The organism is Candidatus Binatia bacterium (genome assembly GCA_023150935.1).
GTDB lineage: Bacteria > Desulfobacterota > Binatia > HRBIN30 > HRBIN30 > JAKLJW01.
Genome location: JAKLJW010000025.1, coordinates 1 through 57,671 on the forward strand (window position 1 = coordinate 1; position 57,671 = coordinate 57,671).

40 protein-coding genes and 1 pseudogene (1 of these 41 running past the window's edge) are annotated in these 57,671 nt (G+C 68.2%); 17 read left to right on the forward strand and 24 right to left on the reverse strand.

From position 1 onward, the window contains the following. Positions 1 to 197 (forward strand): hypothetical protein (locus L6Q96_14985; protein ID MCK6555860.1); only part of this gene is annotated, 197 nt, incomplete at its 5' end. A gap of 153 nt (positions 198 to 350) precedes the next feature. On the opposite strand, the gene L6Q96_14990 is transcribed toward L6Q96_14985, so the two are convergent. The 7 genes from L6Q96_14990 to L6Q96_15020 form a co-directional block, all read right to left on the reverse strand. Beyond that, on the reverse strand, positions 351 to 1,349 hold the full coding sequence (locus tag L6Q96_14990) for a hypothetical protein (protein ID MCK6555861.1): 999 nt from the start codon (positions 1,347 to 1,349) through the stop codon (positions 351 to 353). Positions 1,350 to 1,399: 50 nt separating this feature from the next. Then, positions 1,400 to 3,682 carry a DUF4215 domain-containing protein gene (locus tag L6Q96_14995; GenBank protein ID MCK6555862.1) on the reverse strand — a complete coding sequence of 761 codons (2,283 nt, stop codon included), beginning with the start codon at positions 3,680 to 3,682 and terminating at the stop codon, positions 1,400 to 1,402. A 481-nt stretch (positions 3,683 to 4,163) separates the two neighbouring features. Further along, the gene (locus L6Q96_15000) at positions 4,164 to 6,353 is read right to left on the reverse strand and encodes a hypothetical protein (GenBank protein ID MCK6555863.1); all 2,190 of its coding nucleotides are present in this window, start codon (positions 6,351 to 6,353) and stop codon (positions 4,164 to 4,166) included. A 99-nt stretch (positions 6,354 to 6,452) separates the two neighbouring features. Beyond that, the gene (locus L6Q96_15005) at positions 6,453 to 7,448 is read right to left on the reverse strand and encodes a dihydrodipicolinate synthase family protein (protein MCK6555864.1); all 996 of its coding nucleotides are present in this window, start codon (positions 7,446 to 7,448) and stop codon (positions 6,453 to 6,455) included. Between the two features lie 125 nt (positions 7,449 to 7,573). After that, positions 7,574 to 9,085: an NADH:flavin oxidoreductase gene (locus tag L6Q96_15010; protein ID MCK6555865.1), complete on the reverse strand. Its 1,512-nt coding sequence runs from the start codon at positions 9,083 to 9,085 to the stop codon at positions 7,574 to 7,576. Between the two features lie 65 nt (positions 9,086 to 9,150). Beyond that, positions 9,151 to 9,945 carry a sugar phosphate isomerase/epimerase gene (locus L6Q96_15015; GenBank protein MCK6555866.1) on the reverse strand — a complete coding sequence of 265 codons (795 nt, stop codon included), beginning with the start codon at positions 9,943 to 9,945 and terminating at the stop codon, positions 9,151 to 9,153. A 146-nt stretch (positions 9,946 to 10,091) separates the two neighbouring features. Beyond that, entirely contained in the window at positions 10,092 to 11,102 is a 1,011-nt protein-coding gene (locus L6Q96_15020) for a hydroxyacid dehydrogenase (protein MCK6555867.1), read from the reverse strand. Between the two features lie 200 nt (positions 11,103 to 11,302). Between L6Q96_15020 and L6Q96_15025 the strand changes: the two genes are divergently transcribed. Next, the gene (locus L6Q96_15025) at positions 11,303 to 11,707 is read left to right on the forward strand and encodes a hypothetical protein (protein ID MCK6555868.1); all 405 of its coding nucleotides are present in this window, start codon (positions 11,303 to 11,305) and stop codon (positions 11,705 to 11,707) included. A 49-nt stretch (positions 11,708 to 11,756) separates the two neighbouring features. On the opposite strand, the gene L6Q96_15030 is transcribed toward L6Q96_15025, so the two are convergent. Together L6Q96_15030 and L6Q96_15035 are read right to left on the reverse strand one after the other, a co-directional pair. Then, positions 11,757 to 13,001 carry an FIST C-terminal domain-containing protein gene (locus L6Q96_15030; GenBank protein MCK6555869.1) on the reverse strand — a complete coding sequence of 415 codons (1,245 nt, stop codon included), beginning with the start codon at positions 12,999 to 13,001 and terminating at the stop codon, positions 11,757 to 11,759. Then, complete coding sequence (locus L6Q96_15035) at positions 12,998 to 13,294, reverse strand: hypothetical protein (GenBank protein MCK6555870.1); 297 nt, start codon at positions 13,292 to 13,294, stop codon at positions 12,998 to 13,000. Before L6Q96_15035 ends, L6Q96_15030 begins: the two co-directional genes overlap by 4 nt. A 274-nt stretch (positions 13,295 to 13,568) precedes the next feature. Between L6Q96_15035 and L6Q96_15040 the strand changes: the two genes are divergently transcribed. Then, positions 13,569 to 16,814 (forward strand): hypothetical protein, encoded by a 3,246-nt coding sequence (locus L6Q96_15040; protein MCK6555871.1) that lies wholly within the window; start codon positions 13,569 to 13,571, stop codon positions 16,812 to 16,814. Continuing rightward, complete coding sequence (locus L6Q96_15045; protein ID MCK6555872.1) at positions 16,811 to 18,052, forward strand: hypothetical protein; 1,242 nt, start codon at positions 16,811 to 16,813, stop codon at positions 18,050 to 18,052. Before L6Q96_15040 ends, L6Q96_15045 begins: the two co-directional genes overlap by 4 nt. A gap of 114 nt (positions 18,053 to 18,166) precedes the next feature. On the opposite strand, the gene L6Q96_15050 is transcribed toward L6Q96_15045, so the two are convergent. From L6Q96_15050 to L6Q96_15060, 3 genes are all read right to left on the reverse strand, one after another. After that, on the reverse strand, positions 18,167 to 19,129 hold the full coding sequence (locus L6Q96_15050; protein ID MCK6555873.1) for an MBL fold metallo-hydrolase: 963 nt from the start codon (positions 19,127 to 19,129) through the stop codon (positions 18,167 to 18,169). Between the two features lie 43 nt (positions 19,130 to 19,172). After that, a complete protein-coding gene (locus L6Q96_15055; protein MCK6555874.1) occupies positions 19,173 to 19,469 on the reverse strand; it encodes an antibiotic biosynthesis monooxygenase in 297 nt (98 codons plus the stop codon). A gap of 976 nt (positions 19,470 to 20,445) precedes the next feature. Beyond that, positions 20,446 to 21,294, reverse strand: coding sequence for an RDD family protein (locus L6Q96_15060; GenBank protein ID MCK6555875.1), 849 nt, complete (start codon positions 21,292 to 21,294; stop codon positions 20,446 to 20,448). Positions 21,295 to 21,326: 32 nt separating this feature from the next. Here L6Q96_15060 and L6Q96_15065 point away from each other — a divergent pair, with 32 nt between their 5' ends. The 8 genes from L6Q96_15065 (at position 21,327) to L6Q96_15100 (ending at position 33,700) form a co-directional block, all read left to right on the forward strand. Beyond that, positions 21,327 to 22,367, forward strand: a complete 1,041-nt coding sequence (locus L6Q96_15065; protein ID MCK6555876.1) for a stage II sporulation protein M — start codon at positions 21,327 to 21,329, stop codon at positions 22,365 to 22,367. Positions 22,368 to 23,161: 794 nt separating this feature from the next. Then, positions 23,162 to 25,855 (forward strand): CehA/McbA family metallohydrolase, encoded by a 2,694-nt coding sequence (locus tag L6Q96_15070; protein MCK6555877.1) that lies wholly within the window; start codon positions 23,162 to 23,164, stop codon positions 25,853 to 25,855. 15 nt (positions 25,856 to 25,870) lie between these two features. Continuing rightward, a complete protein-coding gene (locus L6Q96_15075; protein MCK6555878.1) occupies positions 25,871 to 27,001 on the forward strand; it encodes a hypothetical protein in 1,131 nt (376 codons plus the stop codon). A 75-nt stretch (positions 27,002 to 27,076) separates the two neighbouring features. Then, positions 27,077 to 28,423 carry an aspartate aminotransferase family protein gene (locus tag L6Q96_15080; protein MCK6555879.1) on the forward strand — a complete coding sequence of 449 codons (1,347 nt, stop codon included), beginning with the start codon at positions 27,077 to 27,079 and terminating at the stop codon, positions 28,421 to 28,423. A 21-nt stretch (positions 28,424 to 28,444) separates the two neighbouring features. Next, entirely contained in the window at positions 28,445 to 30,430 is a 1,986-nt protein-coding gene (locus L6Q96_15085) for an MBL fold metallo-hydrolase (protein MCK6555880.1), read from the forward strand. Positions 30,431 to 30,547: 117 nt separating this feature from the next. Beyond that, a complete protein-coding gene (locus tag L6Q96_15090) occupies positions 30,548 to 31,291 on the forward strand; it encodes a hypothetical protein (protein ID MCK6555881.1) in 744 nt (247 codons plus the stop codon). Between the two features lie 130 nt (positions 31,292 to 31,421). After that, entirely contained in the window at positions 31,422 to 32,738 is a 1,317-nt protein-coding gene (locus tag L6Q96_15095) for a pectinacetylesterase family protein (protein MCK6555882.1), read from the forward strand. Between the two features lie 149 nt (positions 32,739 to 32,887). Then, entirely contained in the window at positions 32,888 to 33,700 is an 813-nt protein-coding gene (locus L6Q96_15100; GenBank protein ID MCK6555883.1) for an ankyrin repeat domain-containing protein, read from the forward strand. A gap of 33 nt (positions 33,701 to 33,733) precedes the next feature. Here L6Q96_15100 and L6Q96_15105 read toward each other — a convergent pair whose 3' ends face one another. From L6Q96_15105 to L6Q96_15145, 9 genes are all read right to left on the reverse strand, one after another. Next, positions 33,734 to 34,393 (reverse strand): hypothetical protein, encoded by a 660-nt coding sequence (locus tag L6Q96_15105; GenBank protein ID MCK6555884.1) that lies wholly within the window; start codon positions 34,391 to 34,393, stop codon positions 33,734 to 33,736. Between the two features lie 417 nt (positions 34,394 to 34,810). Next, positions 34,811 to 37,822 carry an Ig-like domain-containing protein gene (locus L6Q96_15110; protein ID MCK6555885.1) on the reverse strand — a complete coding sequence of 1,004 codons (3,012 nt, stop codon included), beginning with the start codon at positions 37,820 to 37,822 and terminating at the stop codon, positions 34,811 to 34,813. 258 nt (positions 37,823 to 38,080) lie between these two features. Next, positions 38,081 to 38,509 carry a MaoC family dehydratase N-terminal domain-containing protein gene (locus tag L6Q96_15115; GenBank protein ID MCK6555886.1) on the reverse strand — a complete coding sequence of 143 codons (429 nt, stop codon included), beginning with the start codon at positions 38,507 to 38,509 and terminating at the stop codon, positions 38,081 to 38,083. 14 nt (positions 38,510 to 38,523) lie between these two features. After that, entirely contained in the window at positions 38,524 to 38,985 is a 462-nt protein-coding gene (locus L6Q96_15120; GenBank protein ID MCK6555887.1) for a MaoC family dehydratase N-terminal domain-containing protein, read from the reverse strand. Between the two features lie 69 nt (positions 38,986 to 39,054). After that, complete coding sequence (gene rpe, locus L6Q96_15125; protein MCK6555888.1) at positions 39,055 to 39,747, reverse strand: ribulose-phosphate 3-epimerase; 693 nt, start codon at positions 39,745 to 39,747, stop codon at positions 39,055 to 39,057. Positions 39,748 to 39,766: 19 nt separating this feature from the next. Next, the gene (locus L6Q96_15130; protein ID MCK6555889.1) at positions 39,767 to 41,332 is read right to left on the reverse strand and encodes an NADH-quinone oxidoreductase subunit M; all 1,566 of its coding nucleotides are present in this window, start codon (positions 41,330 to 41,332) and stop codon (positions 39,767 to 39,769) included. A 30-nt stretch (positions 41,333 to 41,362) separates the two neighbouring features. After that, a complete protein-coding gene (gene nuoL, locus L6Q96_15135) occupies positions 41,363 to 43,300 on the reverse strand; it encodes an NADH-quinone oxidoreductase subunit L (GenBank protein ID MCK6555890.1) in 1,938 nt (645 codons plus the stop codon). A gap of 216 nt (positions 43,301 to 43,516) precedes the next feature. Further along, positions 43,517 to 43,939: a cytochrome c gene (locus L6Q96_15140; GenBank protein MCK6555891.1), complete on the reverse strand. Its 423-nt coding sequence runs from the start codon at positions 43,937 to 43,939 to the stop codon at positions 43,517 to 43,519. A gap of 412 nt (positions 43,940 to 44,351) precedes the next feature. Further along, on the reverse strand, positions 44,352 to 45,131 hold the full coding sequence (locus tag L6Q96_15145) for an NAD-dependent deacylase (protein ID MCK6555892.1): 780 nt from the start codon (positions 45,129 to 45,131) through the stop codon (positions 44,352 to 44,354). Positions 45,132 to 45,282: 151 nt separating this feature from the next. On the opposite strand from L6Q96_15145, the gene L6Q96_15150 reads away from it, so the two are divergent. Next, positions 45,283 to 51,042 carry an MG2 domain-containing protein gene (locus L6Q96_15150; GenBank protein ID MCK6555893.1) on the forward strand — a complete coding sequence of 1,920 codons (5,760 nt, stop codon included), beginning with the start codon at positions 45,283 to 45,285 and terminating at the stop codon, positions 51,040 to 51,042. Between the two features lie 83 nt (positions 51,043 to 51,125). Here L6Q96_15150 and L6Q96_15155 read toward each other — a convergent pair whose 3' ends face one another. Then, on the reverse strand, positions 51,126 to 51,410 hold the full coding sequence (locus L6Q96_15155; GenBank protein MCK6555894.1) for a hypothetical protein: 285 nt from the start codon (positions 51,408 to 51,410) through the stop codon (positions 51,126 to 51,128). Here L6Q96_15155 and pbpC point away from each other — a divergent pair. Together pbpC and L6Q96_15165 are read left to right on the forward strand one after the other, a co-directional pair. Beyond that, positions 51,291 to 53,242, forward strand: a pseudogene (pbpC, locus tag L6Q96_15160) (penicillin-binding protein 1C). The gene L6Q96_15155 and the pseudogene pbpC overlap by 120 nt on opposite strands. A gap of 150 nt (positions 53,243 to 53,392) precedes the next feature. After that, the gene (locus L6Q96_15165; protein MCK6555895.1) at positions 53,393 to 53,767 is read left to right on the forward strand and encodes a response regulator; all 375 of its coding nucleotides are present in this window, start codon (positions 53,393 to 53,395) and stop codon (positions 53,765 to 53,767) included. On the opposite strand, the gene L6Q96_15170 is transcribed toward L6Q96_15165, so the two are convergent. Together L6Q96_15170 and L6Q96_15175 are read right to left on the reverse strand one after the other, a co-directional pair. Beyond that, the gene (locus L6Q96_15170; GenBank protein ID MCK6555896.1) at positions 53,749 to 54,837 is read right to left on the reverse strand and encodes an agmatine deiminase family protein; all 1,089 of its coding nucleotides are present in this window, start codon (positions 54,835 to 54,837) and stop codon (positions 53,749 to 53,751) included. The genes L6Q96_15165 and L6Q96_15170 overlap by 19 nt on opposite strands. Next, positions 54,824 to 55,699 (reverse strand): carbon-nitrogen hydrolase, encoded by an 876-nt coding sequence (locus L6Q96_15175; protein MCK6555897.1) that lies wholly within the window; start codon positions 55,697 to 55,699, stop codon positions 54,824 to 54,826. Before L6Q96_15175 ends, L6Q96_15170 begins: the two co-directional genes overlap by 14 nt. A 152-nt stretch (positions 55,700 to 55,851) precedes the next feature. Between L6Q96_15175 and L6Q96_15180 the strand changes: the two genes are divergently transcribed. Next, entirely contained in the window at positions 55,852 to 56,796 is a 945-nt protein-coding gene (locus tag L6Q96_15180; GenBank protein MCK6555898.1) for a peptidylprolyl isomerase, read from the forward strand. Positions 56,797 to 56,872: 76 nt separating this feature from the next. Next, a protein-coding gene (locus tag L6Q96_15185) for a secernin-3 (GenBank protein ID MCK6555899.1) crosses the window boundary here: on the forward strand, positions 56,873 to 57,671 show its 5' portion. It continues 476 nt past the right edge of the window; only the first 799 of its 1,275 coding nucleotides appear in the window; the start codon lies at positions 56,873 to 56,875; its stop codon lies off the right edge, out of view.

Genomic DNA, 57,671 nt, shown 5'->3' on the forward strand with positions numbered 1-57,671 from the left:
CGTGGTCCAACTTCACCGCCGCGGGTCCTCAGTCCGTGTACGAGTACGTGTACCGCTTCGCTGAGTACGTGTACGGAACTCACGCCGAACGCCCGGAACTCGCGCGCGGCCTGTTCGAACTATGCCCACACCGGAGATTCCATCACTGCATCCATCGCCATCGCTCGTCACCTCGGCCGATATCCTACGTAGCCTGATGGCACACGCAACGATGCCGTCGGCCTGATTCGTCGGGCTGCGGGGACGTAGAAACCATGCGGACAATTCGCCGGCGAGAAGGATGGAGGCGAGGGGAGTTGCGGGCCCCATGCCCTCACGCCCCCAGGCCCCCGGGGCCCTCACGCCCGTCCTCAAACAAACGGTCGCCGATCCAACACCAGACGCAACGGGCGTTCCGTACGGAGCATCCCCGGCAGGGCTTGCTGCAACTCGGCCAGCGCACACACCGCACCGAAGAGCTGATGCAGATCGTTCAGGCCGTCGTCGGCGAGCGCATCGAGGCTGCACAGATAGTCCACGTACCGACGCGCGAACCGGCTCAACGCCGACCGCGCATCCGCGAACCGATGCCCGGACTGACGCAGTGCCCGGTGCAGGCAATACACCCAGTCGATCTCCGCAAAGCCCACCGTACAGCCCAGCGGCGCGAACAACCCCTCAGCCTCGATGCGCAGACACGTGTCCACCATCGCGGCGGGATAACGCAACGGCCGGCGCGCGTACTCGTGATTGAACAAGTAGTGGAACGAACCGGCCAGATGGTGAAACAGCATCGCAGCCCCGCCGGCATCGATACACCCGCGCCGCCACAATCCCGTCGCCGGGTCGGCCGCCTCCCACAACCAGGCGAAGTAAGCGTCCTCCCAGCCCGGCTCCGGTTCGCCGGCCAAACGCAGCGCCGCATACGCCCCGGCACCCTTGTGCGATTCGCCCCACGGGTTCCAGGTCCAGTCGAGTTCGTCGAGTAAGCCCCTTATTCCCTCGCAGGTCGCCAACGCAGCAAGTGCGCGCAGCGGATGCACCGGCAGCGCCTCGAACAGCTCGAGCGCCGCGACGCAATGCGCCGTCGTGTGCAGGGGATCGTGCGTCGTCTCCCGGAACAGACCGCCGGTGGCATCCTGACGCGCCTGCAGTACCCGCACCCACGCGGGCCGGTCGCCGACTTCGGGAAATCCACCGATGGTGTAGAGCACGTTCGCCGCATCGGCGCAGCCGTACTCGTTGATCCCAAGCTGACGCGAACCGCTCTCGTCCTGCCACAGCCAGCGCGCGTATGCACCCGTGTCGCCCACGGCGTGCGCCGCAACAATGGCCTCCACCCGGGAGATCAGGTCTGCGAGGGCGAACATGAGTGGGGGCTTGGGGGCCTCACGCCCTCATGCCCCCCGGCCCCCCACGCCTACGGCTTGCACAACAGCTTGTTGCCGCTGCGGTTGAAGGAGCAGTTCCCGGGGACGAATGCCGTTTCGCCGCATTCGCCCGCCGCCGCCGCCGCCTGGCCGCCGAGCACCACGATCGCCGTCACCGGCTCGTCCCCGGAGACCACCGGGTAGGCTCCGTTCTTTCCCTTCACCAGCAGCTTCACCTGCCGCGGCGCCCTGGCGCCCCGATCCCGGACTACCACCTTGACGATGCCGTTGCCGGGCGCGCCCGTCCTGTCCTGGAATGTCCACTTCGTGCCACGGCCGTTACGCGTCCAGCCCCGTGTCCCCTGCCCCGCGTACACCCCGCCCGGCAGCGTCACGTCGATCCGGGGCACCCCGGTTGCCGTCACGACCATCACCCGCGCCCCGTCGGTTTGCGGGTCGAGCGCCGCGAAGCTCGTCGACGCCGGCAGAACGAACTCGCCGCCGACGCTGACGCTATCATTGCCCGGCGTCGGGTCGGGGTCGATTCTGCCCACGGTCACCTTCGGCCTGATCGTCAGGTTGCGACCGCCGCCGACGTTGGTGCACGGATCGATGGCATCGCACAGCGTGTCGCCATCGCTGTCGGGCACCCCGCCGTCCGGCGGGCACGACGGGCTCGACCCGTCGCACGCTTCCGCCACATCGCACGGGCCCACCGCCGCCCGGCACTCGACCCCGGCGTGGCCGCCCGGATGCGTGCACGCCCCGGCGCCGTCGCACTCGTCCAGCGAACACGGGCTCGAGTCCGCCGTACACGGCGTCCCGGCGCTCACCGCGCACGTGTCCGCGTTCTCGTTGCAGACGTCGTCGCATTCAGGGCCCGCCGTGCACGGGTCGCCCGCATGGACTCCGCACGTGCCGCCCGCGCAGGTGTCGGCGCCGTTGCAGAATGCTCCGTCGTCGCACGGCGCCACGTTGGTCACGACGTAGCACCCGCTCAGACGGTCGCAGAAGTCGTTGGTGCAAGGATTTCCGTCGCTGCAACTGTCGAGTGCGCCGCAGGCGCCGCCGCCGCACGTCGAGCCGCTCGTGCACACGTTACCGTCGTCGCATGCTGTCCCGTCCGCGGCGGCCGCCTGACACGTCGCCGCACAGCAGTCGCCGCCGTCGACATTGCCGTCATCGCAGATCTCCCCGGGCTGCACGTAGCCGTCGCCGCACAGCGCGGGCATGCAGGCGTTGGTGCAGCCGTCGGCGTTGCTGGTGTTACCGTCGTCGCAGGCTTCGACCAGCGCTTCGAGCGTGCCGTCGCCGCAAACGCTGACCGTGCAATCGTTCTTACAGGCGTCGTTATTGTTCGTGTTGCCGTCGTCGCACTGTTCCGCGCCGCCGGCGTAACCATTCCCGCAGGCGCTGGGTGTGCAGGCGTTGTCGCAGCCGTCGCCGTTGACGAAGTTGCCGTCGTCGCAGGCTTCGCCGGGGTCGACGGTGCCATCGCCGCAGGACGCGATGTCGGCCACCTTCCACAGCTCGGTACCGTACGCGTCGTCGGTAGCGCTGAAGAGCACCGCCGAGCCAAGCGCGGTCAGGGACCTTGGCCAGGACGACATCGCGCCCGGTCTCACGTCCGCAACCTGCACCGTCCCCGCCGCCGTCCCGTCGCTCTTCCACAGCTCGTACCCGCTGCTCCCGTCGTTCGCCCGGAAAAACAGCGTGCCGTTCACGTTCGTCAGGTAGTCGGGATACGAGTACCCGCTGCCCGGGACGATGTCCTTCACCAGGACCGTCCCCGCCGCCGTCCCGTCGCTCTTCCACACCTCGTACCCGCTGCTCCCGTCGTCCGCCCGAAAGAACAGCGTGCCGCTCACGTTCGTCAGGTACGCGGGAGACGAGGAACCGCTGCCCGGGTTGATGTCCTTCACCTGCACCGTCCCCGCCGCCGTCCCGTCGCTCCTCCACAGCTCGGACCCGCTGATCCCGTCGTCCGCCCGGAAAAACAGCGTGCCGTTCACGTTCGTCAGGGACTCCGGAAACGAGCTCCCGCTCCAAGGGTTGATGTCCTTCACCAGCACTGTCCCCGCCGCCGTCCCGTCCGTGCGCCAGAGCTCTGTTCCAGTGGCCGGAGAGGACGCCACAAAGAAAGTGACCGGCCCGACCGGCGTTATTGACGCCGGGTTCGAGCCGCCCGAAATAACTGAACTGTCGATGTCTTTCACCAACTCCGCGGGCGCCTGCGCCCGGGCTGCCTGTACGCCCACGACGGCGGCGACCCCCACCATGACCGACGAGGTCAGCACAGACCACAGCCGCCGCATCGGCCCGGCCAACGCCATCCCCCCGGGGCCTTGCGGCCCTGCCGCCTCTGACCACATCCGTGCCGCCACACCCACACCCGCCCGCCTTCCGAGCCGAACCGCTCGTGTCACGATGGGCCCCCCTTTTCGTTATCGTCTTCTCGTCATCGGGCGTGACCCAGGTTCCGCACCGCCTCGTCGAACTGCCATATTCCAGGTCGACCTACAGTTCTGCGCGGCGGCTTCCGAGGGCGCATCGCCCGCGACCTCCCCCGTGCCGTCACTGCCGTCCTCGCCCCTGTCAGACAAGAACTCGATCATGCCCGCTGCCGTATGTTATCCCCCGCCACCCGTCAACAGCGCAGATACGGGACAACGACGGTGGGTTGCTGCGCGCAGGCACGGGGGCCTGCCGCTACGACGACGGCGGACGGCATTGCGCGGGCAGGCACGGGGGCTCAGCACCTCGCGCCCTCGGCACCTCAGGACCCCAGGACCTCAAGACCCCAGGACTCCCTTTTCACCGTCCATACACCTCACGCACCGTGCGCTCGAAGTCGAGCACGACACCAACCTCGCCGGCTTCGATGCGCATCGTGCGGGTGTTGAAGGGCGTCTGCGACCAGGGATTGTCGAAACGCGGGTATCCACTCAGCGGCTGTTCGACGCCGCGGACAACGAACGGCGCCTCCCATCCGAAGGCAATCCGTCCCTGACTGGGCGAGTCGTACTCGACGTCGTATCCCGGCGACACGCCGGCCTGCACCGGACCGCGCGACGTCACCACCACGCGACTGGCGACAATCGCCGAACGGAACGCCTCGAAACCGCCCCATTGCACCTTCCGGCCACACTCCACGATCCACACCGTATCCGCACCGCCGTCGGCGCGCATGTCGAACGGCTTCACCATACCGTTGGTCGCATACACCGCCGGATCGTACACCATGAACGTCGCCGGCCGGTGCGAGTAAAGCGCGAGGTAGCCGTCGCGAAACCGGCCGAAGGTCCACGGCCCCTCCTGCACTACTTCCTCGAAGTGATCCTGCGGGAAATAGGCGTGCGTGTACGGCTCGTAACGGAAATACGTGAACGGCTCTGGATTTCGCGGCCTGTACTGCGGCGCATAGATGTGCACCGCCACGTTCTCGTACTGCGCCGAACGCGGCATGCTCGCCTCGCCGTTCCAGTATCCGCCGTCCTCGGAATCGTCGAGCCAATCGGTCGAGCGCGCCAACGGCCGGAACGGGTGGTTGGTAAAGGCTATCGCATTGGCATCGAAGGTCGCCTGCCACGAGTGATACTGCGCGCCGAAACGGCCCTTCCGGTAGTCGATCGCACTGGACAGGATGTAATCCGGCGTGCGGTACGTATACGTGTTGACTTCCTTCAGCAGCGCGAAGCTCAGGAAAGCGCCATAACGCAGCGCCAGGCCCTGCGCGAACTCGATATCCCCCGCAAGGTCCCGGAAGCCGATGAACGGCGCGAAGTTCGTCGTCTCCCAGAGGTTGTATTGCTCCATCGTTTGAACCGTGAGCGGCACCACCGGCCAGGTCGTGATCGCTCCGATACTCCACCACACCGACAAATCCTCGGGATCCGTGAAGGAGAATTCGTACGGTGCCCGCGGCGTCCGGTCGTAAGGGCCGTCTTCCTGAATGTCGATGCTCATCCTTTCCCGATCGACGAAAGACTGCGGGCTACGCGCGACGCGCAGAATCGCCTCCGGCACCCGATACCGCCGTGCGCGCGCCAGCAGCACGGCATCCGCGTGGGAGATCGACTGATACGGGTACTCGGTCGTATCGAACAACATCTTCGTGGCGCCCCACGTGTCCTCCGTGAGCGAGGTCATCTTGTCCTTCTTGTACGACCGCCCGTGGGTCACCCCGAAGGCCGCGCGTTGCGTGTGCAGCGCCAGGTCGAACAGGAGCACATCGAGCACCATGGCCGCTCGCGTCGCGATCGCCGGGTCCTGGGCATACTCGGCCAACGTCAGCAGGGGGGTGAGGTCTTTCTGGTAGTACACGTTCGAATGCCACTCGCTGAACCCGAACCGCGCGCGGATGTCGAACCAGCGCAGGAGCTTGCCGCGCGCGTGAGCGAGGTGCTCGCGACCGCTCTTACCGTCGGACGAGAACACCCGGTCCGGGTATGTCTGGCCCATGAGATACTCGATGGCGTGGTAAAGGATCTCGTGGTTTTCGGTCCAGTAGTACGAGTTGTCGAGCATCCCCGCCGGCGTCGGCTCGGTGTACCAGAACTTGAACGCCACCAGCGCCGCCTCGACCTTGTCGACGAGCGCCCGCGGCAGGGCCGGGTGCTCGCGGTACCCGAGCAACAGGTTCAGCAGGTACGTCGCATCGAAGTCGCGCGTATCTTCGAGCGCCGCCATCTTGGCGAACTGCCGATCCCAGGCATCGACGGGGATTGCGTCGCGCGGCGCCGTGTAGGGCGGATCGAGACGCTCCCGCTCCAGGTGCGCGATCACGTTCAGGGGGTTGCCGGCCGCAAAGGACGCGGTCGCGAAGCGCAAGTAATCGATACTGCGCGCCCGCATGTAAGCCGGATCGACGTATCCGTCGACAGTCGCGGTCGACGCCCCGGGCGGACTCACGCCGTCGTTGTCTCCGCACGCGGCGACAAACGCAAGCAGCACGAGGATGCCCCACAATCGCGGGTTCCGGAACTCAACTCGAAATCGCACCATGACGAAGGCAGCCTATATTGCCGCGCCGCCGAAGTCCCGCCCATTTTCGCGCTCCGCCCGCGGGATTCCCTCGCCCCCCCGGGGCGCTCCTCGCCTCCCTCAACCCGCCACAAACGGGCGCACGCGTTCGGCATAAACTCGTTCGGGATCGTCGATCAGGCCGAGCCGCGTTGCGCAGTCGAACAGCAGGATGCGGTCGCTCTGGGGCCGCCGCGGCGCGCGGGGATGGATGGCATCGCACTCGAGGGCGCCGGCGATGTGGAGAAACTGCGCCGCGGCGTGCTTGTACGCCGGCACGGGAGCGCGGAAGCCGACGTTGCCGAGGTGCTGCAAGGCATCGTTGAGCCCAAGGAACGCGACATCGCCAGCGGCGAGGGCACGATCGCGCGCCGCAAACGCGTCCGGGGCAAAGGTCGACAGCCCGAGCAGGTAGTCGCTGCCGTAAGCGACCAGATCGATGGCAAGGTCGTTGCCCGTGTAAATGCGGAAGTCGGGACGCAGCCGGTCGCGCGCCGCCAGCCGCCGCAGCTCCGTGGCACGGTCCAGCGAAGAATGCTTGGCGCCGACGAGCGCGGGTATCTCGATCACGAGGCGAAAGGTTTCTTCGTCCCAGATCTCGCCGTGCGGCGCGAACACCGGACCCAGTTCGAACGCCACGGCGCGCTCCGTCGGCGCGACAATGGCGCGGTACAGCGCCGCCTTTTCCGGGGCGCCGAGGCCGTGCATGGCGCGGCATTGGACAATGACGGGAATCGCCTCGCGCCGCAGGATGGCCGCGATCGCCCGGTGGTAACCCGCCACGGGGTCGCTGCGGTCCGAATCCGTATACGCCCCGGCATAAAACGGCACACCCGCACCGAGGACGCGCCGCGTCGTATCCAGAACAGCCTCTCGCTCCGCCTCGGTGAGCAAGTCGCCGAAGCCCGTGTCCATGTTGACGGCAACGTCCAGACCGGCGGCGCGGGTCCGCACCAGATGCCTTGCGAAGGCCGCCCAGTCGATACTCCCCCCCGGTTCGTACGGCAACAGCACCGCCGAAATACCGTGCACCCGGCGGGTCGCCAGACGGGAGAAAGCTGCGGAGAGAGCGGTCACCGAATCCATCCGAGGATCAGCGGAACGGCTCGCCCTGACTAACCACGAGGCGTGACCGACACCCGACGCCACCCCTGCAACCGTATTCGTGTCCGTGACCGTACGGATCCATTCGCCGCGGTCCCTTATCGCCTTGCCCTGACGTATCCGCGCAAATTGCCGTAATACGGATCGAGCGGGTAGCAACCCGACACGAAGCCCCGGCGAGGAGCCGAGGTGCAGTCGCTGAACGTGCGGCAAAGGCGCTTACGATCCAGCGGCCGGCCGGCGAGCACATCGGCCGGCATTTCCGGGTAAGACAGCACCAGTCGTCCGAGGCCGACAGCGTCGCACCACCCTTCGCGGACGCAAGCCTGCGCAACGTGCGGTATGAATTCCTGGAGATAAGTCCACCCCGTCGACACGACCGTCATCTCGCGCGCCGCAACCTTGACGCGCCGCGCCGCGTCCAACAACCGCGCCACACCGACCAACGGATCCTCCGGCGGCGCGTAGCCGTCGCAAGGCGGAAACAACGCCGGACGCTGCAAGTGCGGGACGTAGTACGGACTGCCGGCGGTAACGTTGAGCAGACGGATTCCCGCTGCGCGGAGCTGACCGACAACCGCCAGCGGTTCATCCCAATCGATCGTCGTGGGCTGGCGCACATCCACGCCGAAGCCGAATGGATACGGGGCCGGATAGTCCACCGGCACACCCGGCCCGAGTCGGCCGCCGGCGCCGACTTCTGCCGGTCGGTGCGGCACGGCGTCGAAGACCGACAATCGCACCGCAATGCCGATCCGGGGCGCGGCGGTCCGCACCGCGCCGACGATTTCGTGCAGCAACCGTGTCCGCTCTCCCAGCCTCGTTCCGCCGTAAGCGCCGCTTCGCGTTCGCGCCGCCAGGAACTCGTGCAGCAGGTAACCGTGGCAGTGCTTTATATCGACGAAGTCGAACCCTTCCTCCTGCGCCAGCCGTGCCGCCGCCGCGAAATCCCCTATCAATATTCCGACCTCGTCATCCGACAACACGGCAGTATCGTCGTGTACACCGACGCGCGCATCGAGCAACGGGTGCCGAAACGCGACTCTCGGCGCCGGCATCCCGAGCGGGCCCCGCCCGGGCGCACCGGCGCCATCGCTCAGGTCAGCTTCGGGTCCGGGGCACGCAACCCGGACCTGCGGCACCCGCGCCCATCTGCCACTGTGCGTGAGCTGCAATCCGATCACGGGTTCCGGGTGACCGGCCTCCCGTGCGGTGGCCAGCACCAGCTTCCGCAGCGACCCGATTGCCGATGCCGTGGCCTCGTTGAGCAGTAGTTGGTGCGGATTGGCGCGCCCGTCGGCGCGAACCGCAACCGCCTCGCCGCCCCAGATCAGGCCCGCGCCGGAGCGTCCGAAGTTGCCCCAACGCCGCCGCGTGAGATCGGACGGCAAGCCGTCCTCGGTGCCGTCCCAACCTTCCATCGGTTGCACCACGAAACGGTTGGCGGCGCTCGCCGTTCGCCCCGGCAGCGCTACGGCGAGCGGCGCCGCCAGCGGCGAGGCGGGCGCGGACTGCGCGGCGTCGTCGCACGGCAGGTCGGCACCCAGCGCGGCGCACCGCGCCCGGAACCTGGCGACGGTGCGTAACGCGGCAAGGCGGGGAAACGTCATGACGCCGGCGGCTCGCCCCCCGGCGCATACTCGACGACCGTGTCCGGCATGCCGCCCCTCCCCGCTCAAGTTCGCGCCAGCACGGCGCGCACGAAGGCCACGTCGGCGGCGAGCTTTTCCTCCACCGAGCGCGCGTCGGCGGCGAGGAACTCGATCGTCATCGGGCCAGCGTACCCCGCCCGCACGGCGGCAGGAAGGATGGCCCCGTAGTCGAGCACGCCATCGGCCAGCGAACCGCCCGGAAACAACGGTCCGCCGGCGTCCGGATTCGGCTGGTAGTTCTTCAGATGAAAGTACCGGGCGTAGCGCACCAGTCTTGCGGCATCCTCGGGTTGCTCGGCCACGGCCTCGGGCGGAAGGAAGTCGAGAACCTGGTAGTTCAACGCCACGTTCGGCCGGTCGATCGCGTCGAGGAGATGAGCAATGCGTTCCGGCGTGTCGGCGAACGAGCCAAGATGGCGCTCGATGACGACGGCGATGCCCGCAGGCCGGGCCGCGTCGCAGGCAGCCCGCATCAGACCGACGACCGGCGTCACGTCGGCCGGAGCCTCATCGAGCGGCTCCGCCCACACCCGTAACAGCGGCGCTCCGAGCGCCTCGGCGATCGCTGCCTCGCGACGCGCGTGCGCGGGTGTGGTCCGCCCGAAGCGCCCGAGGTAGGAACCGTACGCGATCACTTCGATGCCCGCCGCCCGCACGGCCGCCCCGGCCGCGCGGGCCAGCCCCGCGTCCGCATCCGGATCGAGGTGGGGCGGATGGGCGGAAACCTCAAGCCCATCGAGACCCGCACCCGCCGCTACCGCCGCCGCCTCGGCCAGCGACCGGTCCAGGGCGGAGATGGAACAGAAGCCGATTTTCATGCCCCCCACCTCAACACAGATGAACGCAAATCGCCAGTTGTCGCCGGTCCAGGTACGCGTAACCGGTGCGGAATGCGCTCACGCGTCACGCCCGGCGAGCGCAGGAACGGCGCGTTGGCGCCATGACCGACCTGCCGGCCGGGCGACTACGCGATTTTGGACAAATCGTCGCGTCCAATACCGTGGCGAAACGGTTCGCCCCGCGCCAGGCGCTCGATCTCGTCGATGGCGAGATCGGTCATGCGCTGGGTCTCCGTACCCATGGCCCCCGCGATGTGCGGGGTGACGAACACGTTTGGCAGATCGTATAACGGCGAGTCCTCGGCGAGCACTTCCGGCTCGGTGGTATCGAGGATGGCGTCTATGCGTCCGCGTTCCAATTCCTCGCGCAGCGCAACGTGATCCACCAGCCAACCGCGCGCCGTGTTGATCAGCACCGCCCCGTCGCGCAGGAGCGTCAGGCGGCGCCGATCGATCAGATGGCGCGTCTCCGGTAACGCCGGCGCGTGCAGCGATACGACGTCGGCCGTCCGCAGCAGGTCATCGAGCCCAACCGCCGTAACCCCGAGATCGGCCGCCCGAGCGCCAGTAAGAAAAGGATCGTAGACGTGCACACTGAAGTCGAAGGGACGCAACAGTTCGATGACGCGCCGGCCGATGTGCGACGCACCGACGATACCCACCACCTTGCGGTAGTTGCCCAGACCCGGAAACTCGGCCGGCCACCAGCGAAACCCGCGCACTTCGCGGTAGCGGCGGTGCAACGGCAACACCTTCTTCCCGGCGAACAGGATGGCCGCCAGAGTGAACTCGGCCACCGGGATCGCATTGGCCGCCGCCGCCGAAGTGACCAGCAAGCCGCGCTCCCAGCACGCTTCGGTGACGTGCTGCTTCACGGTACCGGCAGCATGCACGATCGCACGCAACCGCGGGGCACGATCCAGCACCGCCGCATCGATAGGCGGGCATCCCCAACTCGTCAGCAGAACATCGGCCATCGGCAGAAGCCGGTGAGCCCGTTCGTCTTCGAAGGCAACCAACGGCTCGCGGTCGGGCACGGTGCCTGCGGATTCCAACCGCCGCCACTGCACCGGCGTGAACAGATCGGCAGTAAACATTGGCACCATCGCCAGGACAACCGTCGGACGTTCGGGCATGTGTAGAGAGTTCCATCTCTACTCCGGGCCGGTCAACCGGAAACCAATGCCAACGAGCGACGACAAACCCAATACAGGCTGGAGGTGCGCAAATGGAGTTGCGGGCACCAGCCCGCGCCGAGGCTCGGCGTATCGAATCGTGTTGTCAAAACCGTTTGCCAACTGTTGCCACACGCGCGCCCGGTGATATGAACCCGGGCATGGACACGCGCGAACGTATCATCGAACTCGTGAGTCGCCTCCAGGAGGCGAGATCCAACGTGCAGCAACTTGAAGCGCAACTCGATGCTCTGTTGCCCGTCCGCCGACCCGGCAGGCCTCCTCGCGTGCCGGCCGCGGCGGCGGTGCCCGCAGTGGGTCGACTCGCGGGCCGGCGGGCTCGGGCGGGCAGCCTCGCCAGCCGCGTGGTCGAACTGCTCGAGTCGGCCCCGGACGAGACCTTCCGAGTGCCCGAGGTTGCCGCCCGGCTCGGGATTTCGAACATCCGCTCGTTGCGTGCGACGGTGATGCGTCTGGCTTCGAGGCGAAAGATCCGCCGCCAACGCCGCGGCCGCTATCAGGCCGTGCCTGCCGGCGGCCGTCGTCGCGCCGCCCAGCGGCCGTAAGCCGGGCGGGCAGCGCCACCGCGCGCCGGACTGCCTCCCTTACCGGCCGTTACGCCCGTTCGCTTGGACGAAACACGGCGAACGCGGTGGTGTAACCGTGCACGTGAGTGGTTCCCCCGACCGGACCGATCTCGCCGTTGCCGAAGAAACCGGCGAGAGCGAGGTCGCCCACGAAGCGACGGAACAACTCGCTGTCGTGATCCGGGCGGCCGTAGAGCTGTACGCCGCGCCCGAGGCACGAAAACATCAATGCGCCGGCCGGCCGCGTCGCGGGCTTGCGGGCGCTATAGCTGGCCAGCAGCGTCTCGAGGTCGGCTGCCGACGTCGCCCGATCGCGCAGGTGGAACTGGACCACCGAGTTCTCCCGCGCCACCGCGCCGACCGCCACCGCGCCGCGACTGGCATCGGCACCGGTAAGCGTACGAATCAGGAAATCCCCCTGGCGGTACTGCTCCAGGTGATCGGTCATGACCACCCCGAGAAAGAGCGAGTCCCGCGCCAGCTTCTGGTCGGCCGCCGGCAGTTGCTCGTACACCTCGCGGAGGACATCGATGGCCGGCCGGCCGTCGAGCTCGAGCAGGAGGTTATCCTCGCTGCGCGTCACGAACATCGGATGCCCGACCGGTCGGCAACCCTGCGCCACGATCGTATCGACAACCAGGTCGCCGCTGAGTGCGACCCCCACCATACCCGACCGATACGCTCGGCCATCCAGATACAGCACGTGCTGGCCGGCCTCCCGGCCGCCGCTGGCCAGACCGCCCACCTTGCGGCCGAGCGGGTACGCACGGTCGAGACCTCGCAGCGCGGCCCCGGAATCGCACGTGAACGGGTCGGCAATCAAAACGAAGTGCGCCGCCGCATCGGGCGGGACGCCCACGCGTTGCACCCACGCAGCGGGATTCTCCGGGCCGGGCAGATCGGGACCGTCGATGCAAAGCGGCCGCAGCTCGACGCGGGGCAATACCGCGGCGGCGATCGCAAGACCGCTCTCGAGCTCGACCTCGCGCCCCCCGCCGATCACGCCCCCGGCGGCACAGCCGATCGTAACGCGCGCCGACAAGCGCGCCGCGACAAGATCGGCGACGCGGTCCAGCCGGGCACGGTGATGCGTGGTCGGAAAGACGACCGCCAGGTCCGCCCCCGACGTACCCAGTTGCGCGCGCACCGCCGCACAGCACTCGTCGACCGCCGCCGCGACCGATCCTTCCACCGACAGAGCGGACGCCCAACGCATCGGATGTGCCGGCGCGGCGGCAGACCTCCGCGCCACGGCCGCTACGCGCGCACTCACCAACACACCATCGTCAGGTTACCGTCCCGCTGCGCGCACCGATACCCTGGGCGCAGACCCGACGCCTCGGGCCCACCGGTACCGTCCGGCGGCGTCTCGGACGGCAAGAACGGGGGGTTGGGAGTGTTGCGGAAGACCAGATAGGCACCGAGCGCCACGAAGGCCACGTAGGCCGCGATCGACGAAATCACCAGAACGGCGACATCCGCAGCCTCGGCTCGCCGGGGGGTAACCACCCCTGCGCAGAGGAGCGTCACAATCGTCATCACGGCCATCGCACGTCTGATTCTCATCTCGGGTCCTCGCCCTCACAATGCCCGGGTACAGCTCGGGAGGCTAGTACGCGGTCGATGGTGAGTCCAGCCAAAACCCCCGCTCGGCACGGCGCCGACAGGGCGGCTCCACCTGCGGCGCCCCCCCGGACTTGCGGCCGCCGGCGCGTACCGGATGCACCCACGGATCGGGGCAACACATTGCCCCGCCGCTTCTTATCCGTTGGAATTCGCCGCCCGAGGCGATAATCACCCCGTAACAGCCTCGCAACATCTCGCGATCTGGAGTGAAAACATGCACAAGATTCGACTCGCCGCAGTGTGTCCGGTTGCCCTGGCCGTCGTGCTCGCGGGCTGTGGCGACGACGATGGCGTCCCCCCACCCGGCGGGTCGCCCTCGCCACTCGCACCCGCAATCGCGGCGCCGGCCGAGAACGAAACCGTCGGCACCTTCGCGTTCTCGATCCGCATCGTGCTGCCGGAAGGTCGGTTCGACCCCGCCACGCTGGAGGTCCAACTCAACGGTGCGCCTGTCTCGGTGACAGGCGGACCCACCGACTTCACGGCTTCGATCGACGCCGGCCCCCCGCTGCGCGACGACAACGTCCTGCTGGCAAGTGCGCTACTGACCGACGGGAGCGGCTCGCCGGTATCGACCCGAACGTTTCGCTACCTGCCGCCAAAGGCCCGCGCCCGCAGGATCACCGATCCGGCCGACCTCGTCCGCGGTCCGCTGGCGCACGGCACCGCCGGCGACTACCTGCTCGAAAACACTCGCGCTCGCTTCGTTGTCCAGGACGCCCCCAAGCGCGACCTCTACAGTGTCGGCGCCTTCGGCGGCAACCTCATCGACGCCGAGTTGGTCGACCGGCCGGGCACCGACAACTTCCTCGAGATCCAGCCGGCCGTGAACATCGAAACCGTCATCAACGCCCAGACCGTCGAGATCGTCAACGACGGCCAGGACGGCCTCGCGGCGGTGGTTCGAACCTGCGGGCCGGACGACATCCTCGACTTCGTCAACCCGTCTACCGTCATCGAAGACAACGGCATGCCCTTCCCCGCCGCGGCCGACGACCGCGACTACGAAGTCGAGGGCTGCACGGAGTACGCCCTCGAGCCGGGCACGGCGGCGGTTCGTATGACGACCACACTCTTCAACAATGAAGATGAGGACCGCGGTTTTCTGGTCGGCGACTTCCTGAACGCCTCCGGCGAGCTGGAGCAGTGGACGACGTCCGGGGGCGGGATCGGCGAACTGCTGACCAGCCCGCTCGGCCTGATGAGCTACATCGGTTACGGAGAAGCGACCGGGGTCGACTATGCGCTCGTGCCGCTGCCCATCGTCGGGTCGTCCATCCCCCGCTCGACGTTCTTCAGCACCAGCGGCGTGTCCTACGTGATGCAGAGCAACTCGATCGTCACGGTACTGCTCGGCGGTCCGCCGACTTTCGTGGTCCCCGCCGGCGGCAGCCACTCCTACACCCGCTACTTCGGCGTCGGCGACGGCAGCGGCGGCAACGCCGTCGCCCTCGAAGCCGCCGTCAAGGGCACCGTCACCGGAACCATACGCGGCTGTGTAACCGCGGGCGGGGTTCCCGCGGTCGGCGCGCGGGTGGCGGTGCTGCAGCGCGGACTGGCGTCGCAGTTCGTCACCGGCCTGGACGGCTGCTATGGCGGCGCCATCGCACCGGGCAACTACCGCGTCGCCGCCGCGTTGCGCGGTTTCCCTTACGAGGGCGGCGGTTCCGAACCGATCTTGCACGCGGTCGCCGTCGCCGCCGCGGCGGTGACCGTGCAGGACATCGCGTTGCCGGCTACCGGTCGGCTGCGGGTGCGGATTACGGCTCCGACCGGCGCACCGCTGCCGGCGCGCGTCAGTGTGGTCGGTTTCGATCCGAGCCCCGAGGCCACCATTCCGGTCACCGGATTACTGGGCACGGACCTCACCGGGGTGTTCAACGATGCCACCCGCGATGCGGTCCCGTTCGGTTTGGTCTGGCTGACTTACGCCGGCGCCGACGGTCTGGCGGAGTTCGACATCGAACCCGGCACCTACGACGTGGTGGTCTCCCGTGGCAGCGAGTACTCGACTTCGACCACCCGCGTCACCGCGGCGGCCGGTGCGCTGACGACGGTCGACGCTCGGCTGGCCCGGGTGATCGATACCCGCGGCTTCGTATCCTCCGATTTTCACGTTCACGGCATCAATAGCGCCGACTCGCGGGTCAGCCATACCGACCGAGCCATGCAATTCGCGGGCGAAGGGGTCGAAAACATCATCATGACCGACCATCACGCCCACACCGACCTGATGCCTGGGATTGCCGACCTCGGCCTCGAGAGTTTCGTGCGCGCCACCATCGGCGAGGAGATCACCACCTGGGACTACGGGCATTTCAACGCCTATCCGCTGCTCGTCGATCCGACGCGGCCGTCGCGGGGCTCGACCGACTGGGCGGTTGGCGCCCCAGCCGGCAGAGACTTCCCCGCTTACGGCTCCTACAGTCTGCCGCCGGCGGCCATCGCGGCCCTGGCGACGACGGGCCCGACGAGCACGAACGAGACCACGATCCAGATCAATCACATCGACAGCTTCTTCGCGCCGCTGCGCATCGACACCACGCTGGTACCGCCGCGCACCGCCCTCTCCCCGGCGAACCGGCAGCGCATCCGCCTCGATCCCGACGGCGGCGAATTGTTCCACCACTTCCCGGCGCTCGAGCTGTGGAACGGTGCCGGACGAGGAGCGCAGAGGGAGTTCCTGCAAGACCGTATCGGCATCTGGATGAATCACCTCAACCAGGGTCTGCTGACCACGGCGATCGCCGACACCGACACGCACGACTTCCGCAACCTGAGCACCGCCGGCGCCCGCACGTGGACCGCATCGTCGACCGACGATCCGGCGGCGATCGACCCGCGGCAGGTGGCAGGTGCCGTGCGGGCGGGCAAAGCCGTCGGCGGACAGGGCGTCTACGTCCAGACGCGGTTGCGGGCGGCGGACGGTTCCGGCGGCGTAGCGGATTTCGGCATGGATGGGACTACGCTCGTGCGGAGCGCCACCGGAGCGCTCGATCTCGACATCGTCGCGCAGGCTCCCCGGTGGGCACCGTACGACCGCATCGAGGTGTACGCCAACGCCGCCACCGTACCGGCACGGTGGGTGGATGAAGTGCCGGTGCTGTTCGGCGCCGAACCAACTCTGTCACTCGAGGCCGGCTCCGATTTCGCGATCGAGGTCGTCGATGTCGAGCCCGCCGTGCCGGGTGCGGAGCGTTACGAGACTCGGCTGACGCTGCCCTTCACGGGCCTCGACGCGGACACCTGGTTCGTCGTTGTTGTCAGGGGCACCGAAGACGTATCCCCGCCGATGTTCCCGGTAATGGCGCTCGATCTGGAACGCGGGTCGAACGAGACCCTCGATGATCTGATTGACGGAAATCTGGGAGAGCGAGGCGTGCTGGCGTTGGGATTCACCAACGCCCTTTATGCGGACGTCGACGGCGCGCCCGGATTCCACGCCCCCCGGGCCCCGTGAGGCGAACTTTGCGCTGCGCCTTCGCAGGCCTCGCGCTGGCCGCAAGCGCGGCGCTCCCGCTGGCGGCGGCGGCCGTCGAGCCCGCGTACGGGGGTCGGCTGCTCCCGGCGGCGGAGACCGCTGTCGCCACCGTCACCGGGCGCATCGGAGGGGTAACGCGCGTGGACCGGCACGGCTTCGCGGCGACGCTGACGGTCGAGCGGGTGCTTGCCGGAACGGCGAATCCGACCGTGCCTTTGCGTATCGCGTGGGAGGAGCTGTCGCCGGCGCGACCGCCGCGTTTTAGGGATGGCGATCCGGTGCTGCTCGCGCTCGCGCCGCTGCCGAGCGGTTCGTTGTGGCAGCAGCGCTTTCCGGTCGCCCCGGATCGGCCCGTCCTCGTCGTTGCCGCCGCGGGAGACGCTTTCCTGGTCAAGCCGGACAATGCAACCATCGCCGTCCTGTCCGAGTTCCTCGCCATGCAACCCGCCGAACGGAACGGCGCGATAGGGGTCGAGGCCCTCGCGCGGCTCGCCGCCGGAGGCAACACCGCGGTCGCCGCAACGGCGATAACGCGGCTCGACGCCGTGCCGGAGCTCGGCGCGCGCGTTGGCCCGGGTGCCGCCGCTGCTCTGGCACGTGGGCTCGAACGCGACGTTCCGGGCCTGCAACGGGGTATCCTCAAGCTGGCGGCGCAGCACCGAATCGCCGCCTTGCGTCCCGCCGTTCATGGCACCGCCCGTCGCGGTTCGTCGTTGGAGGCGCCGGCGCTGGTCGCGCTGGCCGATCTCGACGGCGGCCTCCCCCGCTCCCGGGTCGAGGCGTTGCTGCGCCGCCGCGAGGCAGACGTGCGCGCCGCCGCCGCGTATGCCGCGCGAGACCCGGCCCTGGAGCCGCGCCTCGTTGGTCTCGTGGAGCACGATCGGGACCCGGCGGTTCGCGCGGCCGCCAGCGCAGCAGTGCTCCGCCTCGGTGGGATCGCTGCGCTCGGCAAGGTCGCCCCTGCCCTGGCCGACCGGCGGCCGGCGGTGCGAACCGCCGCCGCGTTGGCCGCGGCCGGGCTCGGCCCGACAGCTATCGCACCGCTGCTCGACCTTGCCCAGCGGCAACCGCGCACCGCCGCGGCCGTTGTAGCCGCTCTTGAAGCGATCGGGCCCGAGGCTGTCCCGGCCCTGCACACGCTCGCGGCCACCCACCCCGACGCCGGGGTCCGCCACCTCGCCAACCTCGCCCTCGGCCGCGCCGGCACCGCACATTGATCCAGTTATCCCCGGAACGGTTAGCCGGGACGAGACGCGCACCCTTCCCCGCGACCCGGGGATTTGCGCCCCGTTGGTCAAAGACACCGGGGCGCCGCGATCGAACGCCGCGGCCTACGCGGCCGGCGTCCGCGCACTGGAGCGACGCGACGCCATCAGCCCCCGCAACTCGAACTGCGCCTGAAACATCGCGCCGACGTCGACCGGCGCGTCGAACGGCTCGCCCCGCAACTCCCGGTACGCCCGGGCCACGTTGAAGACCAGCCGCTCCGGCTCGGTCCAGCCGGCGTACGGCCCGAGGTCGATGCGCCGCGCGGCATCCGCAACGGGAACCCCCGCCTCGAAGAAGCGCTGCGACTCCGACATCACGTATTCCAGGTACGCCTTCATCTCCCGCGCCCCTTCGACCCCGCAGACCGGCCCGTGACCCGGGACAATAACCTGCGGTTGCAGCGCGACGATGCGATCGAGGGCCTCGCACCAGCGGGCGGAGGTCCCTTCCCAGCCGATCGGCGTGCACAATCGAAACAACACGTCGCCGGCAAAGACGATGCCCTGTTCGGGAAGGTGAACGATCACGTCGCCGGCGGTGTGCGCGGGACCCACGTGCAGCACGTCGACAGCTATGCCGCCTAGATCGAGCAGCAGGCGGTCATCGATGAGCCTCGTCGGCGGCGTCACGACGATACCCGTGAAGTCCCAATCGACGAGCGCCCGCGCCAGGTCAGCCGTGGCCGGGTCGCTGCTATCGGTGGCCAGGCGCACACTCTGCATCAGCGCCGGGCTTTCCAGCGCCAGGTACTCGTTGCAGAGCCGGTGCGCGATGATTTCCGCATTGGGGAAGAGCTGGTTTCCCCAGCAGTGATCCCCGTTGCGATGCGTGTTGACGACGCGCTTTGCGGGTCCATGCCAGACCCGCGCGTATTCGTCGATCATCCGGCGCGTGTGCGGCAGGTCCCAGAACGTATCCACAACGAGACCGCCGCCCGTGTTGACGAATCCGGAGTTGCTCGTTCCGAGCCCGCGCTCCTCCTGCAAACATGCGTAAACGTCCGTCGCGAGCTCTCGCAACTCCATGATGGCGCAAGTTCCCCTTCCGTTAAGGCCCTTCGGGGAGCCTCTACTTCTTGCCGATCAACTCCTCGTACATCCCGATCTCGGGGTGCCCTTCCAGCAGTCCCTGAGCCGCGCCGAGGAACTTCATCATCTGCTCGCTGCCGCCATGGGTGGCGGCCGCCGCCTGATCGACGTACACCTCGTAGAACAGGTACTCTCTCGAATCGGCCGTCGACTTGTGCAGGATGTACGTGCGCGTCCCGGGCTCACTGGTTTTCACGTATTCCACCATCTCCGAAGCCGCAGCTTCGAACGCGTTCTCTTGGCCGGCCCGTACCTTTAGCTTCGCAATGATCGTCATGCCCCGGTCCTCCATCTCGCTACGCGGAAGGTTCCCGACCCCCCGGGACGCCCCTCGGTTCACCCATGCGTAGCCGTTTCTTTCACGAAATCCCACCCTCGACCGTCAGCCACGATCCGGCGCTAACGGATGCTCGGCAGCCTGGGGCAAGGGGCAGCGAAAACCGCGTGGGTGGCCGTCCTGCAAAGCCTCGGCGGGACCTTCGTCATTCCCGCGAAAGAGTCTGTCGACAAACGGCCAAACCCGGCTTCGACAAGCTCAGCCTGAGCGGTGGTTGAATTGATTTCATTGGGTTTTTCCCGCTCACTCTGAACTACTATCGCCGCAAGTCTGCGCGCGGCGCGAGGAAATCTTCAGGCCATGGAGCGGCAGTGCCTTCCCGTTCGTCCCGAGTAGCGCCTTCTTCTGGCGCGTATCGAGGGACAGGCTCGGCAGGGGCGCGCCCCTCGATACGGAGCCCAGGGGAAGGGCTCCTACTCGGGGCGAACGGGCTGGTTGTTTGCTTTGGGTTGCGGGCGGTAGCCCGTGCTGAACTACTATCGCCGAGTTTCTGCGCGGGGGCGCGGACTTTTCAGGTCATCGAGCGGCAGTGGCCCACCGATCGTCCCGAGTAGCCGTCGTCTTCTCAGACGGCGTATCGTCCCGAGTAGCCGTCGTCTTCTCAGGCGGCGTATCGAGGGACGCGGGTAACCACGACAGCGGCCCCTCGATACGCGCCCTGAGAAAACGGGCGCTACTCGGGGCGAACGGGTTCCGGTCGCCAGGTTGGGTTGCGGGCGGCAGCTAGGCTCGTCGAAGGGTGAACGGGAGTTTATCGACAGACTCGAAAGCGGGAATCCAGGTGGGCTGTGGTTTCTTGGACCCCCGCTCCCGGCTTTCGCCGGGACAAGCTTCGCGGGGGTGGCGGCTTACGGGCATGCAGACATCTGTTAGCGCCGGATTAGGGGTCAGCGTCGATCCGAGGCCAGGCTCCGACTCATTGTCCTTCGATAGCCGTGAACAACGCCTCAAGGAAGGCGCGACGCTCGGCAGGGGCTACCGGTCCGTAGCCAAGGCGCTGCCGCAATGCCTCGACCGAGGTTTCGAGCAGTGCCGCGGCGCGCTCCGGGGGGACAGTTTCGAGGCGCCGAAGGGTCTGCCGGATCAACGCCCTCTCCGCGGTGCCCAGTGCGGCCACGTGCGCGTGGTCCAGACGGAAGACGGTCGTGGACGCCGCTACCATCTCGATCTCCGGCGCCGGCGGCGGCCGGTCCAGCCGTACGACCACGGTTCCCGCCGCCTGGTCCCCGAGCCGCTTGCCTTGCGAGGACAGCACGATCGCCACGAGGCCGACGACGTAGGTGCCGGGGAGCAAGTCGACGGCGCGCAGGAGGTTGCGGACGAGCGTCGCTTCCGGGGTCAGAGGCAGGCCGCCGTCGCGCATCACGCGGAGGCCCACTGCGAGCTTGCCGAGAGAGCGCCCGCCGGTAATCAGCTCCGAGGCAATAAAGTAACCGGCCTCGATCGTGAACTGCAGCAGCAAGGCCACGCCGAGAATGCCGAGCACCAGGCCGGCCTCGGGGACTTGTCCGACCCCACCACCGCCGAGTTCCTCGACCAGTTCGCGAGCCGGCCCTAAGAGCCGTTCGGCCAGGGGTGTCAGCAACAGCAACCCGATTACCGCGGCCAGCTCGATCGCCAGGATGGCAAGGCAATCTATACCGTAGGCGATCATGCGCAGCGTGGGTCCGGCCACCGGAACGTCGAGCGCCACCTGCTCCGGGGCCACCACGATCTGGCGACCCGCTGCGAAAGCCGCACCGAGACTTGGCGAGTCGACCTTCACGGCGCATACTCCTCGAGAGAGCCGCCGCGACGATGCCGGGGCAAGAGGACACAAACAATGGCGCCACCAGGCGTTTCGCGTTCCTGCTCGATCGGGCCGAAGCGACGCACGGCGCCGCACTCGGGTTCGACGAGCTGCGCGAGCTGGCTCGGCTCTACCGACAGCACACGGCGCGGCTCGCCCGGGTGCGCGAGCGTGCCGACGACCCGGCGGCGATTCACTACCTCAACGCCCTCTGTCTGCGCGGCTACGGCTTGCTGTACGCGTCGCGGCGGCCGCCGCGGCGTGCCAGCGCGACGCTGGCCGGGCGGCTCGCCGCTACATTGTCGACCGCCTGGCCGGCTTTCGCCCTCGCCTGGGCGCTGCTCCTGAGCGGCATGGTGGTCGGCGCCGCCCTCGCCGGTCGCAGTCCCGAGGGCCTCTACGCCCTCGTCCCCGCCGAGCTCGGCTACGCTCCCGAATATCTCGACCGGCTGACGACGTCGCCGGCGGCCCGCAACGAACTTCTCTCCGGCGGCGGCCTCGGTACCGGTCATCGGTTCTTCTTCGGGTCGTATCTGTTTGTGCACAACACCCGTGTCGGGCTGCTGGCTTTTGCCACCGGGGTGCTCGCCGGCATCCCAACGATCCTCCTGCAACTCTACAATGGCATCCTGCTCGGCGCCTTCGCCACCATCTTCTTGCAGGACGCGTCGCTCCGCTTCGCGGCGTGGATCCTGCCCCACGCCATCCCGGAGCTGACCGCGATCACGCTTTGCGCCACCGGCGGTCTGCTTCTCGGTCGCGCCATTGCTCTTCCCGGCCGGCAGCACCGAAGCGTGGCGCTGCAGAACGCCGCCAACGCCGCGCTGTTGCTGGTCGGCGCCGCCCTGCCGTTATTCGTGCTCGCCGCCATCGTCGAAAGCGGCGTCCGCGAATCGACCCTCGGGGTCGCCGCTCGCCTCGTCGTCGCCGGGTTCCTCACTGCCGCCGTCACGGTTGGCGGCCTGTGGCTGCGCCGACTGGCCCACAGCCCGCACCGCCACCCGAGCTGGGTGCGGCACCTCGACAGTGCGGCATCCGGTTCGCGGTGAGAAGGTGCGATCGCACCACGCACCGCCAGCACCACCGGGTGCTCGGCAATACGCCGCACGCTCGATTCGTAGTGGGGAGCGAGTATCTCTTCCATGCGCACCTTGCCGTGACTGAGCAACCGGTAGGCGGCATTCGCGCCCGCCCGTCCGCACGCCAGAGGGATGTTGGCCTGGGGACGTGCATAGAAGGATCGTCCCGCCTCGATCGAGCGGCGGCTCAGACGCCGGTCGCCCAGCTGCGCCACCAAGCTCCTGCTCGGCCCAATCCTTCGGCGCACTCGCCAGGCGCGAGCGACTCAATCCGGGCGATCGCCTGACGTAATCGTCGATCCGATCGATGATCTCGGCCGCCAACTCGCGCCCCGCACCACAGCCACCTCGCCCACGCAGCCGACTCTGCCACATTGCCGCTCCCGTGTTCAGCGCCATGAGATGTGGGACATGAGAAGCCCGGCGGGAGAGGGACCTGACTCCGCGGCGGGGTGCGGTGGCCGGGCTGTGGCGGCGGCGTGGCCGGCGGACACGCGCGCGCGTTCCACCACCGCGGCGTGCGGTTTCCGCGTGGGGCAGTGCCGCTCGATGACCTGAAGAGCGCGGAAATCGCCCTGGGATGCGGCGCGCCGCGTCTCTGCCGGCCCTTGGATTACCCCCGGCGCGGGAATCGTAATTCGGCGCGGACGGTTGCCCGTTCCCGTCCGCGTCCGGCAAGACTACTCTCGGGTAATGATCGGCGCCGCACCGGTAGAGCCGTTACCCACTGGACTTGCGGCCGCCATCGCAGGAGAAATGCGCGGATGACGCGCGTCTCGGGAACCCTCTTCGTGCCGTTCTTCCTCGGCTGTCTCGCTGCCGCCACGACAGCGACCGGGGCACCGCTGGCCGCGCGCATCGATGCCGGTAACGCCGCCGCCACCCGGCTCGGCGGCACCGACGCCACCGGCGGCCTCGACGACTGGGCCCTCGGCGACGGTACGATATGCGCCGTCGTCTCCGACCCGAGTCACGAAAACGACCTGTCGCCGACGGGCGGAACGCTGGTCGATCTCGGTCGCTGTGGCCGCAACGACGATCAGTTCGTCCTCTTCGACCAACTGGCGAACCTGTCGCTCTCCAGAGCCATTCCCGTCCAGACGATCGTCGCGGAGAATCACACCGACAGAGCCCGCCTGATCGCCCGCGGCGCCCGCGCGGGAATCTCCATCGAAACAACGTACACGTTGCGATCCGAGTTGCCCGGCCGTCTATTTGTCGGCTCTCGCGTTACGCGCACACCGGGCGGCGAGGCGTTCTTCGCTCTCGGCATGGCCTTCGGCAACGTGCAAACCCTGCGGCCGTTCGTCACCTCGATACGGTCGCCCGGCCGCTCCCGCGGCTTCGTGGGCCCGGCCTTCATGGGCCGCGGCGCCGGCGCCGCCGCGGCGGCCGCCGTTCCGGCCGACGCCGTGGCGCTGGTCGGCGAGAATCTCCTCGAACCGGCCGTCAGCTACGGCGTCCTGGTGCGCACGGCTCGTCTCGAGCGGGCTTCCGGCGGCGACCCGGTACCGCTGCCAACCTTCATCATCGCCGACGACATCGCCACCATCGTCGCCGTCTTCGTCAGGCCGTTCTGGCTGGGCGGCGTATCGTCTCTCGGCTGGCTGGAGCTGGCGCAGACGCGGCTGATGGACCTCGCCCCGGGAGACGCATTGAACATCGAAGCGGAGATCGTCGTCGGCGAGCGCGCCGATGTGGCTTCCGCCCTCGACCAGTTCGCCGAGGACTTGCCGGTCCTGCGCGCCCGGGTGGACGACCCCGCCGCACTGGTCCACGTCGTGCGGCCGCCCACCGGCGAACCGGTAAGCGTCATCCGGCCCCGGCCGGACGGCACCCTGGCAGCGCGCGTGCCGGCCGGCGAGTACACGCTGCGGGTGGTGGCGGCCGATGGGCGCGAGACATCGCATGCCGTCCGGGTCACCGCCGCCGGGGCCGATGCGGGTCTGCTGGCCACCGGCGCGGTGGCGCGCGTGCGCCTGCCGCGGCAGGGGCCCATGCGACTCGTCTTCGTGGGCGTCGACGGCACTCCCGACCCGCGCTTCGGCGACGACCGGCTGGGTTTCGCGGTGCTCGGAAAGGACAAACTCAAACGGACCGCCGGAGTGCGAGATCTGCCGCTCTCCGGAACGCCCGCCGATCCGCCCACCGCGGTCGTCCCGCCGGGGCGTTACCGCGTCTACGCCACGCGCGGACCGGAATACGACGTCACGCAGACCGAGGTGACCGCCGTCACCGGCGAGACGGTGGATCTACACATCGAACCGCCCCCGCGCGTTCTCGCTACGGCGCGCCAGGTCGCGGCCGACTTTCACGTCCACGCGTCGCGCAGTCTCGACTCGGCGTTGCCGAACGCCTTGCGGGTCGCTTCATACGTGGCCGACGGCGGCGAGGTTCTGGTGTCGAGCGATCACGACGCGATCACCGACTACGGCCCGACGATCGCCGGCATGGGGCTCGATGGACAGGTGGCGAGCATCGTCGGCATCGAGGTTACCAGCGAAGTCCGCACGCCCAAGGCACCGTACACCATCGGCCATGCCAACGCCTTTCCGATGGTGGCCGATCCGCTCGCCTATCGAGACGGCGCACCGGCCAACGAGGGACGGCGCTGGCGCGACGTATTGGCGGACCTGCGTGCCCGGCCGGGCGAGCGCGTGGTCCAACTCAACCACGCCGACTATCCCGGCGTCGGCGCGCATCCCCGCGGCTTCTTCACCCACCTCGGCAGCGCCGGCACACCGTTCGATCCGACCGTGCCCCTGACGGCGGAGGCGAATCGCGTGCTGATCGAGCCCGATCCGGCGACCGGGATTCGCGACATCGACTTCGACGCCATCGAAGTGCTGAACGGCGAGGTTCTCGGCGGCTACCCGGCGCTGCGCGAGGACTGGTTTGCGCTGTTGCGGCAGGGGCATATTCTGACCGCCACGGCGAACAGCGACTCGCACGGTCTGGGCAGCATTGTGGCCACCCCGCGCAACTACGTCGCGGTCGCCGACGATCGGATCGCCCCGTTCGACGCCCCCGGATTCGTGAGCGCAGTCCGCACCGGACGCACGTATGGCACCACCGGCCCGCTGGTAGATGTTCGGCTCGGCGATGCCGGACCGGGAGATCGGCACACCGGGCACGACGGCACACTGCAGGTGCGCGTGCTGGCGGCGCCGTGGGTTCCCGTGCGCGAGTTGAGAGTCTTCGTCGACGGCCACGTCGTCGAACGCCGGTCGATCGCGGCGCCCGCCGCCCTGAGCATCCCGCTCCGGTTTGCCGCCGACGCTTTCGTCACCATCGAAGTCGAAGGCAACCCGGGCCCGACCTACGAGGCCGTACTCCCGGGGTTCACCCCGTTCGCGTTCACCAATCCGATCTTCGTCGACGCCGACGGCGACGGCACGTGGACACCGCCGGGCATGCACGACGATGGAACAGGCCCACAGTCTAACTCCCCGCGCTGAAAGGACCGCTACCAGATGGCACACCAACCGAACTTCGAAAACCTCCGCCGTACGATTCTCCGTCAGGGTCCGCCCGGTCCCGTACCGTTCTTCGAGATCTTCGCCGACCCCGGCATGGTGGAGGCCGTCCTGGAACAACCGTTCCCGGTCAATCTGCACCGCTATCTGGAGAAGCCGCTCGTCAATCTCGGCGCGGACGAAATCGAAGGGCTCATGCGCTCGCTCGATATGTACGTGCGTTTCTGCCGCGAAATGGGGTACGACTACGTCTTCACGTTGACCGGCTTCAATCTGCCACGCCAGCTACGCGAGGCCGACGACACCGCCGGCGCGCAGAACTGGCCCGGGGGCCAGCGCTACTGGCAGGACGAGGTCACCGGGCCGATCCAGACGTGGGCCGACTTCGAGTCGTACCCGTGGCCGCAGGCCGACGACATCCGCCACGCCGGCCTCGCCTACGTCGGTTCGGTCGTTCCCGACGGCATGAAGGTAGCCTCGCTCATGTACGGCGGCATCTTCCAGCATTGCGTCGGCCTGATGGGCTTCGAGTCTTTCGCCGTGGCGTTGCACGAGCAGCCGGATCTCGTCACCGCGATCTGCCAGCGGGTCGGCGATCTCGCGACCGCCGCCGCGGAGAAGGCGGTCGGCATCGACAACGTCGAGCTGGTCGTGCTCTCCGACGATCTCGGCTTTTTCAGCGGGACGCTGGTGGCGCCGGCGGTGATCCGCCGTCATATCGTGCCGCACTACAAGAAACTCGCCGATAAGGTACACGCCGCCGGCAAACTGCTCGTCCTGCACTCCTGCGGCAACATGTACGCGCTGATTGACGATCTACTCGACGAGGTGCGCATCGACGGCAAGCATTCGTTCGAGGACAAGATCCTCCCGGTCGAGGAAGCGTATCGGCGCTGGGGCGACCGCATGGCGATCATGGGTGGGGTCGACATGGACATCCTCGGCCGCGGCAGCCAAGCCGACGTGCGCCGGCGCACCCGCGAGATTCTCGAGGTCTGCGCCGCCCACGGGACCGGCTACGGCCTCGGCTCCGGCAACACGGCCGCGAACTACGTGCCGCGCGGCAACTACCTCGCCATGCTCGACGAAGGGCGGCGGTGGAATCGGGAGTGTTTTGGGGCAGAGTGAATTGGGGACGTGGGGGCCTGGGGGTGGTTTGTTACGAGAGCGGTCGGGGACGCTTGCGTTAAGGAGGAGAAGCTCATGAGTCGGATCACAGCCACCTCGGCACCGCCTGCCGGCGAGCCACGCCTTTCGCTCGACGAGTACTGGATGCCGTTCACCCCGAACCGCGACTTCAAGAGCGACCCGCGGATGGTCGCACGGGCCGACGGCATGTGGCTGTGGAACGACCGCGGCGATCGTATCCTCGACGCGTCTGCGGGCCTGTTCTGCGTCAATGCCGGGCATTGCCGCCGGGAGATCGCCGAGGCGGTGGGCCGCCAGCTTGCCGAGCTCGATTACATCGCCCCGTTCCTGCGCGGTCATCGCAAGCAGTTCGAGCTGGCAGCCCGCCTTGCCGAGCTGACTCCAGCCGACCTGAACCACATCTTCTTCGTCAACTCCGGCTCGGAATCCGTGGACTCGGCGATGAAGGTGGCGCTCGCCTACCACCATGCGCGCGGCGAAAACGGCCGCACGATGTTCGTGTCGCGCGAACGCGCGTACCACGGGGTCAACTTCGGCGGCGTGTCGCTCTCGGGCATGGTCAACAATCGGCGCAAGTTCGGTCCGTCGCTGCCCGGCGTTACCCACATGCGGCACACGCATCTCGAGGCCAACCGTTTCGTTCCCGGACAGGGGGCGCACGGCGCCGAGCTGGCGGACGATTTGCTCCGCTGCGTGCAGCTTTACGGGGCCGAGAACATCGCGGCGTGCTTCGTCGAACCGATCGCCGGTTCGACGGGCGTACTGGTCCCTCCGGTGGGATACCTGGAACGTCTGCGCGCCATTTGCGACACCCATGGCATCGTCCTCGTCTTCGACGAGGTCATCTGCGGCTTCGGGCGCACGGGCGCGGCCTTTGCCGCGCAGAGTTTCGGCGTCACTCCCGACGTCATGACGATGGCCAAGGCGATCACCAACGGCGCCCAGCCGATGGGCGCGGTTGCCGTGAGTCGGCGCATTCACGACACCATCATGGATGCCGCCGCGGAGGGCGCCATCGAGTTCTTTCACGGCTACACTTACTCGGGCCACCCGGCGCCCTGCGCGGCCGGCCTGGCCACGCTCGACATCTATCGGCGCGAGGGCCTTTTCGAGCGCGCCCGCGAGCTGTCGCCTTACTTTCTCTCGGCGATGTTCTCGCTGCGCGATCTGCCCGTCGTCGCGGACATCCGCGGCTACGGCCTCATGGCGGGCATCGAGGTACACGCCGCCGGCGCCCCGGGCGCCCGCGGCCATGTATGGCAGAAGCAGCTTTTCGATCGCGGCGTCCACGTCAAGACCACGGGCGACGCCGCCATCATCGCCCCCCCGTTGATCGCCGAGCGCGAACACATCGACCGCATCGCCGACGGGTTGCGCGAGACTCTGGCGGCACTCGAGTAAGCGGCAAGCCCCGCGCCTCGCATGACACGCATCGCCCGCATCGTCGTCGTTCTCGGGTTGGTGGCCGCCGCCGGCTGCCATCGCAAAGAAGCGCCGCGTGTGCCCGATGCGGCGGGGCACAACACGACCGAAGCCGCGGCGGCGTCGGCGACGACGGCGGCAGCCAACCGGGAAGTGGCGGCTGCCCTGCCGCTCGCCGACCGGACCGACTTCGAAGATGCGGGCCGCGGACTGGTAGCGCGCGACCCCGACGCGGTGGTTCGCAATGCCGGCGGGCAGCCGATCTGGAATACCGCCGACTACGCGTTCGAAAGCGGCCCCGCGCCGCCGAGTGTCAACCCCAGCCTGTGGCGGCAGGCGCAACTGAACAACCTGCACGGACTGTTTCGCGTCACCGAGGGCGTCTATCAGGTGCGCGGCTACGACCTCGCCAACCTGTCGATCGTCGAGGGCCGGTCGGGTTGGATCGTCGTCGATCCGTTGACCGCACCGGAAACCGCCGCCGCCGCCATGGCTCTGGCGCGCCGCCACCTCGGCGACAAGCCCGTGGTCGCCATCGTCTTCACGCACAGCCACGTCGACCACTTCGGAGGCATCCGCGGAGTCGTCCCGGCCGGGACGGAACCGCCGCCGATCGTTGCCCCGCGCGGCTTCCTCGAAGAGGCCACCAGCGAGAACCTGCTGGCAGGGCTCGCCATGGGCCGGCGCGCCACGTACATGTACGGCACGCACCTGCCGCGCAGCCCGCTGGGACACGTCGACTCGGGCCTCGGCAAAGAGCCGGCGCGCAGCAAGATCGACATCCTGGCGCCGACCGTCGTCGTCGATCGCACGCCGCAGGAACTCACCATCGACGGGGTGCGTTTCGTCTTCCAGTACGCGCCCGATTCGGAAGCGCCGGCGGAGTTGACCTTCTACCTCCCGGACCGCAGAGCCTTTTGCGGTGCCGAGGTGGTCTGCCACACCATGCACAACCTCTACACTTTGCGCGGCGCCAAGGTGCGTGACGCCCGCAAGTGGAGCGGCTACATCGATCAGGCCATCGACTTGTTCGGCGATGCCGAGGTGGTTTTCGCCAGCCATCACTGGCCGGTGTGGGGCAACGAACGCGTCGTCGACTACCTGAAGAAGCAACGCGACACGTACCGCTATATCCACGACCAGACGCTGCGCCTGGCCAACTCCGGCATGACTCCGCAGGAGATCGCCGAACAGCTCGACCTTCCCGACTCGTTGCGCACCTCGTTCGCCAACCGGCCTTACTACGGCACCGTCCGGCACAACGCGAAAGCTGTCTACCAGGCGTACTTCGGCTGGTACGACGGCAATCCGGCCAATCTCGATCCGTTGCCGCCGGAACAGGCGGCGGCGAAGTACGTCGACGCGATGGGCGGCGGCGCCGCCGTGCTGGCGCTCGGCCGCAACGCCATCGAACGCGGCGACTATCGCTGGGCGGCCATGGTGCTCAACCATCTCGTGTTTGCCGCGCCGGACAACCAGGCGGCCAGAGATCTTCTGGCACGCGCCTACGATCAACTCGGGTACCGCGCAGAGTCGGGTCCGTGGCGCGACAGCTATCTGACCGGCGCGGCGGAATTACGGGGCGGCGTACTCGGCTCGGCAACCAACCTCGCCGCCGCTGCCGGCATGCTCCGTCACCTTCCGGCGGAACAGTTCCTCGCGTTGCTGGCCGTGAGCCTCAACGGACCCAGAGCCGACGGCAAGCGCCTGCGTCTCAATTTCGTGTTCACCGATCTGGGTGAATCGTACGTTGTCGAGGTCGAGAACGCCGTACTGCACGCCCATCGCCGCGAGCCCGCGCCGGAGGCGCCGGTGACCGTGCGGCTGACCCGCGACTTCCTCGTGCGCCTCCTGACCGGCGAGGCCGGACTGCGCGAGATGATCTTCTCCGAGGAGATCGATGTCGACGGCAGCCGCATGGAACTGCTGTCGTTCTTCCTCCTCCTCGACCGTCCGAACCCGGCGTTCACGATCGTGACGCCGTGACGCAGGCGGGCAGGCACGAGGCCTGCCCATGCCGTTCGGCGGGCAGGCACGAGGCCTGCCCATGCCGCATACCGTTGGGTTGATCGCCGGGGCCGCTGTCGGCTATCGACGGCGGCCATGAAACACTGGATGCGTCGTGGGTGGCCGTTTGCGGTCATGGGGTTGGTTGTGGCGATCGTGGCCGTGGGGCTGCTGCGCGGTGCGCCCGAACCCGGCGCCGTCGAGAGTCCGGCGACGGCGCCGCCGGCCCGGCACCCCCCATCCGCCGCTCCGCGGCCGGCGGACAGCGCGCCGCCGCCGCGCGCCGCCCCTGCGCCGACGGCCGGCCAAGCGGCGCCCGACGCGCCGGCACCCGAAGCCGCCGAGGAAATCGCCGAGCCCGAGATAGACCCGAACGCCGAGCAGGATGCGATCGCCGCCGCCTGGGCCACGGTGGATATGGAAGCGGTTCGCGCGGCAATGCCCGACAATCTCTATTTCAAGTTGGCGGCTCCGACGAAGGACGAGGCCGTGATCGAAGAACGGGCGGCGGAACGCCGGCGCTGGAACGAGGAGTACGGCAAGGTTCTTTCGGGTACGGCGACCGAAGAGGAGATCGGCGCCTTTTTCGATCGCCGCGCCCGCGTGTCGACCGACTACGTCGAGTTCACCACCCACCTCCTCGACCATTACCGCGACACTCTGCACGAACGCGACGTTGCCCTGCTCGAACTGGCGCGGCGGATGCACGCCACGCGCCTGCAGGAGATACCCCATCAGGTCGAAGAGGCACTGGTACGCAAGCGGCAACAGGACGAGGCCCGCGCCGCCTGGCTCGCCGAGGAGGCCGAGTTCCGCGGTGGAGCCGATCCCGCGCCCTGATCCGTCGACGCCAAATCGTGCTTGACAACCCGGCATCGAATGAAAGAAAAGGCGGACATGGTCGATCAGTGATCGTGGTGTTCCACTCAAGCCGGTTCCGCGTCAGGCGGACCATCAGGGAGGGAGTTGCATGACAGTCAGGGGACGACTCGGCTGGTTGTATTTTGCGGCGCTGCTTACGGCACTTCCGATGCGTTCGGCGCAGGCCATCGGCATCGAGGACGTGGTGGACGGCGGCAACAATTACGCGTGGCAGCTCGTCGAGCTGCCGGGCGCGGTCTGCAGCAACGGTTCGCAGTACCGTTTCTGGTATTACGACTCGCCGACTTCGAACAGCATGGCGATCTCATTCGAGGGCGGCGGCGCTTGCTGGGACTATGCGACTTGCAGCGGCCAGGCGGGCATCCTCGGGGCGTCGAACCCCAACGGCATACCGGCCGACTACATCACGCAGTTCAAGGCCAAGTACGTTTCGCCGATCATCAACGGCGCCGACCCCGGCATTCCGCCGTTCCGATCGAAGACCAACATCGCCACCAACGGCTTCGACATGGTCTACGTCCCGTACTGCACGGGCGACGTCCACGTCGGCAACCGGGTCGTCACTTACACGGACCCGAACAACCAGCAACCGCCGATCACGTTCCGTCACAACGGGTACAACAACACCCTGGCGATTCTGAACTATCTGCACACCCGCTTCCCGAGCATCAACAAGCTCGTGATCACCGGCTTCAGCGCCGGCGGTGTCGCCAGCAGCGCCGTGTTCTACCAGGCCCGGCGCACGCTGGTGCCGACGAAAGCCTACATGCTGAACGACTCGGGGCCCATCTTCCCGGCCCCGAACGCGACCTACAATTCGCGGCCGTTGCACGACCTGATCAAAGTGCAGTGGGATCTGACGTCGCTCTACAGCCAGCTCCCGGCTTCGTTCAATCCGAACGATTTCGGCAGCATCAACGCCATGCTGGCGACGGAGTTCCCCGGGGATCGGCTCGCCTACACGGGCTACTCGAGCGACTATAACTTCTCCCGGTTCTCCTACGAGCGCTTCTACCCCGGCATCACGCAGGCCGGCATCCTGCAGAAGTGGCGTCAGGACCAGACCAACCTGATCAACCAGATCAAGAACTACTCCAACTACAGTTACCATGTGCCGTGGCACCGGCCGATCAACGACAGTCACTGCGTGTCGATCATCACCTTCATCGGCAGTCACGCCTGCCCGACCGTCCGCAAGAAGAAATGGTACGAGGCGCTCGAGTGGCCATGGACGCAGTCGTGGAAGTGCCCGAGCGGGTTCATGCCGTTCGAGACCTTCCTGACCCGCTTCATCACGAACAACTACCAGACCCGGATCGTCGAGCCGGAGAACTACTACAACAACGAAGACCCGGGCATGCAGATCGTCGCACCGCTGATCAACGACGCCGTCTCCGGCGCGTGATCGGCGGCGATCGAAAGAGGTTTCACGGCAACGAACACGGAACACGAAGCGCGGACCCGGAATGCGCCGGGTCCGTGCTTCTTTTTTCGTCGACCGCGGTTCGTCGCGAGTCGTTCGTAGTGTGCCCTTCGCGGCGGACGTTTGCCGGAATGGTTGACAGGCTCATCGGACTCCGGGCGTGCGGGACGGCGGCGCCCCGCACGCGCCGGTCGCGGCGCGCGGTCTGCCGGCGGAAAGTGCTTGCCGTTCTCGTCCTGGTCGCGGCAAGTGCGGCGCCGCTATCGGCGGCGGCAACGCCGGCGATGTCCCCTGCCGCGGCGGCGCGAACACCGCTTCCCGCGGTGCGCAATCGGGTCATGGGTAGCGGCGAGGCACCCAGGCCCGAGCCGTTCACGATCGAACAGCGACTGCTCGAGGCGGTGCGCCGCAACGACCGGCCCACCATCGAGCGCGCCCTCCAACGCGGGGCGTCGATTCACTCCAGGGACGACATCGGCCGCTCGACGGTGTTCCTCGCCGTCTTCGACGCGCACGATCTGGACCTCGTACGCTGGCTGCACGGTAAAGGGGCGCGACTCGACGAACCCGACACGGGCGGGCGTACGGCGCTGAGCTTCGCCGCCGCCAACGGCCGTGTCGACATCGTCGAGTATCTGGTCGCCAACGGAGCGGTGGTCGATCGGCGCGACAAGCAGGGCCGCACGGCGCTTTTTCACGCCGTGCTCAACGATCGACGTGACGCGGTGGATTTCCTGCTGAATCGCGGCGCCGACGTGAACGTGCACGACCAGTTCGGCGACACGCCGCTGATGGTCGCCTGCGCGAAAGGCTTCGGCGACATGGCGACGTTGCTCCTGGCGCGCGGCGCCGACCCGAGTTTACGCGATCAGGAAGGTCGCACGGCCGCCGAGCGCGGAGCCGGTCGCACCGAGGCGTGCAAACCGCCAACGCCGCCACGGTAACGGGCGACGCCGGCTCGATTCCCCGCGCCCCCGTCAAACCCCACACTTGTTACGCACCACCCGCAGCGCCGTCTCGAAGCCGTCGAACAGCGGCCAGGCGCCGCGCCGCCACCGCACGGCACGCCGTTCCACCGCAACCCCGAGCGCCGCAAAGGTACCGACCAGCCGCCGCGGCGCACACACGACGCACGCCGTATGCGCCTGCTCGGCCGCTCGCAACAGCCGCGGCCACGACTGTCCACGTACCGCCCGCGGCAGCACGTCACCCACATCGAGCGCCACGACGGCCAGTCCACCGGTGCGCAGGAGCAATTCCGTACACCGCAGTCCGTCGATCGCCGACAACGGCCGCACCCACAACAGCCGCCGCAGATCCGCCCCGGCCCGCAGTACCGACTCCGGATGCAACGCATCGGCACAGTCGATATACGCCACCACCTCGCCCCGTCGCGTCGCCGCCGCCAACACCGCCAACAACACCGCCGTCCGGCCCGCCGACCGTGGCCCTACCACCTCGCTGATCCGCCCTCGCGGCAGCCCCCCCGCCAGCATCGCATCGATCGCCGGTACACCGCTCGATACGCGCGCCACCGGCTCCGACGCCGTCACTCCCAGACGTACACCCGGCGGCAACGAGAGCCGCGCAAGACGCGTCGCCACCGCTGCCTGCCGCGCTGTAGCCGCACCGGTCACGAACGGATTTTCGCCAAACCTTCGCCTGCGGTCAATGGGGGAAGACCGAGACGAGACTGTCGATGAACTCCCGTTCACCCTTCGATACGCTCACCCTGAACTACTATCGCCGAAAGTCTGCGCACGGCGCGAAGAAATCTTCAGGCCATGGAGCGGCAGTGCCTTCCCGTTCGTCCCGAGTAGCGCCTTCTTCTGGCGCGTATCGAGGGACAGGCTCGGCAGGAGCGCGCCCCTCGATACGGAGCCCAGGGGAAGGGCTCCTACTCGGGGCGAACGGGCTGGTTGTTCGCAATGGGTTGCGGGCGAAGCCCGCGCTAGGATCGTCGAAGGGTGAACGCGGAAAAACCCAATGAAATCAATTCCACCACCGCTCAGGCTGAGCTTGTCGAAGCCGGGTTTGGCCGTTTATCGACAGACTCAGACGGGGGAATCCGTCGGACACGGAGGAATCTCCTCGGTGCAACGTGCGTTTGGCGGACAACATTTCTGCGGGCACGGCGGCAGCTCGGGAATGCAGGCGTCGCCCTCCGGACAGCACAGCGGCAGCGGGGGTTCGCAGGGCGGATAGATGGCCGGACAGACCTCGTCGCCTCTGCAGCACCGGTCGCACGGCGGTAGACCCGCGTGGCAGTCGGCGCCGGCCGGACAACATCCCGCGGGCGGCTGGCACGCCGGCAGGCCGGGCAGGCAACGCTCCGAGCCGGCAGGGCAGCACGGCGGGTCGCACGGTCGCATGCCGACGGCGCAGGCGGCCCCCGGCGGACAGCACTCCTGCGTGCACGGCGCGCACTGGCCGCCCTCCACGCTGCCCCAGCCCGGCGGACACTCGCACAGCTCGCGGCATATCTCGGGACAGGCCAGCGGCGCCCCGTCATCGCCGCAGACGTGTACGTAACCGCACCCGTTGCCGCACGCGTTCGGCTCGCACGGCACGTGTCCGTTGCCGTCGACCACGGCGACGTCGAGGCTCACGACCGGATCGTAATAGAGATAGAACCGCCCGTGGATCGTGTAGCGCCCGGGCGGAACCGTGGCGCCGCTGTCGTCCTTCAGATCCCAGAAGGCACGGAGTTGATACTTCAACACCTCGTCGTCACGGCCGGGCGCCGCGTTGGGCACGAACGGATCGCCGCAACCCTGCTCGCGCAGGGTGCGCACGCGGGTTGCCCCGCGGTACACGTAGAGGTCGAGACAGGGCGCGAAGATGCCCCCGCGCGGCACGACTTCGGTCACCGAGTAGCGCAGTGTCGCCACGCCCGGAGCGCTGTACGTCGCACAGTCGCTCTCCAGCGTGACCCGATTGAAGCCGTCGGCCCACGTCGAGTGGTGCACCCGGTTCGGATCGCAGTAGTCGAGCGCGCCGGTTTCATATACCTCGATGCGCAGGGGTTCGCTGCGTTCCGCACCCATCTCCGCCCACACGTCCACGGTCCCCGCCGCCTTTGCCGTCAGCTCGCCCGGCGCCGTAAAGGCGGCAACGTCCGGGTCCGAGGTCTGCCACGTCGCGTCGGCGGTTACGTCCCGGTGGAGACCGATGTCGTAGAGGCCGTTGGCGCGGAAATAGCGCCGATCGCCTCTGACAACGACGCGCTGGCTGCCTTCCTGAAAGATCGTCAGCAGTTCGAGAGTCGCCGTGTCGACCACCCTGACCTCGGCGGCCTCACTGCTGACGTCGCCGAGCGTTGCCTTGATCTCCGCGTCGCCGGCGGCAACGGCAGTCAGCAATCCTCGGGCATCGATCGTCGCAACGGTAGTGGGTATGCTGTTCCACGTGACCCGCTCGGTCACGTCCTCCCACTCGCCGGTGTCGTATTGTGCCGTCGCCCTGAAGGGCATCGTGTCGCCGGTGAGCAAGGTCACCACCGGCTGGCAGTCCGGACACGGCACCGGTCGAGTATCGACAAAGGGTATCGGTTGCGTCGGCGGGAAGTACCAGTTCATGGGATAGATCGAGAGGCTCAGGACGCTGCGCTCGGTCACGACCCGGATCTCGGTGGCTTCGCTGCTCGTCTCGCCGAGCCGTGCTGTCAGCTTCGCCGTACCGACCTGCTTGCCCGTGAACACGCCTGCCGAGACCTCGCCGACCGCCGCGGGGTCCACCTGCCACACCACCTCGGCGGTTACATCTTGAATCGTGCCGCCGTCGAATTCGGCCCACGCCCCGAAGGGAATCTGACCGCCGACGAGGATGACCTGACGGCAATCCGGCCCGGGCAGGATGTCGACCGCCGGCTCGGGCCGGCCGAGCCAGTAGTAACAAGATCGGTTCTCGATCCAGAGCCGCAGCGGTTCCGGCCGCGCGGTCACGGTAACCGGCCACGCACCAGTGGCGAACCCGCCCAGGGTTGCCGACAGCTCGGTCGACCCTTCGCCGCTGCCGGTCACCGTCCCCCACGAATCGATCGTGGCGACGGTCTCGTTCGCCGAGCGCCAGGTGACGAGGTGCGTGACATCGATGGTGCCGCCGTCGGAGAGAACGGCCGCCGCGATGGCCTGCGCGCGCTGGCCCACGAACAACCGTCGCGGCGCCGCAGTGATCGAGATCGCCGAGATCTCCACCGGCCCACAGCCCGGCACGCAGACCTGGCGCGTGCAGTCGTCGCACTCCGGGCAACTGGAAACGCAGACGCAGCGATCGCCCGGATGCGCGCACGAGCCGTCGTCGTTACAGCGGTAGACGATTCCCCGCGCGGGCTGCGAACACACCGGCGGACCGCAATCGCGGCAGTCGGGGCAGCTTGCAACGCAGTTGCACCCGGTGCCGGTCTCGCACGTACCGTCGGGCCGGCACTCCCACGCCTGCGGCACGCACGACCCGCCGCCGTCGAAACGGCCGTCGCCGTCGGGGTCATCGAGGACACGGTCCGGAGCGACCAGCTCGACGATACGACCGTTGGCAAGCGCCACCCGCGTCCCATTGGGACCGTGGATCTCCCGCCGAGGAACGCCGTTCAAGGTGTATTCCACGGTGGAGCGTACGAGTCCCCAGGCAACTTCGGTCACCACGGAGCCGGCGCCGTCGTCCCCGGCGACGACGGGCACGATCACCGGCACGAGGTTACCGTCGAGGGTCCGGCTAACGACCAGGGTGTAGCGTCCGGGGTCGAGGTCTTTGAGCACGAAGCGGCCGTCGGCCGTGGTCGTGCCGTTGAGTCCGGTATCGCCGTCGAGTGCCCAGTCGGCGTTGGCGAGGGCGCGATCGAAGGCGGCGCGATCCGGCGCGGGGGCCCAGTCCAGTGGCGGCGGTCCGAGACTCTCGCCGGCCCCGGTTTGCACGTCGCGGTGCAGCACGACCAGCCCCGACACTTCGGCCCGGGCAGGCACCGGTTCCGACGCCGACCCGCCGCTACCGTTGCCGCCGCAGGCGACGACCAGAACAGCCAGCAGCGCCGTCAATCCCCTCGATGCGTTGCGCAGTACAGCGGTCATCACGTTCGCCCTCCCTCCGATGCCGCGTGTAAACAATTCCTGTTCGCATGTCAATCATATTCGTCATGCGCCGGCCAGCCGTCCGGGGCGGCCGTCCGTGTACGCGCGCCCGGTGAACCGGGCGCCTCGACTGAGCGCCGGGCATGCATGCCCGGGACCGGGAACATTGCACATTGGAGGAAACGCACGGGAACGCGCTCGGAGATCGCGTTCCACCGGAACGCTATGCCCGTAAACGGGGTGGCCGAGGCCGGGCCTTCATCCCCGGGCGATTTCGTCTGCGGCCGGCGCGCAGCGGCGGCACAGGCGCGCCGTTCCGGTCACCGCGGCCGTGCCGTCGGTGTGCGACAGCACGAGGTCGCAGACCAGCCGTTCGCCGTCGGCCATCTCGTGGTGCTCGGTTACCGCGCCCCGCAACTCGACCTCGCTGCCCACCGGGGTCGGCACCCGGAACGTCGTTCCCAACGCTTCGAGGCGCCAATCGGGCAACGCGCCGCGCACGAACTGCTCCAGAAACGCCGTCAACATCGGCCCCGGCGCGATCACGCCCGCAAAACCGAGCGCTCGCGCATACGCTTCGTCGACGAATAACGGCTCCGCGAAACGCCCCGCCCCCATGTACGCGGCGATCTGTGCGGCCTGCGGCGCCCGCCGGCGCTGCGGCCCGATCGTGTCCCCGAGTTGCACCGCCGCCGCCCCCTTCACCCCGTCGGCGGCACGCCCGCCGGGTGCGCGCGCAGGATCTGCCGCTCGACGATACGCGCCACCAGGTTCCCGGCATCGTCGCGCACGCAGGCTTCGCGCACCAGTACCGTCATCGCTCCGCCCCGGCCGCTCTTCTCGTACACGTCGACCAGCCGGGAAGTCACTTCGTACCCCGCCCCCGCAAGGATCGGCGCCTGGAATTCCAGATCGTGCCCACCGTGCACGCCGAAGACCCCCGGCGGCAACTCCACCTCGGGCTCAAAGCCGCCACGCAGCGCCAGACAGAACGTCGGTGGCGCCACCGTGCAACCCGCCGCCAGCGTGGCCTCGTCGCCGACGGCGCTCGCGTAAGCCGCGATCGTCTCCGCGGTCACCACCGTGCGCCCCCGCGACACCTCGCGGCCGAGCATGCCCGCCGGAAGCTGCACCAGCCCTACCCGTCCAACCTCGGTTCCCATCGATCCCTATCGAACCGAGCCGCCTTACCGCGGGATCGTCCGGCGCTCGCAGCGCTCTCGCGCTCGGCCTCAACGACCGGCCGCGACGTAACGTGCCGCAGCACAACACTGGTGCAGATGTCGCACCCCGGCGCCCGCACCGTCCGCGTGACGGAACACCGAGGTGCCGGCAACCAGGAGCGTCGCCCCCGCCTCGACCGCGCGCGGCGCGGTCGAGGCATCGACCCCACCGTCGACCTCGACCTCGCACTGCAAACCTCGCGCATCGATCATCTCGCGCGCCTGCCTCACCTTGCGCAACGTGCTCTCGATGAACCGCTGCCCGCCGAAGCCCGGATCGACCGTCATCACCAGCACGCCGTCGAGGTCCTCGACGATCGCCTCCAGGGTGTGCACCGGCGTCCCCGGATTCAATCCCACGCTCACCTTCCGCTCCAGCTCGCGCACCGCGTGCACCGTGCGGTGCAACTGCACCGACGCCTCCTGGTGCACGATGATCCAGTCGGACCCCGCACCGGCGAAGTCGGCCACATATCTCTCCGGCCGGTCGATCATCAGGTGGACTTCCACCGGCAACTTCGTCGCCCGCCGCACCGCTTCCACGATCGGAATACCGAGACTCAGATTCGGCACGAACACGCCATCCATGATGTCGACGTGAAACCGGTCCACTCCCCCACTTTCCGCGGCCCGGATCTCTTCACCGAGCTTGAGAAAGTCCGCCGCCAGTATCGACGGCGCAATCTTCGGCGCGCCCGTCATCCGCTTTTCCCGGCCGCGATCAGTCGGCGTCCCGGTGACGTGGAACCGCCGATAACAGCGCTTCCATCGCCGGCGCCGGCGCCTCCACCAGATGCCGCGTCGCCCCCGCGGCCCGCAACCGGCCGAGCAGCACCTGCACCGTCGGCTCGATGCGATCGAGAAAGGGCTTCGGGTACACGCCTATCCAGACGATCGCCACCAGTACCGGTGCCACCGCAATTATCTCGCGCGGCGACAGGTCCTTGAGCTGACGGTTGGCCTCGTTGGTTACCGGCCCGAAGAACACGTGTTTGTACATGGTCAGCAGATACACGGCGCCAAACACCACGCCGAGCACGCCCAGCCCCCCCGCCCACGGATGGGCGCGGAAGGCCCCGAGCAGGATCAGGAACTCGCCCACAAAGCCGTTGAGTCCCGGGAGACCGATCGACGACAGCATGACCACGAGGAAGAGCGCGGCATACACCGGCATGACGCTCCAGATGCCGCCGTACTCGGCAATCATCCGCGTGTGGCGCCGGTCGTAGATGTAGCCGACGAGGATAAACAGCGCCCCGGTCGACAGGCCGTGATTGACCATCTGCAGGATGCCGCCGGTGATGCCCGGGTTGTTGAACGCGTATATCCCCAGCATCACGAAGCCGAGGTGACTCACCGACGAGTACGCCACCAGCCGCTTCATGTCCGGCTGCGGCATCGCCACCATCGCTCCGTAGATGATGCCGATCACCGCCAGGGTCATGATCACCGGAAAGGCCGCTTCGGCCGCCGCCGGAAACATCGGCAGCGCAAAGCGCAGGAACCCGTACACGCCCATCTTCAGCAGCACGCCGGCAAGGTCGACCGACCCCCCCGTCGGGGCCTCGGTGTGCGCGTCGGGCAGCCACGTGTGCAGCGGCACCATCGGCACCTTGATCATGAAGGCCAACGCAAAAGCCGCGAACAGCCACATCTGCTCGGTGAAGGTCAGCGACACGTTGTAAAGGCTGACGATGTCGAAAGTGATCGGATTGGTCTGCGCGTGCTTGAACGCCAGGTACATCATCGCGACGAACATCAACGCGCTGCCGACCATCGTGTACAGGATGAACTTTATCGTCGCATATCGGCGCCGCGCCCCGCCCCAGATGCCGATGACGAAGAACATCGGCACCGTCATGAACTCCCAGAACACGAAGAACAAGAACAGGTCGACCGCCACCAGGGCCCCGATCATCGCCCCTTCCATGAACAGCATCAGGGCCATGAACTCCTTGACGAGGCGGTTGATATCGCCCCAGGCGGCCAGGATCACCGTCGGCGTCAGCAGCGTGGTCAGAACGACCAGCCACAGCGAAAAGCCGTCGACCCCGAGCGAGTAATAGACCCCGAGGCTCGGAATCCACGCCGCCTTCTCGGCGAGCTGAAACGTCCCGATCGCCGGGTCGAAGTGCCGCAGCATCTCCAGCGACAGCGCCAGCGGCACCAGCGAAAAGAGAAACGCCGCGCGCCGAGCGATGGCCGGCGGCTCGGCCGGCAACAACACGACGAACAGCGCCGCCAGAAACGGAACGAAGATCAGTGCCGACAAAATGGGCCAGGTCATGCGTGTGCCACGCGGGGACGTGCCGCCCCCTCATTCTCCTCCGAACATCAGGAGCAACCCGACGGCCCCCAACAACATCACCAGCGCGTAAGCCTGCACGTTGCCGCTCTGCAACCGCCGCAGCCCTCCGCCCATCGACGCGATCGCCTCGCCGACCTCGTTCACCGCCCCGTCGATAATCTCCGCATCCACGACTTTCCAGAAGAAGTCCGACAACTTCACATACGGCCGGATGAACACCGCGTCGTACAGCTCGTCCACCCGGTACTTCTCCCAGAGCAGCGTGTACAAACCCTGCGCCTTCCACGCCAGGATCATCGGCAGGCCCGGCGAACGCACGTAAAACACGTACGCCAGCGCAATGCCCCCCAGCGCCACCGCCGAGGTGCCGCCCATCAGGCCGTACATGGTCGCACTCGACACCGCGTGGTGCTCCGCCTCCGGCAAGTGCGCCAGCGACGGCGCCAGGTACTCGCCGAGCCAGTCGCCCCACAGCCAACCGTGCGGCAGACCGATCCAGCCGCCCACCGCCGACAGCACCGCAAGAATCACCAGCGGCACGGTCATCACGGCGGGCGATTCGTGCATGTGCTTAGCCTTCTCGGGCTCGACCCGGCTCTCGCCGGTGAACGCCACGAAATATGCCCTGAACACATAGAACGCCGTGCAGCCCGCCGCGATCACACCGATCGACCACGTAACGAAGTGGCCGCCGGTAAACGCGTGCTCGAGAATGAGGTCCTTCGAGAAGAACGCCGCGAAACCGGGCACCCCCGAGATCGCCATGGCCGCAATCAGGAAGGTCGGCGCCGTGATCCGCAGCGTCCGCCGCAGTCCGCCCATCTTCCAGATGTCGAGCTCGCCGTGCAGGGCGTGCATCACGCTGCCGGCGCACAGGAACAGCAGGGCCTTGAAGAAGGCGTGCGTCATTAGATGGAAGATCGCCGCCCCGAAGGCGCCGACGCCCACCCCAAGGATCATGTAGCCGATCTGCGATACCGTCGAGTAGGCGAGGATCTTCTTCAGGTCGTTCTGCACCAGACCGATCGTCGCGGCAAAGAAGGCCGTCAACGCCCCGACCGTCGCCACCACGTCCATCGCCAGCGGCGCCAGCACGTAAAGCGGCGACAGGCGCGCAATCATGTACACGCCGGCGGTCACCATGGTGGCGGCGTGGATGAGCGCCGATACCGGCGTCGGGCCGGCCATCGCATCCGGCAACCAGACGTACAACGGGATTTGCGCCGACTTGCCGGTGGCCCCGACGAACAGGAGCAGGCAGGCCGCGGTAACCACCGCCGGCGCCGCCGCCGCCATCTTGCCGGCCGAGCCGTTCACCTCGGCAAACCCCAACGACGGCGTGCCGAGTGCGTCGAGCTGCCAGAAAATCAGAAACATACCGATCAGGAACGCCGCGTCGCCGATCCGGTTGGCAACGAATGCCTTGCGGCCAGCGTCGGCATTGGCCATGTCCGTGTACCAGAAGCCGATCAGGAGATAAGAGCACAGGCCCACCCCCTCCCAGCCCACGAACAACAGCGGCAGCGAATCGGCCAACACCAGCACCAGCATCGACGCCGTGAACAGGTTCAGGTACGCGAAGTACCGGGCCTCGTCCGGATCGCCGTGCATGTACCCGACGGAATAGAGATGAATCAGAAACCCGACCCCGGTGACGATCAGGATCATCACGCTCGACAGTGCATCGACCCGGAACGCCATCTCGACCGTCAGGGGACTCGAGTGCAGCCAGACGTAAACCCGGTCCAGCAGCGCCGCCCCGGCGGGTTGTGCCCAGAGCTGCGCCACGGCCGCCACCGACACGCCAAAGGCACCGAGTACGGACAGCGGACCGGCGACGCGCGCCAGCCGGACCCGTCCCGTCACCGCGGCCACCAGACAGGCGAGCACGCCCCCCAATGGCAGGATCAAAATCCACCGCAACAAACTGGTATCGATTACCGGCATCCGATCACCGTCAGGCCTCGTTTCGCATCGGGGCACCCGTTATCGGGCCAAGCAACCCCGAGCACCGGCGCCACCGGTGGTGCCGGACGACGCAGGAACGCGGAGGTCGCGGGGCACCGGCCGAGCCGGGCTGTCCCCGCGCACTCCGCGCCGCACTCTACATGAATCCAACCGGCCGGCAACCGTGCCGGGGCCGAGACGCCAGGCCGGCAGCGACTACTTCACCTGAATCGAGCGGATGTAGTCGGTCAGGAGCATCAAGCGCCCACGCACCGCCGCCTGAGACAGCGGGTCGTTACCGACATCAGACTGGAACGTTTCGCCCCAGGTCGGCATTTCCGCACTGCCGTGACTCGGTATCGGCTGCTGCCCGTCTATGATGTCGAGCACCAGGATGTACGGGAACTTACCGTCGTTCCGCTTCGCCAGCGTCGTCAGGTCCGGCACCTTTTCCTTCAACGCCTTCGCCGTCGGCCCGTCACCCCTGGCATCGACGCCGTGGCAGGTCGCGCAATACTGCTTGTAGTACATCTGCCCGGCCGTAACCTGCGGCGGCGCCGCCTGAACCGCCACCGAAGACGCCATCAGGCCACTGACCACCATCGACACCCACAACACAACCGACCCTCGCTTCGCCATCGATACCCTCCCCTGTTTCGTGTGTTGCCGTCAGACGCGGCGTTCTTTACCGCCGTCGCGGCGCCCAGTGCAAGTCCCAAACGTCCTTCCCGCACCGAATTGCGTGGACGCCCAACCCCGATCCGGTAACGCCCCCACCCCGGACAGGCTGCCGCCGCACGGTACGCGGCGACAGGGGCGAATCGTATTCGCCCGCATCCGTCTACCCGTTCACTAAGTACTCCGGTTCATTAGTCCGGCGACGTATTCCGTTCGTCCCGAGTAGCGCCATCTTTTCGGCGGCGTATCGAGGGGCGGGGCCGCAAAGCCGCTCGCCAGGCTGCCCCTCGATACGCCCCTGAGAAAACGGGGCTACTCGGGGCGAACGGGAAGCGTCGTACGGAATACGTCGCCGTAATTGTGCCCATCACTACTAAGCGTCCAGCGCAAACAACCGCCCCAGCAGCGTACCGATCGAGCCCCGGATTACCCGGTCGGCCAGGTAGTCCATCTCCGTCGGCTCGGCATTGACGATCACAACGCGAGCCCCCGCCTCCTTGGCCACCGGTACGATCCCGGCGATCGGATACACACTCAAGGTCGTGCCGATCGCCAGCATCAGGTCGCACGCCTGCGCCGCCTCGGTAGCGCGGTTCAGGTCCTCGGTTACCAGTGCCTGTCCGAACGATATCGTCGCCGACTTGAGGATGCCCCCGCAGCTCAAGCACGGCGGATCCTCTTCGCCGGCACGGACCCGATCCAGCGTCGCCGCCATCGGACCGCGTTCGCCGCAGAACATGCACATCACCTGGTGAATCGTGCCGTGGATCTCGACGATGCGCTCCGGCGAGCTTCCCGCCGCCTGGTGCAGCCCGTCGATGTTCTGGGTTACCAGCGTGTGCAGCTTGCCCATGTGCTCGAGCGTCACCAGCGAACGGTGACCGGCATTGGGCGCGGGCTCCTTCTCCAGCGCCGCCATGCGCGCTTTCCAGGCGCGGCGGCGAATGTCGGGGTCAGCCATGTAGTGCTGCAAAGTCGCCATCTTCTCGGCCGCCGGGTTACGGGTCCAGACTCCCTTCGGTCCACGGAAATCCGGGATACCCGAATCGGTTGAGATGCCCGCTCCCGTCAGCACCACAATGCGCTGCGCTGCCCGGACCCATTCCCGTACGGTCGCGATCGCCGCTTCGATATCCGCGCTCTTCACGCTCATCGCCCTGCTCATACACCCCGGACCTTTACCCCTTCTTGTGCCGCGACGCCACGCCGGGGCAACGCCGCCCCCGCCCAACCTCGCGTTGCACTTTCGACCGAAGCTGCCACACTCGCCGCCGTTATCGATCGCCTTGCGAGGATGAGCGCCGATGATTGCGACGATGCTCCGGGGGCTGGGTGAGTCCGTGCGCCGCCACTTCCCGTTCGGTCTGCTGCTGCTGTCTCTGACCGCCGGCGCCGCCCCGCCGGCGGCGGTCACCGAGTTCACTCCCCAGGGCACGGTGAAACAGGTTCGCCAGATCGTGGCGCGCTTCTCGGATCCGATGGTCGCCCTCGGCGACCCGCGCGGCGGCAGCGCGCCGTTCGAGGTCGCCTGTCCCGTGCCGGGCAGCGGTCGATGGGTCGACACGCGCACATGGGCCTACGACTTCGAGCGCGACCTGCCCGGGGGCCTGCGCTGCGCTGCACACCTGCGGCCCGATCTGCGCACCCGCAACGGCCGGCCACTCTCCGGTCAGTCCGAATTCGCCTTCAGCACCGGCGGACCGGCCGTCTTGGGTACCGTCCCCTACGAGGGCGACGAGGGCATCGACGAAGATCAGGTCTTCGCGCTCACCCTCGACACCCCGGCCACGGAAGACTCCGTCCTTGCCCACGTCGGCTTCCGAATCGACGGCCTTCCCGACCCCGTCGGCGTCAGCGTACTCGGCGGTGCAGCGCGGGAAGAAGTCCTCAAAGCCCTGCCTTATCTCGACCCGGCACAGCCGCTCCTCGTTCTGCGCGCCCGCCAGCGCTTCCCGAGCGGCGCCGGGGTCTCCCTCGTCTGGGGCGCGGGGGTCAGCTCCCCTGACGGGGTCGCCACCGATGCGGCGCAGACCTTTGGATTCAAGACCCGGCCCGCCTTCACCGCGCGTGTCCTCTGCCAGCGTGCCAACCCGAAGGCAGAGTGCGTACCGCTTACGCCCATCGCCGTCGCGTTCTCGGCCCCCGTGGTCTGGGATCGGGCGCGCCATGCCTTGCTGCGCGGCCCCGCCGACACGCGGTGGCATCCGGTGGCGCCCGAGAATCCCGAAGCTTACGTCAACGAGATCCGCTTCAAGGGCCCGTTTCCGGATTCCGCACGCTTTCACCTCGAACTGCCGGCGGACTTGACCGACGACGCCGGCCGTCCGCTGAGCAACGCCGCAGACAACCCGTTTACGGTACGCACCGATCCCTACCCGCCGCTGGCCAAGTTCTCTGCGCGGTTCGGCATTGTCGAAGCCGCCGCGGATCCGACGCTGCCGGTCACCCTGCGCAACCTCGAGCCGGAGGTCCGGGCCGAGCTGGCCCGGCTCACCACCGCACCGCCGACCGGCCTGCGCGTCTCCGCCGAACGCCTGCTCGAGCGCGTGCAGGGCACGGCGACGCGGATTCCACCCGAGCGGCTCGACGACATCCTGCCATGGCTGCGGCGCGTCGGCGCGGCGCGACGCACCGCCTCGGTCTTCGCACCCCCGACGCCGCCGGTACTGACCCAATCCGCGTTCACCGTTCCCAAGCCCAACGGCCCCGAAGCCTTCGAAGTCGTCGGCATCCCCTTGCAGGGCGCCGGCCTCTACATCGTCGAACTGGCCAGCCCCAAACTCGGCGCGTACCTGCTTGGCAAACCGGAAACCATGTACGTCCCCACGGCAGCCCTGGTGACCAACATGGCGGTGCATCTCAAGTGGGGCCGCGAAAACGCGCTCGTCTGGGTAACCACCCTCGACGGGGCGGAACCGGTCGCGGGCGCCAGGGTCTCCGTGCTCGATTGCACCGGGGCCGTCCACTGGTCCGGCACCACCGACACCAACGGCATCGCCCGCACCGACACCCTGCCGGCCCGCGACACCGCGCCGCGCTGCCGCCAACCGGAACCGCCGCTCGCCAACGCCGACGACTCGGAAGAGGAGCAGTTCTACTCCGACGAATCCTCCCAGACCGCCGCGCTCGACGCGCTTGGCGAAGGCCTCCTGGTCGTTGCTCAAACCGCCGACGACCTGAGCTTCGTTCACTCGAGCTGGCAGCGCGGCATCGAGCCCTGGCGGTTCAGCCTGCCGTCGGAGCGCTGGGAAGGGCCCGTGGTCGCGCACACGGTGTTCGACCGCACCCTCTTCCGCGCCGGCGACACCGTGCACATGAAGCACATCCTGCGCGTCGAGAGCCTGGCCGGCTTCGCCTTCGCACCCGAGGCGCAGCGTCCGACCCGCCTCACCCTGCAACACGAAGGCAGCAACGACAAGTACGAAATGCCCCTGACCTGGGACGCCCGCGGGGCGGCCGAAAACTCCTGGGCCATCCCGCCGACGGCACGGCTGGGTCGTTACGCCGTCGTTCTCGCCAGACCGAACGCGGAACCGCCCGTGCCGAGCCGTACCTCAGGTTCCTTCCGCGTCGAGGAGTTTCGCGTCCCGCTGATGCGCGCCGTCGTCAAGTTACCCGCCGAACCGCAGGTCGCCGTCTCCAGCGTGGCCGCCGACGTGAGCGTTGCGTACCTCGCCGGCGGACCGGCGGCGCGGCTGCCCGTGATTCTGCGCTCGCAGCTCCGACCCCGGTCGGTGACGACGCCGCCCGAGTTCGACGCCTTCAGCTTCGCTCTCGGGCCCGTAACGGAAGGTCGCGTCCGCCTCGGCGAGGACGACCCCGAACAGACCGTCGCGGGCGCCGTCCGTCCCGGACCCGTGCAGCGCCAGGAACTCGTGCTGGACGACGCGGGCACCGCACGCGCCACGTTGAGCACGTTGCCTCCCTCTCAGGCGGTGCGCGAATTGCTCGCCGAAGTCGAATACAGCGACCCCAACGGAGAGCGTCAGACCGTGTCGTCCACGGTACCGCTCTGGCCCGCGCAATGGCTCGCCGGCATCGCCGCCGACCAGTGGGTGCGGTCCGACGGCACCGTCCATGCGCGGATCGCGGTCATCGACGGCGCCGGACAGCCGGTCCCCAACGCCGTGGTGCGCGTCAATGCCCATCCGCGCAAGAGCTACTCCGCGCGCAAGCGCCTGGTCGGCGGCTTCTACGGCTACGACAACATCGAGGAAACCGGACCCTCCGCCGGCGTTCTCTGCGCCGGGCAGACCGACTCCGCGGGCACCTTCGTCTGCACGGGGAAGTCGCCGGTCGCCGGCAACCTGGTGCTGGCAGCAGCCGTCACCGACCCGGCCGGCCACACCAGCCACACGCACGCCGACGTGTGGGTGGTGGGCGACGAGGACTGGTGGTTCGTCCTCAACGATTCCGACCGCATCGACGTCCTGCCCGAGCGGCTCCAGTACAACCCCGGCGATACGGCGCGATTCCAGGTGCGCATGCCGTTCCGCGCCGCCACGGCCCTGGTCACCACGGAACGCGAGGGCGTGCTCGATGCCCAGGTCGTGCCGCTCCACGGCTCCGACCCCACGGTCGAGGTACCGGTGCGGGACAACTACGCCCCGAACGTGTTCGTCTCCGTGTTCGTGGTGCGCGGGCGCGTCGCCGGCGTTCAACCGACTGCCATGCTCGACCTCGGCAAGCCCGCCTGGAAGCTCGGCATCGCCGAGATCCGCGTCGGCTGGCAGGCCCACACCCTCGGCGTCACCGTGACCACCGACCGACCCGTGTACACCGTGCGCGAGACCGCACAAGCCCGCATCTCCGTCCGTACCGCCGCGGGCACGCCTCCCCCACCCGGCAGCGACGTTGCCATTGCCGCCGTCGACGAAGGTCTTCTGGAGCTGCAGCCCAACACAAGCTGGAACCTCCTCGCGGCAATGATGGGCCGGCGCGGTTACGGCATGCGCACCGCTACCGCACAGATGGAGGTCGTCGGCAAACGCCACTACGGCCTGAAGGCGCTCCCGCTGGGCGGCGGCGGCGGGCGCCAGGCGACGCGAGAGCTGTTCGACACGCTACTGCTCTGGAACGGCAGCGTGCGGCTCGCCGCCGACGGCACCGCGACCGTGGACATCCCCCTCAACGACTCCCTGACCAGCTTCCGCATCGTTGCAGTGGCCACCGGCGACGTCGGACAATTCGGCACCGGGAGCACCGCGATCCGCGCCACGCAGGACCTCATGCTCCTCTCCGGGCTGCCCCCGGTGGTGCGCGAAACGGACCGCCTGCGCGCCGAATTCACGGTGCGGAACACCACCGATCGCGAACTGCACATCGTCGTCGGCGGTCGCGCCGAAGGTCTGGACAAACCCTTCTCGTCCCTGAATGTCCGCCTCGGCCCGGGGCAAGCCGAGGTGGTCGGCTGGGACGTCGAGGTCCCCGTCGGCCCCACGACATTGACCTACGACATGGAGGCCGCCGTACCCGGCGGTCCTTCCGACCGTTTGCGCGTCAGCCAGCAGGTACGACCGGCGGTTCCCGTCAGAACGCTGCAAGCGAGCCTGTCGCAGTGGCCGGAGACCGGCACCGAAACCGTCGCCATGCCGTCCGACGCGCTTCCCGGCCGCGGCGGCGTTCGCGTGCAGATGGCCCCCGGCCTCGGCGTCGGCCTGGCCGGCGTCCACGAGTACATGCGGGACTATCCCTACTCGTGCATGGAGCAGCGCGTCTCGCGCGCGGTCGCCCTCGGCGACCCGCAGCTCTGGGCCCAGGTCGGCGCCGCCCTGCCGTCGTACCTCGATAGCGACGGCCTGGTGAAGTACTTCCCGACGGCAAGCTCCGGCAGCGACGTACTGACCGCTTACATACTGTCGATCGTCGGTGCCGCCGAGCTTCCCCTCGCGGCGGAACTGCAAGCGCGGATGGAGTCCGGCCTGACACGCTTCGTGCAGGGCAGTTTGCTGCGCGCCTCGCCGCTACCCGCAGCCGACCTGCCCTTACGCAAACTGGCCGCGATCGCCGCGCTGGCGCGCAACAACAAAGCCGACCCGGCGATGCTCGATAGCCTCGCCATCGAACCGGAACTGTGGCCGACCTCGGCAGTGCTCGACTGGTGGGACATCGTCGCGCACCTGCCGAAGCTGCCCGGGCGCAACGCGCGGCTGGCGGCGGTGCAGCAGATCCTGCGCTCGCGGCTGAACGTGCAGGGCAGCACCATGGGACTCTCCGCCGCCCAAACCCCCGGCCTCTGGTGGCTGATGGTCTGCCCGGACACGAGTGCCGTGCGTCTGGTGACGCAGGCGCTGGCGGCACCGGCATGGAAGAACGACGTTCCTCGACTGATGCGCGGCGCCCTCGGTCGCCTGCGCCACGGGCACTGGGATTGTACGACGTCCAACGCCTGGGGTGCCGTAGCGGCCAACCGCTTTGCGGCCGCGTTCGAAGCGACGCCCGTCAGCGGCACCGCCACGGTGAAGCTCGGAACCGACAGCCAACGCCGTAACTGGGGACGACCGGCGGCGCCGCTGTCCTTCGATTTCCCGTGGCCGCCGGCGGCGGCACCGCTAACGATCCAGCAAGCCGGCACCGGATCGCCGTGGATCACCGTCGAATCGCGCGCCGCGATTCCGCTGCGCGAGCCGCTGTCGACCGGGTATCGCCTCACCCGTACGGTGACACCGATCGAGCGCCGTGCACCCGAACACTGGAGCCGCGGCGACCTGTTGCGGGTCCGACTCGACATCGACGCACAGAGCGACATGACCTGGGTCGCCGTCAGCGATCCGGTCCCCGCCGGCGCGTCTTACCTCGGCACCGGTCTGGCGCGCGACTCGCAACTCGAGCGCCGTACCGACACCGACGCCGCCCCCGGCCTCGCGCCCGCGTTTACCGAACGGACCTTCGACACCTTTCGCGCCTACTTCGACCTGGTCCCTGAGGGAACCTTCTCCGTAGAGTACACGATTCGCCTCAATCAGAGCGGGACGTTCCAACTTCCCCCGACGCGCGTCGAGGCGCTGTACGCACCCGAGATGTTCGGAGAGATCCCGAATTCGCCGCTGGTGGTCTTACCGTGAATTCGAACCGGACGGGGGCGAGCCGGGCGCCGAGAGTCGTAGACGAAAAGCTTCCGAAGACCCCGCTCCCGGGGCGACGGCCGCTAACGCGGCGACTGGGTTTCGCGATCTTTTTCGCCGCCCTGCCGACGATCGCCGCGGCGGTGGCGTGGATGGCGACCCCCGCATCGGTGGTGCCCGACTTCGCCGCGGTGCGCGCGGCGCAGCGGCCCTCCGACGTGCAACTGCTCGACCGGCACGGCGTTGCGATTCACGAACTGCGTGTCGACGTTACGCGCCGCCGCCTGGCGTGGGTGCCCCTGCCAGCCGTGTCGCCAGCACTGCCGGCCGCCGTACTCGCCGCCGAAGACCGGCGCTTCCGTGTTCACGGCCGATGCGGGGAGCCAGCACGATCACCATGCAGCTCGCCGGTTTACTCGATCCGGCCGCAGGGCGTGGCAGCCGCACTCCGGGGCAAAAGTGGCGGCAGATACGCACGGCACGCGCCGTCGAAGCGCACTGGACGAAGGACGAGATCCTCGAGGCCTATCTCAACCTGGTCACTTTCCGGGGCGAGGTGCAGGGCATCGGCGCCGCCGCGGCCGTGCTTTTCGGCAAGGCGGCGCATGGCTTAACCCGGCCCGAAGCGGTGACCCTGGCAGCGCTGCTCGCCGTGCCAAACGCCACGGCGGACACGCTGGTGCGGCGGGCACGCCGCATCGGCGCCGCCACGCTCGCCCCGGCGGACTGGCCGGGCGACGCGGCGGTGTCGGCCGCCGTCAGCGCGGCACTGCACGCTTCGGGTGCGGCCGCCCCGCGCACCGCACTGGCCCCACACGCGGCGCGCCGCATCCTGCGCCGCGGCGACGGCACGGAACCCGTGCGCACCACGCTCGATGCGGGCCTGCAACGCACGGTTACCGACATCCTGCACCGGCACTTACTCTCGATCCGCGGGCAGAACGTGCAAGACGGCGCCGCGCTCGTCGTGGACAACGCGACCGGGGAGGTTCTCGCCTACGCCGGCGGCAGCGGGGCGCTGTCTCAGGCGCCGCACGTCGACGCCGTGGCCGCGCGCCGGCAGCCGGGCTCGACCTTGAAGCCCTTCCTTTACGGGCTCGCCATCGAACGACGCCTGCTGACCGCCGCGTCTCGCCTCGACGACACCCCGCTCGAACTGGCACTGGCCGGCGGGGGGTTATATCGCCCGAGCAACTACGACGACGAGTTCCGCGGGCCGGTAAGCGTCCGTACGGCGCTGGCGAGCTCGCTCAACATTCCCGCGGTTCGTGCCTTGCAGCTCGTCGGCGCCGACGACCTCGTCAGGCACCTGCGCCAACTCGGCCTCGGCGGCCTGGTCGAGTCCGGCGACTACTACGGTCCGGCCCTCGCCCTCGGAGCGGCGGAGGCCAGCCTCTGGGAGCTGGTCGGCGCTTATCGCACGCTCGCCAACGGCGGAATCTGGAGCGCGCTCCGCCTGACGGCAGGGGATCCCGCCGGCCCGGCGGCAACGGTCTACTCCGCGGCGACGGCCTTTATCGTCGCCGACATCCTCGCCGACCGTCAGAGCCGGAGTTGGACCTTTGGCCTGGGCAGCCCGCTCGACAGTCGCTTCTGGGCGGCGGTGAAGACGGGCACCAGCAAAGACATGCGCGACAACTGGTGTATCGGTTTCTCCAGGCAGGTGACGGTGGGCGTCTGGATCGGCAACGCCTCGGGACGGGCCATGCACGACGTCAGCGGCGTGACCGGCGCCGCCCCGGTTTGGGCGGAAGTCATGGCCCACGTACATCGCCACGGTAGCAGTACTGCCCCGGAGCCGCCCCCGGGCCTCGTGCGCCAACGATCCCGCTTCGAGGCCGGGGTCGAGCCGCCGCGCTCGGAATGGTTCGTCGCCGGCACCGAACCGCCGCCGACGAATCCGAGGGTTCCGCCCGCGGTACGGATAACCACCCCCGCCGACGGTGCGGTGATCGCTATCGACCCGGACATCCCCGCCGATCGCCAGCGCCTCGCTTTCGGGGCGACGGGACCACTCGACGCCATTGCCTGGACTCTCGATGGCACCTACCTCGGCCCCGCGCAGCCGCTCGATAAGCTGCCGCTGGAGCCGGGTTCGCATGCCCTCGCGCTGGTCGATGCCGGGGGCCGCACGGTCGACGCGGTTCGCTTTCGCGTCCGTCGCCCGGGCACCCGGAGGACGAGCCGCGACGTCCCCTAGCTTTTTCCTTTCCCCGGAATGGGAAATGGAAACCGGCCGGGCTTCCCGCCGGCGGGTTCTCCACGGTACGGCGCTTTACCCGGGTCGGATTGAGACCACGGGCACCCATCTTGCAAACCCATCGACCGACCGGGTGGAGACCTTCAGTCGATGCAAGATTCTTGTAACAAACTGACGATCCTGTTGATCGATCGGGACGAGGCGTTCAGGACCGCGTTGAGCAGCATCCTGCGGGAGGACGGACACGGGGTTCTCGAGTACGACGATCCCGGGCACGTCCCGCCGATCCGGGAACTCGACGCGGTCGACCTGGCGGTCAGCGATTGCAGCCCGTCGGAACGGGAGGCCCTGGCTTTCGCCGCCGACTTTCACACCGCGCGCCCGGAAGTTCCGATGATCCTGCTGACGACCTACCACGCCGACGACTACAACGGACGCTGTCGCCGGATCCCGCATTTGTACGTCCTGCCGAAGCCGGTCGATTATGAGACCTTTCACGCACTGATTCACGAACTGGCGGGGTGACACCTGGCGGCAGGCTGTTGCTGAGTGACGCAGTGGAAGGCCCCGAGGCCCCACACCATTTCGCGGGCGTGGATGCCGGCGACGCGGCGGGTGGGAAAGCAGGTCTGGAGAATTTGCAGCGCCACCGCGTCGTTGGGGTCGGCGAAGGTAGGCACGAGCACCACGCCGTTTCCGATGTAGAAGTTGGCGTAGCTCGCCGGCAGGCGCTGGCCATCGTACTCGACGGGCGCGGGCATCGGCAGGGCGACGACGCGCAGCGGACGGCCGTCCTGATCCCGCATTGCGTGCAACCGCTTCAGGTTGTCGCGCAGCGTCCCGTAGTTGTCGTCACGGGGATCTTCCTCGACCACGGTCACCACGGTACCGGGGTCGACGAAGCGGGCCAGATCGTCGACGTGTCCATCGGTATCGTCGCCGGCGATGCCGTCGCCGAGCCAGAGTACATTGCCGACCCCGAGGTAATCGCGCAGCACGGTTTCGATCTCGCCGCGCGAGCGATGCGGATTACGGTTGGGGTTGAGAAGGCACTGCTCGGTGGTCAACACGCTGCCGCGTCCGTTGACGTCGATCGAGCCGCCCTCGAGCACGATCCCGGGCGAGAACAGGGGAATCCCGAGGCGGGCCGCAATCGCCGCCGGCACCGCGTCGTCGTGCTCCCAGGGCGGGTACTTGCCGCCCCACGCGTTGTAGACCCAATCGACCGCCGCCAGCTCGGTACGTCCGTTGTGGAGGCGCGTCACAAAGGTAGGGCCATGGTCGCGCATCCACGCGTCGTCGGTGCGTATCGCGTGGGTTTCCACATTACCGGACTCGACACCGCCGCCGGCGAGCAGTTCGCGAACGGCGGCGGCGGCGGCTTCGTCGTTGACCAGCACGCACACGCGTTCGTGCGTCCCGAGGGCGCGCACGATCTCCACCCAGATCGCTGGAATAGGCGCGAAGTTGCCGGGCCAGGACGCCTCCTTGTGAGGCCAGGAAAGCCACGTCGCCGCGTGCGCCTCCCACTCGGCCGGCATGCGGTAGCCGAGGGCGGCGGGCGGCAGCGTCCCGCGGCCTTCAGGATGCGTCATCGATGACCCGCCGCATCAACCCGCCATAAGCGTCGATGCGGCGGTCGCGCAGGAACGGCCAGTGCCGGCGCGTCGACTCGATAAGGCCAAGATCGCATGGAACTATCAGTATTTCCTCGCGATCGTGACTGGCGCGCGCCAGGACACGCCCGCAGGGATCGGCGACGAACGACGCCCCCCAGAATTCGACCGTGCCTTCGGTGCCGACGCGGTTGACGGCCACGACGAACACGCCGTTGGCGATCGCATGGCTGCGCTGCATCAACTCCCAGGCGTCGTGCTGCGCCGCGCCGAACTCCGCTTTCTCGGCTTCGTGCCAGCCGATCGCCGTCGGGTACACGATCATCTCCGCGCCGGCGAGCGCCGTCAGACGGGCCGCCTCGGGAAACCACTGGTCCCAGCACACCAGCGTGCCGACTCGGGCTCCCCGTACCGTGAAACCGTGGAACCCGAGATCCCCCGGCGTGAAGTAGAACTTCTCGAAGTACAGGGGGTCGTCCGGAATGTGCATCTTGCGGTACACGCCACGCAGGCTGCCGTCCGCGTCGAGCACCACGGCGGTGTTGTGGTACACCCCGGCGGCGCGCCGCTCGAAGATCGATCCGATCACCACCACGTCGTGTGCGGCCGCGGCTTGCGCCAGGGCCGCGGTTGTCGGCCCCGGGACCGGCTCGGCCAGGTCGAAATGGGCATGATCCTCGCTCTGACAGAAGTACCGCGACGCAAACAGCTCCTGGAGGCAGACGATCTGCGCGCCCTGGCGGGCGGCGTCGCCGATGCGGTCGACGGCCGCGCGAACATTGGCGGCAACATCGTCCCCGCAGCGCATCTGCACCAGTCCGACGGTTACCTGCTGACCCATGCGTCGACTCCGATAGGTCGGGCTGCCGCGCAACGCAAGTGGCGCTGCGGTCGAAGGCGATTTGACGGGTGCGAGCGGCTCGGCTACAGCCCCCCGCGATGCGCTCAGTGTTTCGGCGCCACCGCGGCACCGCCCGACTTGCCGCCGCGCACATGCTCGCGGCCGCGCTCGTCGCCGCCGCACCGGCACTGGCCCAGGTCCTGCGCGACAACGATATCGTCGCCCGGGTCAACGCCGTCCCCATCTACCGCAAGACCGTACGCGAGGTCGTCCAGGGCGGCGTCTTCATGCAGGACACCGAGCCCGACGCCGCCGGACTCGCGAAGCTGGCTAACCAGGCCCTCGAATCGCTGATCGATCTCGAGCTGCTGTATCAGGAAAGCCAGGCACGCGGCGTGGCGGTCACCGACGCCGACGTTGAAGCGGAAATCCAACGCACCCGGGCCAACTTCCCGAGCGATGCCGCATTCAAGGCTGCCCTGACCAAGAACGGCACGACACTCGACGAACTGCGCGCCGACACGCGCAAAACCCTGGCCGTGAGTCGCCTGATCGAAGGCGATGCGTGGCGCGAGGTGCGCGTGTCCGCGGATGAGATCGGGGCATTCTACGAACAGAATCGCGAGGAATTCCGCCACGGCGCCCAGATCCGCGCCAGCCACATTCTGGTGCGGGTGCCCGCGGGCAGCAGTGCAGCCGAACGGGCGGCGGCTCGCAAGCGCGCCGAGGCGCTGCTTGCCGAGTTGCGCGCCGGCGCCGATTTCGCCGCCCTCGCCCGGGAGAAATCCGCGGACCCGGTGAGCGCGGCGCGCGGCGGCGACCGGGGCTTCTTCGCCAAAGGCGAGATGGACCCGGCTTTCGAAGCCGCCGCCTTCGCGCTCTCCCCCGGTCAGATCGGCGGCGTCGTGGAGACCCGCTACGGCTTCGAGATCGTCACCGTTACCGGCCAACGCGACGCCGGCATCAGCCCACTGGCCGAGGTGGAACCGGTGATCCGTGAAGTTCTGCTCAAGAGCGCGCGCCAGGAACGTCAGGCTGCGCTCGTTGCCGAGTTGCGCCAGAAGGCCAAGATCGAACGCGTCGCACCGTTGCACTGAAGACGGGGGCCAACAGCTTATGAAGAAATGCGCGCCGAACACGAGACACCGTGGCGGTCACGGCGGGAACGCCGAGTTGCCGCGCGTCGCTTGCGACTCGCTGGTGGCGCTGCCGGTTGCCACGGCGGACGGAACGACGTTGTTCGCCAAGAACAGCGATCGCCCGGCGATGGAATGTCAGCCCCTCGTGCAGTCGCCGCGGCGGCGTTACGACGCCGGCTCCAGCGTGCGGTGCACGTATATCGCCATCCCGCAGGTCGCGGAGACCGCGCGGCTGATCGGCTCCCGCCCCTTCTGGTGCTGGGGCTTCGAACATGGGCTCAACGAGTACGGCGTCGCCATCGGCAACCATACGATCTTCACCAAAGCGCCGCTCTCCGGTCTGGGCCTCATCGGCATGGACCTGGTCCGGCTCGGCCTCGAGCGCAGCCGCACCGCGGAACAGGCGGTCGACGTCATCACGACCCTGGCCGCCGCGCACGGTCAGGGCGGGTCCGGGTATGTCGACAAGGACTGGTCGTACCACAACTCCTTTCTGATCGCCGACCGCAGCGCCGCGTTTCTGGTCGAGACCAGCGACCGGCGCTGGGTGGTCCGCCGCATCCATACGGTTGGCAGCGCCACCAATCACGCCACCATCGGCGACGACTGGGACGCCATCGCCGACGGCACCATCGAGGACGCCATCGCGGCCGGTTGGTGGAGCGAGGATGGTGACGTGCGCTTCGACTTCGCCGCCGCGTACCGCGACACCAGTCTGGTCCCCGATGTCATTTCGAGCGGCCGCCACCGCCGCACCTGCGCCCTGCTCGAGCAGGCCAAAGGCAGGCTGACGGTGGCCGAACTGCAGGCGGCCCTCCGCGATCACTACGGCG

Excerpts from the sequence above, each read along its gene's own strand:
- L6Q96_14990 (MCK6555861.1), bottom strand. The coding sequence starts at position 1,349 with ATGTTCGCCCTCGCAGACCTGATCTCCCGGGTGGAGGCCATTGTTGCG.
- L6Q96_14995 (MCK6555862.1), bottom strand. The coding sequence starts at position 3,682 with ATGGCGTTGGCCGGGCCGATGCGGCGGCTGTGGTCTGTGCTGACCTCG.
- L6Q96_15000 (MCK6555863.1), bottom strand. The coding sequence starts at position 6,353 with ATGGTGCGATTTCGAGTTGAGTTCCGGAACCCGCGATTGTGGGGCATC.
- L6Q96_15010 (MCK6555865.1), bottom strand. The coding sequence starts at position 9,085 with ATGACGTTTCCCCGCCTTGCCGCGTTACGCACCGTCGCCAGGTTCCGG.
- L6Q96_15015 (MCK6555866.1), bottom strand. The coding sequence starts at position 9,945 with ATGAAAATCGGCTTCTGTTCCATCTCCGCCCTGGACCGGTCGCTGGCC.
- L6Q96_15020 (MCK6555867.1), bottom strand. The coding sequence starts at position 11,102 with ATGCCCGAACGTCCGACGGTTGTCCTGGCGATGGTGCCAATGTTTACT.
- L6Q96_15025 (MCK6555868.1), top strand. The coding sequence starts at position 11,303 with ATGGACACGCGCGAACGTATCATCGAACTCGTGAGTCGCCTCCAGGAG.
- L6Q96_15035 (MCK6555870.1), bottom strand. The coding sequence starts at position 13,294 with ATGAGAATCAGACGTGCGATGGCCGTGATGACGATTGTGACGCTCCTC.
- L6Q96_15040 (MCK6555871.1), top strand. The coding sequence starts at position 13,569 with ATGCACAAGATTCGACTCGCCGCAGTGTGTCCGGTTGCCCTGGCCGTC.
- L6Q96_15050 (MCK6555873.1), bottom strand. The coding sequence starts at position 19,129 with ATGGAGTTGCGAGAGCTCGCGACGGACGTTTACGCATGTTTGCAGGAG.
- L6Q96_15055 (MCK6555874.1), bottom strand. The coding sequence starts at position 19,469 with ATGACGATCATTGCGAAGCTAAAGGTACGGGCCGGCCAAGAGAACGCG.
- L6Q96_15065 (MCK6555876.1), top strand. The coding sequence starts at position 21,327 with ATGCCGGGGCAAGAGGACACAAACAATGGCGCCACCAGGCGTTTCGCG.
- L6Q96_15070 (MCK6555877.1), top strand. The coding sequence starts at position 23,162 with ATGACGCGCGTCTCGGGAACCCTCTTCGTGCCGTTCTTCCTCGGCTGT.
- L6Q96_15075 (MCK6555878.1), top strand. The coding sequence starts at position 25,871 with ATGGCACACCAACCGAACTTCGAAAACCTCCGCCGTACGATTCTCCGT.
- L6Q96_15080 (MCK6555879.1), top strand. The coding sequence starts at position 27,077 with ATGAGTCGGATCACAGCCACCTCGGCACCGCCTGCCGGCGAGCCACGC.
- L6Q96_15085 (MCK6555880.1), top strand. The coding sequence starts at position 28,445 with ATGACACGCATCGCCCGCATCGTCGTCGTTCTCGGGTTGGTGGCCGCC.
- L6Q96_15090 (MCK6555881.1), top strand. The coding sequence starts at position 30,548 with ATGAAACACTGGATGCGTCGTGGGTGGCCGTTTGCGGTCATGGGGTTG.
- L6Q96_15095 (MCK6555882.1), top strand. The coding sequence starts at position 31,422 with ATGACAGTCAGGGGACGACTCGGCTGGTTGTATTTTGCGGCGCTGCTT.
- L6Q96_15100 (MCK6555883.1), top strand. The coding sequence starts at position 32,888 with ATGGTTGACAGGCTCATCGGACTCCGGGCGTGCGGGACGGCGGCGCCC.
- L6Q96_15110 (MCK6555885.1), bottom strand. The coding sequence starts at position 37,822 with ATGACCGCTGTACTGCGCAACGCATCGAGGGGATTGACGGCGCTGCTG.
- L6Q96_15120 (MCK6555887.1), bottom strand. The coding sequence starts at position 38,985 with ATGGGAACCGAGGTTGGACGGGTAGGGCTGGTGCAGCTTCCGGCGGGC.
- rpe (MCK6555888.1), bottom strand. The coding sequence starts at position 39,747 with ATGACGGGCGCGCCGAAGATTGCGCCGTCGATACTGGCGGCGGACTTT.
- L6Q96_15130 (MCK6555889.1), bottom strand. The coding sequence starts at position 41,332 with ATGACCTGGCCCATTTTGTCGGCACTGATCTTCGTTCCGTTTCTGGCG.
- nuoL (MCK6555890.1), bottom strand. The coding sequence starts at position 43,300 with ATGCCGGTAATCGATACCAGTTTGTTGCGGTGGATTTTGATCCTGCCA.
- L6Q96_15140 (MCK6555891.1), bottom strand. The coding sequence starts at position 43,939 with ATGGCGAAGCGAGGGTCGGTTGTGTTGTGGGTGTCGATGGTGGTCAGT.
- L6Q96_15145 (MCK6555892.1), bottom strand. The coding sequence starts at position 45,131 with ATGAGCGTGAAGAGCGCGGATATCGAAGCGGCGATCGCGACCGTACGG.
- L6Q96_15150 (MCK6555893.1), top strand. The coding sequence starts at position 45,283 with ATGATTGCGACGATGCTCCGGGGGCTGGGTGAGTCCGTGCGCCGCCAC.
- L6Q96_15165 (MCK6555895.1), top strand. The coding sequence starts at position 53,393 with ATGCAAGATTCTTGTAACAAACTGACGATCCTGTTGATCGATCGGGAC.
- L6Q96_15170 (MCK6555896.1), bottom strand. The coding sequence starts at position 54,837 with ATGACGCATCCTGAAGGCCGCGGGACGCTGCCGCCCGCCGCCCTCGGC.
- L6Q96_15175 (MCK6555897.1), bottom strand. The coding sequence starts at position 55,699 with ATGGGTCAGCAGGTAACCGTCGGACTGGTGCAGATGCGCTGCGGGGAC.
- L6Q96_15180 (MCK6555898.1), top strand. The coding sequence starts at position 55,852 with ATGCTCGCGGCCGCGCTCGTCGCCGCCGCACCGGCACTGGCCCAGGTC.